The following is a 56999-nucleotide window of genomic DNA, read 5'->3' on the forward strand; positions in this document are numbered from 1 at the left end:
GCGGGCGGTAGGCTCCTGGGCAAAATAAAGGAGGAGGCCGCCAGGCCGGGGGACATTTGCGCCAGGRGCCTACCGGCCGCGACGGGGCCCTCACGCTCGCGGCAGTCCCGAACGGGGACAGGATGCGTTGCTTTTGCTTTTGCCCTCGCCCCAAACGCAGCCCGGAAAAATTTCGACCCTCCCCCTTGAAAGGCGCGCGCCCAGCACCATCTCTGCTCCGTACCCGCACCGTCGGGTTTTTTCGTGAGCGTGGTTGGCAGTCGCCCTGGGTGACTGCTAACATCGCCAGACTTTCCTAGACCAATCAACAACTTAAAAGGGTCTCACATGAGCATCAAGCCGCTTCATGACCGCGTCGTAGTCAAGCCGATCGAAGCCGACGAAATCTCGTCCGGCGGCATCGTGATTCCGGATTCCGCCAAGGAAAAGTCGACCAAGGGTGAAGTCGTGGCCGTCGGCCCGGGCAAGCCCCTGGACAACGGCAGCGTCCGCGCGCCGTCGCTGAAGGTCGGTGACAAGGTCATCTACGGCCAGTACGCCGGCAGCAGCTACAAGTCCGAAGGCGTCGAGTACAAGGTCCTGCGCGAAGACGACATCCTCGCCATCCTCGGCTGAGTGATGCCGCCGGCCCGTGCCGGCGCTTCCGCAATCTCCCCCATTCAAGCAGCCGGGCTTGGCCCGGCTCCACATAAAAGGTAATCGCAATGGCTGCCAAAGATATTCGTTTCGGTGAAGATGCCCGTTCGCGCATGGTGCGCGGCGTCAACGTGCTCGCCAATGCCGTCAAGGCTACCCTGGGCCCGAAGGGCCGCAACGTCGTGCTCGAAAAGAGCTTCGGCGCCCCGACCATCACCAAGGACGGCGTGTCTGTCGCCAAGGAAATCGAACTGGCTGACAAGTTCGAGAACATGGGCGCGCAGATGGTGAAGGAAGTTGCTTCCCGCACCAACGACGACGCCGGCGACGGCACCACCACCGCCACCGTGCTGGCCCAGGCCCTGATCCGCGAAGGCGCCAAGGCCGTCGCGGCCGGCATGAACCCGATGGACCTCAAGCGCGGTATCGACAAGGCCGTCATCGCCGCCGTCGCCGAGCTGAAGAACATCTCCAAGCCCACCACCGACGACAAGGCGATCGCCCAGGTCGGTACGATCTCGGCCAACTCCGACGAATCGATCGGCAACATCATCGCCGAAGCGATGCGCCGCGTGACCAAGGAAGGCGTGATCACCGTTGAAGAAGGCTCGGGCCTGGAAAACGAGCTGGACGTCGTCGAAGGCATGCAGTTCGACCGTGGCTACCTGTCCCCGTACTTCATCAACAACCAGCAGTCGCAGACCGCTGACCTGGACGATCCGTACGTGCTGCTGCACGACAAGAAGATCTCCAACGTGCGCGACCTGCTGCCCGTGCTGGAAGGCGTGGCCAAGTCCGGCAAGCCGCTGCTGATCATCGCCGAAGACATCGAAGGCGAAGCGCTGGCGACCCTGGTGGTCAACACCATCCGTGGCATCGTCAAGGTCGTGGCCGTCAAGGCACCGGGCTTCGGCGACCGTCGCAAGGCGATGCTGGAAGACATGGCCGTGCTGACCGGCGGCACCGTGATCTCCGAGGAAATTGGTCTGTCGCTGGAAAAGGCGACGATCAAGGACCTGGGCCGCGCCAAGAAGGTGCAGGTCTCCAAGGAAAACACCACGATCATCGATGGCGCCGGCGAGAAGGCCAACATCGAATCGCGTGTCACCCAGATCAAGACCCAGATCGAAGACACCTCGTCCGATTACGACCGCGAAAAGCTGCAGGAACGCGTGGCCAAGCTGGCCGGCGGCGTTGCCGTGATCAAGGTCGGTGCCTCGACCGAAATCGAAATGAAGGAAAAGAAGGATCGCGTCGACGACGCCCTGCACGCTACCCGTGCAGCCGTTGAAGAAGGCGTGGTCCCGGGCGGCGGCGTCGCGCTGGTCCGTGCGGTCACCGCGCTGAGCGGCCTGAAGGGTGCCAACGAAGACCAGAACCACGGCATCCAGATCGCCCTGCGCGCGATGGAAGCCCCGCTGCGCGAAATCGTGGCCAATGCCGGTGAAGAGCCGTCGGTCATCGTCAACCGCGTCAAGGAAGGCACCGGCAGCTTCGGCTACAACGCCGCCACCGGTGAGTTCGGCGACATGCTGGAGTTCGGCATCCTGGATCCGACCAAGGTGACCCGTTCGGCCCTGCAGAACGCGGCCTCGATCGCCGGCCTGATGATCACCACCGAAGCCATGGTGGCCGATGCCCCGAAGAAGGATGACGGCGCTGGCGCCGGCGGTGGCGGCATGGGCGGTATGGGTGGCATGGGCGGCATGGACTTCTGATGCCGGCGCCGGCCCCCGGCCGGCACGCATCGGTCCGGTAGGTACCGACCGTTGGTCGGTACCCGCCATGCGCCAACGCAGTACGAAAAACCCCGCCGAAAGGCGGGGTTTTTCGTTGCGCGATGGGAATTACGATTGTCCCAGCGCAAATCAGCGGGGCGTCCGTCAATGAACATTGCAGTCCGCGAAGTTGACGATATGATTAGGTGACTAATCATGTTGTCGACGCATCGTGCTCGAACCTAAACACCACGCTTTCCTGACCGAACTCAAACGCCGCGGACAGTCCGAACTCGACGGCTTGTCACAGTGCTTCCAGCTGCTGTCGCTGGCCAGCGCGATCGACCAGGATTGTGCCCACCGGCTCGCACCGCTGGGCCTGAGCGAGGGCCGCTTCGTGATGCTGTTCCTACTGCAGGGCGCGGACGAAGCGCTGTCGCCGCATCAGTTGGCCGAGCGCGCCGGTGTCACCCGCGCCACTGTCACCGGCCTGCTGGATGGTCTCGAGCGCGATGCACTGCTGGAGCGTCACGTTGATCCGGCCGACAAGCGTCGGGTCAACGTGAGCCTCACCGCCGCAGGGCAAGCCCTCGCGGTTGAGCTGTTTGACCAGCACACGCAGTGGATCCGTACCCTGTTCGCCGATCTCAGCGACGAAGAACGCACGCTGCTCAGCGGCATGCTGTGCCGGATATGGGCGCGAACCGATGCCGGGAGCGCCGCATGAAACCACAGGCGTTGTCGCGCGAACGCCGCGCACAACTCGATGGTGGCAATGCCGAGGCTACCCACCTGGCCGAGGTCCTCGCCGTGGACTTCGCCCGTCTCCTGAGCAACGTCGCCCCATCACTGCCGGCGGCTGCCGTGGCCAACATGCGCAAGGCCGCCAGCAGCGGCATCACCCTGCGCATGCAGGGCGCGGCCACGTTGCTGCGCGCACACGCGCTTGGCGATGCCACGCACTGGTCCACGCACACCAGCGACACCGTGCGTGGCTGGGCCTGCTACCTGATCGGCAGCGACCCGCGCCTGTCGCTGGAACACAAACTCGATGCGCTGCGCGCGCTCGCCGATGACAGCCACTTCGGCGTACGCGAATGGGCGTGGCTGGCCGTACGCCCGCACATCGCCGCCGAGCCGCTGCGGGTGCTCATGCATCTGCAGCCGTGGACCGCCGATCCTTCGCCCAACGTGCGCCGCTTCGCGTGCGAAGCGTTGCGCCCGCGCGGGGTGTGGGCGGCGCATATCACGCTGCTCAAGCAGGAACCACAGCACGCGGCCGCGCTGCTCGATGCGCTGTGCTGCGATGCATCGCGCTACGTGCAGGACTCGGTGGGCAACTGGCTCAACGATGCCGGCAAGAGCCAGCCCGACTGGGTGCGTGCGCTGTGCGATGGCTGGCAGCTGCGGCATGCCGACCATCTCGCCAATACCTACATTCGCAAGCGCGCGTTGCGCTCACTCTGACCCTGGGAATGCCATGTCGTACATGTTGATCGAGCTCTACACCGCCACCCCCGCCTGGACCGCGCTCGACGCCTTGTCGCGTGCGGCCTTCTTCGCCCGCATCGGCGCAGGCATGCAGCACGTGGACCCGGCCAGGATCACGCCACTGGCGATGGGTCCCATCGACCAGGACGTGCCGCATACCCGTGCCGAGCAGTTCTATGCGGTATGGCAGTGCAGCGAACGCCAGGACGCGGATGCATTGCTGGCCGCGATCGATGCCACCGGCTGGCACAGCTATTTCACCACTACGCATGTCGTCGGCGGCGCGGGTGGGTTGCAGCAGCACCTGGCCGAGCTGGCTGCGTTGCCCAAGGCATAGCGACGTCGCGGCCACGGCTGAATGCCGCTGGCCAGTTGCGTTTGAAACATTTTGCGCCGCGCAGAAGCTGTGTTATCAATACTCCCCAATGAACGCACGCCACGCCAATTCCTACTTTTGGTATTACTTTCCGAAGCCACCGGCGGAGGAAGGCATGCGCTCACCCTGAAGAAAGCTTCAGACGCATTCCCGAAAGCCGCCAGCGCACCTGGCGGCTTTTTTGTTGCCGCCGCGCTGGGGACCCCCACTTCCAAGGAGTTTTCCCCATGCCCCCGCACACCGATGACCTGCGCATCCGCAAGATCGAACCGTTGACCCCGCCGGCCCAGTTGCTGGCCATGCTGCCCTGCGACGATGAAGCCTCCGCCACGGTCAGCGCCTCGCGCGCGGCCCTGCACGAGATCCTGCACGGCCGCGACGACCGCCTGGCGGTGGTGATCGGGCCGTGCTCGATCCATGATCCGGTCGCCGCCATCGAGTACGCCCAGCGCCTCAAGCCGCTGCGCGATGCCTTTGCTGACGAGCTGGAAATCGTCATGCGCGTGTACTTCGAAAAGCCGCGTACCACCGTGGGCTGGAAGGGGTTGATCAACGATCCGGACCTGGACGGCAGCTTCAACATCAACAAGGGCCTGCGTGTGGCGCGCGGCCTGCTGCGTGATATCAACAAGCTCGGCCTGCCGGCCGGCGTGGAGTTCCTCGACGTGATCTCCCCGCAGTACATCGCCGACCTCGTCGCCTGGGGCGCCATCGGCGCGCGCACCACCGAAAGCCAGGTGCACCGCGAACTGGCCTCGGGCCTCTCGTGCCCGGTCGGCTTCAAAAACGGCACCGATGGCAACATCAAGATCGCCGCCGACGCGATCGGTGCGGCCTCCAACCCGCACCACTTCCTGTCGGTCACCAAGGAAGGCGGCACCGCCATCGTGGCCACGGCGGGCAACCCGGATTGCCACGTCATCCTGCGCGGCGGCAAGACGCCCAACTACGACGCCACGCATGTGGAAGCGACCAGTCAGACCCTGGCCAAGTCGCACCTGGCCGCGCGCATCATGATCGATGCCAGCCACGCCAACAGCAGCAAGAACCCGGAAAACCAGCCCAAGGTCATCGCCGACATCAACGCACAGCTGGCCAACGGCGAAGAGCGCATCGTCGGGGTGATGGTGGAAAGCCACTTGGTGGCCGGTCGCCAGGATCTGGTCGACGGGCAGCCGCTGACCTACGGCCAGAGCATCACCGATGGCTGCATTGGTTGGGAGAGCTCGCTGGCGGTGTTGGAAAGCCTGGCCGACGCGGTACGCGCGCGCCGCGCGGCCCGGATCAGCGAGGCCGCGTAACGCGGCAGCCGCGCGCACGGCAGCGCGGCCAACCACGCGCGTCGCGCGCGCAGGAACACGTTGATCACGCGTGTCCGCCCATCCCGCCAGGACGTTACCGCGTGTAGAGCCACCCCATGGGTGGCTGCACGCGGACCGCGGCGGACGAGCAGCCACCCATGGGGTGGCTCTACCGGAGGGGTGTCGCGGGTCCGATGATCACGGGGTGCGCGGCAGCCGCGCAAATGCCGCGTGTCCGCCCATCCGGCCAAGACGTTACCAGGTGTAGAGCCACCCCATGGGTGGCTGCACGCGGACCGCGGCGGACGAGCAGCCACCCATGGGGTGGCTCTACCGGAGGTGTGTCGCGGGCCCGGTGATCACGGGGTGCGCCGCAACCGCGCCAACGCCAGATAGATCGCCGGCGTCGTGTACAACGTCAACCACTGGCTCACCAGCAACCCGCCTACGATCGCGATGCCCAGCGGCTGGCGCATCTCCCAGCCCTCGCCAGTGGCCAGCATCAACGGCAACGTGCCCAGCAGCGCCGCCACGCTGGTCATCAGGATCGGCCGGAAACGCAGCCGCGCCGCTTCGCAGATGGCGTCGTACGACGGCAACCCGCGCTCGCGTTCGGCCGACAGCGCGAAGTCGATCATCAGGATGGTGTTCTTCATCACCACGCCCACCAGCAGGAAAAGCCCCAGCAGCGAGATCAGGTTCAACGCATTGCCGAACGCCATCAGTGCCAGCAGCGCCCCCACGCCGGCCGAGGGCAGGGTGGACAGGATCGCCAGCGGTTGCAGGAAGCTCTCGTACAGCACACCCAGCACCAGGTACACCGCCAGCATGGCACCCACGATCAGCCACAGCTGCCGCTCGCGCAGTTTTTCGAAGCCACCGGCCTCGCCACTCAGCCTGGCCTGCACATGGGTAGGCAACATGATCCCGGCCATCGCCCGGTCCACCGCCTTCACCGCCTGGTCCAGGGTGACGCCCGGCGCCAGCGCGAACTCGATCCACACCGAGGCGAACTGCTGGCTGTGGTAGATGCGGTCCGGCGCCATGCCATAGGACCAGCTGGCAATCGAGGACAACGGCAGGCGCTGGCCGTCCTTGCCGATCACGTGGATCTGGTCGAGCGTGGACGGGTCCTGGGTATAACGCGGGTCCAGTTCCATCACCACGCGGTACTGGTTGAGGGTGTCGTACAGCGTGGCCACCTGGCGCTGGCTGAAGGCGTTGTTGAGCACCGAGGCGATCATGCGCATGTCCACGCCGAGCCGCGCGGCGGCGTCGCGGTCGATGTCCAGCACCACCTGGCGCATGCCTTCGTCGCCCTTGGATTCCACATCCACCAGCTCGGGCAGGGCGCGCAGTGCGTTGGCGACCTTGGGCGCCCACTGCCGCAGTGGCGCCAGTTCGCCGGACAGCAGCTGGAACTCGTACTGGCCACTGTCGCCGCTGCCTTCCAGCTTGATGTCCTGGTCCACCCACAGGAACAGGCCGCCGCCAGGAATTTTCGGCATGTTCGTCCGCAGGCGGTCGATCACCTGCTGACTGGACACCTTGCGCTCGGCCAGCGGCTTCATCTTGATCATGATGAACGCATTGTTGACCCCGCTGCGCCCGCCGATATAGCCGATGATGTCGCTGATCGCCGGGTCGGCCAGCAGCAGTTTGCGGTAGGCGTCGATCTTGGGCTGCATCACCTGGAACGATAGCCCGTCATCGCCGCGCGCGAAGCCACGCAGCTGCGCGGTGTCCTGCTTGGGCACAATGCCCTTGGGCACCTGCTGGAACAGCCACACGTTCAGGCCGATCACCGCCGCGAACAGCAGCAACGGCACGGCCAGCCAGCGCAGCATTGTCTGCAGGCTGGTCACATAGCCGCCACGCAGACGCTCGAACAGCGCGGTACCGCCACGCTGCAGCGCGTTACCGGCGCCGGGCCGTTCACGCCCGAGCAGCCGCGCGCACAGCATCGGGGTCAGGCTGAGCGAGACCAACAGCGACACCCCCATCGCCGCCACCAGGGTCAGCGAGAATTCGCGGAACAGCTTCTCCACGAAATCGTCCAGGAACAGGATCGAGACGAACACCACGGCCAGCGCGATGTTCATCGACAACAGCGTGGCGCCCACCTCACCGGCACCGCGCAGCGCCGCGTCCATCGGCGATGCCCCGTTTTCGCGATGGCGGGCGATGTTCTCCAGCACCACGATGGCATCGTCCACCACCAGCACCGCCGCCACGATCAACGCCATCAGCGAGAGCGTGTTGAGCGAGAAGCCCAGCAGGGCGATCACCGCCAGCGCGCCCAGCAACGACACCGGAATGGCCAGGGTCGGCACCAGCGCCGCACGCCAATGGCCGAGGAAGGCCAGCACCACCAGCACCACCAGGGCGATGGCCAGCAGCAGGGTCAGTTCGGCCTCGCGCAGGGTGGCGCGGATCACCGGCGAGCGGTCCATCACCACCTGCATGTCGATGCTGGCCGGCAGCAGTGCCTGCAGGGTGTCCATCTGCGCGTTGATCGCATCGACGGTCTCGATGATGTTGGCGTCCGGCTGCCGGCTCACGATCAGCAGCACGGCTGGGCGTTCGTTGTGGAAGCCGCTGGCGTAGCGGTCCTCCACCCCTTCGCTCACCGTCGCCACGTCCTGCAGGTGCACGGGCCGGCCGTCGCGCATGGCGATGATCAACGCACGGTACTCGGCGGCGCTACGCAGCTGCAGGCTTGCGTCCAGCTGCCATTGCCGGCCCTGGCTGGCCACGGTGCCCAGAGGCTTGAGCGCGTTGGCGTTGCGGATCGCCGCAGCCACGTCGTCCAACGCCACGCGGCGCTGGTTGAGCGCGTTGGGATCGAGCGACACGCGCACCGCCGGCAGCGAGCTTCCGCCGACCTGCACCTCACCGACGCCGGGAATCTGCGCCAGCTTCTGCGCGATTACCGTGGAGGCCACATCGAAAATCTGCCCGGGCGAGAGGCTGTCCGAACTCAGCGCCAGCGCCAGGATCGGTGCCTGCGAGGGGTTGACCTTGCTGTACTGGGGCATGCCCGGCATGCCACTGGGCAGCTGCGCGCGGGCGGCATTGATCGCGGCCTGCACGTCGCGCGCGGCGCTGTCCACGTCGCGGCCAAGTTCGAACTGCAACTCGATCTGGGTCGAGCCCTGGGTACTCGCCGAGTCGATCCGGCTCAGCCCCGGGAGGGTGCCCAGCGCGCGTTCCAGCGGCGTGGCCACGTTGGCGGCCATCGACTCCGGGCTGGCCCCGGGAAGGCTGGCGCTGACGTTGATGGCCGGGTAGTCCACCTGCGGCAGCGGCGCCACCGGCAGCAGCCGCAGACCCAGCAGGCCAGCCAGCACCACCGCCACCGACAACAGCAGGGTCGCCACCGGGTGGTGCACAAACCAGCCGATCGCCCGCGACAGCGGACTCACGCGTGGGCCTCGGCCGCATCGTCGGCCACGGCCATCGGCCGTTGCCGGAAGCGGTCGAAGAACAGGTAGATCACCGGCGTGGTGAACAGGGTGAGCACCTGGCTGACGATCAGCCCGCCCACCATCACCACGCCCAGCGGCTGGCGCAGCTCCGCGCCGGAGCCGCTGGCGAACATCAGCGGGATCGCACCGAACAGCGCGGCCAGCGTGGTCATCAGGATCGGGCGGAAGCGCAGCAGCGCGGCCTGGTGGATCGCCTGGCGCGGCGCCATGCCGGACTCGCGCTCGGCCTCCAGCGCGAAGTCGATCATCATGATCGCGTTCTTCTTCACCAGCCCGATCAGCAGCACGATGCCGATCACCGCGATCAGGTCCAGGCTGCGCCCGCTCAGCAGCAACGCCAGCAGCGCGCCGACCGTGGCCGAGGGCAGGGTGGACAGGATGGTGATGGGGTGGATGAAGCTCTCATACAGCACGCCCAACACCAGGTACATCACCACCACCGCGGCCAGCACCAGCCACAGCGTGCTCGACAGCGACGCGCGGAACGCATCGGCCGCCCCCTGCAGGCGCAACTCCACGCCCGCCGGCAGGCCGATCGCCGCGCGTGCGTCTTCGATCGCCTCCACCGCCTCACCCAGCGAGGCACCGCGCGCCAGGTTGAACGAGAACGTTACCGCCGGGAACTGGCCCACGTGGTTGACCAGCAGGTGCGCCGGACGCTGTTCGATCCGTGCGATGCCGCTCAACGGTACCTGCTTGCCATCGGCGCCGGCCACATGCAGGCGCGCGATCGCATCCGGCCCGAACGCCACAGCCGGGCGCGCTTCCAGCACCACCCGGTACTGGTTGGCCTGGGTGAAAATGGTGGAAATCTGGCGCTGGCCGAACGCGTCGTACAGTGCATCGGCTACCGCATCCACGCTGATGCCCAGCCGCGCGGCCGCTGCCCGGTCGATCAGCACATGCGCCTGCAGGCCCTGATCCTGAAGGTCGCTGGCCACATCGGCCAAGGCGGCCGATTGTTGAAGGTGCGCCAGCAGCGTCGATGTCCACTGCGCGAGCTGGTCGCTGTCCGGGCTGGTCAGGGTGAACTGGTACTGGGTGCGGCTGATCCGGTCCTCGATGCCCAGTTCCTGCACCGGCTGCAGGTACAGCCGGATGCCCGGCACGCGCGCCACGCGCTGCTGCAGCCGCGCGATGATCGCCTGCGCGTCGCTGCTGCGCTGTGCGTGCGGCTTCAGTTCGATCAGCAGCCGCCCGCTGTTGAGCGTGGCGTTGTTGCCATCCACGCCGATGAAGGACGACAGGCTGGCCACGTCTTCATCGCCCAGCAATGCATCGGCCAGCGCCTGCTGGCGCTGCGCCATGGCCTGGAACGAGATCGACTGCGGCGCTTCGCTGATGCCCTGGATCAGCCCGGCATCCTGCACCGGGAAGAAGCCCTTGGGCACCCACACATACAGCGCGGCGGTAAGCAGCAGCGTGGCCACCGTGGCGCCCAGCATCAGCGGCTGGTGCTGCAGCACCCACTGCAGCTGGCGGTCGTAAAGAGCCACCACGCGGTCGAACGGGTCGCCCTGCTGCGACGACTCCCGGCCGTCCGCATCGCGACGCGTGGCATGCCCGGCCTTGAGCAGGCGCGCGCACATCATCGGGGTCAGGGTCAGCGACACCAGCAGCGAAATGCCGATCGCCACCGCCAGGGTGATCGCAAACTCGTGGAACAGCTTGCCGACCACATCGGCCATGAACAGCAGCGGGATCAGGACCGCGATCAGCGATACGGTCAGCGAGATGAGGGTGAAGCCGATCTGTTTCGCGCCCTTCAACGCGGCCTGCATCGGGCTGGCGCCGCGCTCGATATGGCGGGCGATGTTCTCCAGCATCACGATCGCATCGTCGACCACGAAACCGGTGGCGATGGTCAGCGCCATCAGCGTCAGGTTGTTGAGCGAGAACCCGGCCAGCAGCATCACCCCAAAGGTGCCCACCAGCGACAGCGGCACCGCGATGCTGGGAATGATCGTGGCCGGCAGGTTGCGCAGGAACACGAAGGTGACCATCACCACCAGCGCGATGGCGATCAGCAGCTCGTGCTGCACGCCACGGATGGAGGCGCGGATCGACTCGGTGCGGTCGCTCAGCACCGCCACGTCCACGCCCTTGGGCAGCGAGGCCTGCAGCTGCGGCAACAGCGCACGCACCTGGTCCACCACCGCGATCACGTTGGCCCCGGGCTGGCGCTGGATGTTGATCAGCACTGCCGGCGTGGTGCCCGACCACGCGGCCAGCTGCCGGTTCTCGGCGCCATCTTCGATGCTGGCCACATCGCCCAGCCGCAGCGGCGCACCGTCCTTGTAGGCGAGAATCAACGCCTGGTACTCGCTTACCGAGCGCATCTGGTCGTTGGCATCGAGCATGATCGCGCGCGTGGGGCCGTCGAAGCTGCCCTTGGGCAGGTTGACGTTGGCCGCGCCCACCGCCGTGCGGATGCTGGCCATGCTCAGCCCGTTGGCGGCCAGCGCCGAGGGATTCACCTGGATCCGCACCGCCGGGCGCTGGCCGCCGGCCAGGCTGACCAGGCCCACGCCCGGCAACTGCGACAGCCGCTGGGCCATGCGCGTATCCACCAGGTCATGCACCTGCGGCAGCGACAGCCCCTGCGAGGTCACCGCCAGCGTCAGGATCGGGGTATCGGCCGGGTTGACCTTGCGGTACACCGGCGGCACCGGCAGGTCGTCGGGCAGGAAGCTGTCGGCGGCATTGATGGCCGCCTGCACTTCCTGCTCGGCCACGCCGAGGGCGACCTGCAGCGAGAACTGCAGGGTGATCACCGATGCGCCACCGGAGCTGGTCGAAGACATCTGCTTCAGCCCGGGAATCTGCCCGAGCTGGCGCTCCAGCGGTGCGGTCACCGCGCTGGTGGTCACCCCCGGGCTGGCGCCGGGATACAGCGTGGTGACCTGGATGATCGGATAGTCCACCTGCGGCAGCGCCGCCACCGGCAACAGCCGGTACGCCATCACCCCGGACAGCAGCAGCGCCACCATCAGCAGCGTGGTGGCTACCGGGCGCTCGATGAAGACACGCGACAGGTTCATGCCTCGGTCCGCGGCGGATCCTGGCTGACCACCTCTACCTTGGCGCCTTCGCGCAGGCCATCGATGCCCTCCACCACCACCCGCTCGCCGGCCTTGAGCCCTTCGCGCACCGACACGCGCTCACCCTCGGCCGGGCCCAGCACCACGTTGCGCAGGTGCGAGGTGTTGTCCGCGGCGATCACGTACACGTAGTTGCCCTTGCTGCCGAACTGCACCGCCGCATTGGGGATCACCAGCGCATCGGCACTGCTCACCTGCAGGCGGATGTTGACGAACTGGTTGGGAAACAGTGCCTCGTCGGCGTTGGCGAACTGCGCGCGCAGCTTCAGCGTGCCGGTGGCGGTATCGATGCGGTTGTCCAGACTGGACAGCACGCCCCCGCCCAACGACTGGCGCTCTTCGCGATCCCACGCTTCCACGCGCAGTTCCGGCGCGGCGCGCACGGCGGCCACCACGGCCGGCAGGTCCGGCTCGGGCACGGTGAACAGCACGCTGATCGGCGTGGTCTGGGTGATGGTGGCCAGCGGTTCGGTATCGCTGCTGCGCACCAGGTTGCCGACGTCCACGTTGCGCAGGCCCATGCGGCCCGCAACCGGTGCGGTGATGCGGGTGTACTGCAACTGCAGGCGCGCTTCATCGACCGCGGCCTGGTCGGTCTGGCGACGACCCTGCAGCTGGCGCACCTTGCTCTGCTGGTCGCTCAGGTCCTGCGCGGAGACGAAGTGCCTGCGCTGCAGTTCTTCATAGCGTTTGAGCTGGGCCTGGGCGTTGTCCAGCTCGGCCAGGTTCTGCTGCTGGGTGCCCAGCGCACGCGACAGCGCCACCTGGTAGGCGCGCGGATCGATCTCGGCGATCAGGGCGCCGGCCTTGACGTGCTCGCCCTCGCGGAACGACAGCCGCAGCAGTTCGCCATCCACGCGGCTGCGCAGGCTCACCGTGTGCAACGGGGTGACGGTGCCCAGCGCCTTCAGGCGTACCACCAGGTCCTCGCGTACGACGGTGGCCACGCGGACGGGCGTGGCGGCAGCGGCAGGCGCCGCGTCGGCGGCCGGTGCCGGCGCGAGCACGCGCCAGGCGATGGCGGCGGCGGCCAGCACGGCCACGACCAACAGCGGTTTGAACAGACGACGGGAACGCGAGGGCAGCGGGGCAGACATGGGGCATCCTGCGCGTGCGCCATACGGCGAACGCGTCCATGGTTTACCGGCCCGTGGGGGCAGGCGGGGCGAAGTGGGGTTGTCTGGCGGGGCCGCTGGTCGAATGCCGCAGCGTGGCTGGATGCCGACCCGGGAGGGTCGGGGGCGTCATGTTACCGCGTGCGGCAGTCTGCGCTCACATGCCCTTGGTCATGGGATGCAATGAACGCTGCGGTACCGACCGTTGGCCGGTACAAGGTCGCCCGGCCAACGGCCGGGCGCTACAGGTGCATTGAACGTTCCGTTCAATGCACCTCGTCGCGGTAGACGAACTTGGGCATTTCCCAGTTGAAGTGGATCGCCAGCAGGCGCAGCAGGAAGCCACCGCCCAGGCACCACAGCGTGGCCGCATTGAGCGACACGCCCAGTTCCAGCAGGCCCAAGTAGGCCGCGCCGGTGAACAGCGTGATCACCGCATACAGTTCCTTCTGGAAGATCAGCGGCACCTCGTTGCACAGTACATCGCGCAGCACGCCGCCGAAGGCGCCGGTCAGCATCCCGGAGATCAGCACGATCGGTGCGGCGTGGCCGGCCTCGCGCGCCACCGCGCAGCCGATCAGGGTGAAACAGATCAGCCCGAGTCCGTCCAGCACCAGGAAGGTGCGGCGGAAGTGGTGCATCCAGCGCGCCACCCAGGTGGCGATCAAGGCCGCGCAGATGGTGAAGCCCAGGTACTCCGGGTGTTTCACCCAGCCCAGCGGGTAGTGGCCCAGCACGATGTCGCGCAGCGAGCCGCCGCCGAGCGCGGTGACGCAGGCGATGATCACCACGCCGAACAGGTCCATGCGCCGCCGCCCGGCCGACAGTGCGCCGGTCATGGCTTCGGCGGAAATGGCGATGAGGTAAATCAGGGAGAGCAGCATGGCGGGAACTCCGGGCAACGGCAGGCGAGGACGGAACCACGCACACCACACGCCAGCGCAGGGCACTGTCGTGGGATGGGATTCCGTTGCCGCTCCCGCTGTCCTTTTGCCTGAGAGTTCAGTGGCCAAGGCCACGTGCCCCTTCGGCGGGTCATTGAAGACCTCTCTCCAGATCGGCGTGTCGGATGCATGGTTGGTGGCTGTGCAGCCACCGGCCTGAGCGATTATGGGAGCCTGCGCCTTCGGCGGGCGCCAGCGCGGCGCCTCTCTCCTGCATCCGGGCCGGATTCTAGCAGCCAGCGACCCCGCGCCGGTGGATAATCCCGGTATGCCCGCTGAACCCGCCCCCTGGTACGTCTACCTGCTGGAATGCCGCAACGGCAGCTACTACGCCGGCATCAGCAACGACGTGGCGGCCCGCTTCCAGGCCCATGTGGACGGCAAGGGGGCCAAATACACCCGCGCCAATCCGCCGGTGAAGCTGCTGGCGATGCGCGCCTACCCGGACCGCGCCACCGCCTCCAAGGCCGAATGGCAGCTCAAGCGCCAGCCGCGGGCGCGCAAGCTGGCGTGGCTGCAGGCGGTGGAATCGGCGTAGCGCCGGACGCTGCGGGCCGCGCGTCGCTTGTTCGCGTGTTCGCCGCCGACATACCATCGTGCATCTGCCGGTGATCGGCCTGCTGAACCCCTGGAGTGCCATGTCCCGCGACCTGATCCTGTACCCGGAAGACGAAAACGGCGATGTGCTGTGGAACATGCTGCAGGACGGTGATGACCTGTCGATTCCCCGCGAGGTGGATTTCGCGCTGATCTTCCCCACCGAAGACGTGGCCATTGCCTTTGCCGTGCACCTGCTCAAGAACGAACAGAAGGTGTCCTTCGCCCGCTACGAAGGCAACGACGAGTTCCCCTGGCAGATCCTGGTGCACCCGCTGATGGTGCCGACCCACCACAACATCGCCGGCTTCGAAGGCCTGCTGGGTACCGAAGCCATTCCCTACAGCGGACGGCTGGATGGGTGGGGGTGCGTTTCGCAGGGCTGACGCCCTTCAGCACGCCACGTACTGCACGCGACCCCGCCCTTCATTCGCGCACCTGCCGGAGAGCACCGATGTCCGCCCTGTTCCTGATCCTTGCCGCCGCCGCAACCGCCCCGCCCGCCGCAATCGTTCCGGATCCGGCCACGCTGGCGGCCATCGAGGCGACCTGTTTCGATTACGTGGACGGCCAGCTCGAAGCCGATCCACAGCGCGTCGCACGTTCGCTGCACCCGGACCTAGCCAAGCGCGCCATCCTGGGGGATACCCCGGACGAGCGGCTCGGGCTGCGGCGGATGTCCAAGGAAGAGCTGGTCGGGCTGACCCGGCAGGGCGCTCTGAAAACGCCGAAGGAGCAGTGGAACCGCAGCTGCCGGGTGCTGGACGTGACCGGCAACGCCGCCTCGGTGCGGCTGGAAACGCCATGGTTCGTGGACTATTTCCACATGGGCCGTTTCGGCGCGCGTTGGGTCATCGTCAATGCGCTGTGGTACAGCAAGCCGAAGCAATGAGCCCGTCCAGTGTCACCGAACAACCTCGCACATTCCGGGCAAGCGTTACATCCTGATCATCGCGATGACGTCTCATCCGGATCGGGCGCAGACGGGATGGCCTTCCTCCGCCGATCCTCACGGTCATCCCCGAAAATGATCCGCGCGCTGCGCTGGTAGCTCCAGTATGCCACCGCCCAGTTAAGCAGCACCACGATGCGGTTGCGGAAGCCGATCAGGAAGAACACGTGCGCGGCCAGCCAGAACCACCAGGCCAGCACGCCGGACAACTGCAGCCTGCCCAGGTGCACGATCGCGGCCATGCGCCCGATCGTGGCCAGGTTGCCGAAGTCCTGGTACTTGAACGGCCCGGGCGCGGGCTTGTTCTCCAACCGTGCGCGGATGATCGCCGCCACATGCTTGCCCATCTGCTTGGCCGCAGGCGCCACGCCGGGCACCGGCCGGCCGTCGGCCTGGCTGAGCGCGGCCAGGTCGCCGGCGACGAAGATTTCCGGATGGCCGTCCAGGGTGAGGTCTGGCTGCACCGGCACGCGGCCGGCGCGGTCCAGCTGGACGTCCAACGTGCGCGCCAGCGGCGAGGCGGCCACGCCGGCAGCCCACACCACGGTGCGCGCGGGGACGAAGTGATCGCCGAGCTGGAAGCCATCGCTGTTGATGTCGCTGACCGGCGTACCGGTGAGTACTTCCACGCCCAGTTTTTCCAGCTGGCGGCGGGCCTTGAGCGAGAGCACCTCGGGGAAGGTCGACAGCACGCGCGGACCGGCTTCCACCAGCCGCACCTTGGCGCTGGCCGGGTCGATGTGGCGGAATTCATTGCGCAGCGTGTGCCGGGCGATCTCGGCCAGGGTGCCGGCCAGCTCGACGCCGGTCGGGCCACCGCCCACTACCGCGAAGCTGAGCCAAGCCGCCTTGCGCGCCGGATCGGGCTCGGCCTCGGCGCGCTCGAAGGCGAGCAGCAGCTTGCGGCGCAGTGCAAGCGCATCGTCCAGGGTCTTCAGGCCGGGCGCATCGGCGGCCCATTCGTCGTGGCCGAAGTAGGCGTGCGTGGCACCAGTGCACAGCATGAGAGTGTCGTAGCCGAGGTGGCTGCCGTCGGCCAGGATGATCTGGCGGGAGTCCTTGTCGATCGCGGTGACTTCGCCCAGGCGCACTTCCACATTGCGCTGGTCGCCGAGGATGTGGCGCAGCGGCGCGGCGATGTCCGGCGCGGACAGCCCGGCGGTGGCAACCTGGTACAGCAGCGGCTGGAACAGATGGTGGTTGCGGCGGTCCACCAGGGTGATGCGGATGCGCGCGCCGGCCAAGGCGCGCGTGGCCCAGAGGCCGGCGAAACCACCACCGATGATGACAAGGTGGGGCAGGGGATCGCGGGTCATGCAGGGACTCCTTGGGGGCCGGCCGTCCGGCCCATGGGGGACATGGTCGACGCGTTCTATCGTCGCACGTGAAGCGGAACATTCACGTGGATGACAGATACTGGGTTCAGGGGCCGTCGCGCTTGCCGGCGGCCATGTCCTGAGTGCCGTGGAGGCTGAGATGACCGAGCCGGAAAAGCGCATCGCGTTGCTGATCGATGCCGACAACGCGCCCTCGTCGAAGATCGACGTGGTGCTGGCCGAAGTGGCGCGCTACGGCGTGGCCAACGTGCGCCGCGCCTACGGCAACTGGAAGAGTCCGTCGCTGAAAGGCTGGGAATCGGTGCTGCATGCCTACGCGATCCGGCCGATCCAGCAGTTCGCCTACAGCCGCGGCAAGAACGCCTCGGACATGGCCATGGTGATCGATGCGATGGACATGCTGTACGCCCGCAACCTGGATGGGTTTGCGATCGTATCCAGCGATGCGGACTTCACCCCGTTGGTGATGCGCCTGCTCACCGACGGGGTCAAGGTGTACGGCTTCGGGGAAAAGAAAACCCCCGAACCGTTCGTCAATGCCTGCTCCAAGTTCACTTACCTGGAAGCGCTCGGGCAGGACCTGGCTGCCGACGTGGAGGTGGAGCATGGCAACGAGGAAGCGCGCCCGCGCAAGAGTGGCCCGGAGCTGCGCAGCGACACGCGCCTGGTGCAGATGCTGCGCAGTGCGGTGGCCTCGGCCGAGGCCGACGATGGCTGGTCGCACCTGGGACCGGTCGGCAGCCAGATCGGCAACCAGGCCTCGTTCGATTCGCGCAATTACGGCTATGGCAAGCTGAGCGAGCTGCTGGCCGCCACCGGGCTGTTCGAGATGAAGAAGGACGGCAAATCCACCTACGTGCGCGCGCTGCCGAAGAAGAGTGCGGCCAAGCCGGCCAAGTAACGCCTGCATCGGGTCGCGTGCACGGCAGGCATCCGGTTGGACGGGTGAGGCAACACCGGGGGCAGAATCGAACTACAGCGTCTTCGCATCGGATCTCTGGTAGCCGTCGATGACCCCACGGCTGAAGTCCTGCAGCGTCCCGAAGGACATCAGCACCAGGGCCGCGGCCAGCATCAGGTTGCGATGGTTGCGGCGGTAGCCCACCACCAACATCACCACACCGACGCACAACAAGCCGATTTCGAGGAACTGGGTGAACATTCCATTTCATCCTTGAGGTGACGGCCACGCCGCCGATCGGCGTATCGTAGCGGCACCGCGCGGCCCGGTGCCACGCCTCTTGCGACTGGGACATCCAACATGCTGAAGATCTGGGGCCGCCACAATTCAAGCAACGTGCGCAAGGTGCTGTGGTGCGCGGAGGAAATCGGGGCGCCGTACGAGTCGATCCAGGTCGGCGGCGCGTTCGGCGGCACCCAGTCGCCCGAATACCGCGCGATGAATCCCAACGGGCTGGTGCCGGTGATCGAAGACCATGGCCTGCCGCTGTGGGAATCCAACACCATCGTGCGCTACCTGTCGGCGCGGTACGCGCTGGGCACGCTGTACCCCGAAGACGTAGTCGCCCGCGCGCAGTCGGAAAAGTGGATGGACTGGACCACGTCCACCTTCGCCGGGGTGTTCCGCGATCTGTTCTGGGGCACGCTGCGCACCGCCCCGGCCGACCGCGATGAAGCACGCATCGCCGCGGCGCTGGTGCGCTCGGGCGAACTGCTGGCGATGGCCGATGACGCGTTGTCGCGGCAGCCGTGGCTCTCCGGCGACGACTTCGCGATGGGGGATATCCCGCTCGGCGCCTTCATCTACGCCTGGTTCGAAATGCCGATCCAGCGCCCGCACCTGCCGCACCTGGCCGCCTGGTACGAACGCCTCAAACAGCGGCCGGCGTATCAGCGCGGCGTAATGACTGCGTTGACCTGAAGCACAGGATGGCGCGCGCAATGGGTCTGTACCGAGGCGACCGCCTCAATACAGATCCGTCGGATCCACATCCAGCGACCAGCGCACCTTCCGCGCCTGCGGCAACCCATGGATCTGCGGCGTGATCAGATCCAGCACCCCATGCAACGGGCGCCGGGCCGGCGCCGACAGCAGCAGCTGCGTACGCTGGTATCCGGCCCGGCGCGGCATTGGCGCGGGCATCGGACCGTAGCGCTCCACTGCCGCCTCTTCGGGAATCAATCCGCGCACCGCACTCAACATCGCGTTGGCATGCTCCACCTGCTGGGCCTCGGCACGCAGCAGCGCCAGGTGCGCAAATGGCGGGAAACCGGCCGCTTCGCGCTGCTGCAGCTCGGCCTCGGCGAAGGCGTGGTAGCCGCCATTGACCAGTGTTTCCAGCAGGGGGTGCCCGGGGTGGTGGGTCTGCAGCCAGACCTCGCCGGGGTCGGTGGCGCGACCGGCGCGGCCGGCCACCTGGATCAACTGCTGGGCGAGTTTTTCGCTGGCGCGGAAATCGGCCGAGAACAGCCCCTCATCGATCCCCACCACCACCACCAGGGTCAGCTTGGGCAGGTCGTGGCCCTTGGCCAGGATCTGCGTGCCCACCAGGATGCCGGCGCGGTCGCCGAGCGTGGCCAGCTGGGTTTCCAGCGCATCGCGACGCGAGGTCGTGCCGCGGTCGATACGGATCACCGGGTAGTCGGCGAAGGCCTGCACCAGGTGTTCTTCCAGCCGCTCGGTGCCGATGCCCTGCGGCTGCAGCGCCAGGCTGCCGCAGTCCGGGCAGGCCAGCGGCGCGGACTGGCGCGCACCGCAATGGTGGCACTGCAGGCGGCGCCCGCCGGCGTGCACCGTCATCGGTGCATCGCAGCGCTGGCACGGCGCGGTCCAGCCACAGTCGTGGCACAGCAGCACCGGCGCATAGCCGCGCCGGTTCTTGAACACCAGCACCTGGTGGCCGGCCTGCAGGTGGTCGGCGATGCCCTGCAGCACCTCCGGCGACAGGCCATCGCGCAACGGTCGCTTGCGTACATCCAGCACGCGCACGCGCGGCGGTCGCGCCTCGCCGGCGCGCTGTTTCAGGCGCAGGTGCGTGTAGCGTCCGGCCTGCGCGTTGTGCAGCGATTCCAGCGAGGGCGTCGCGCTGCCCAGCACCACCGGCACGTCCAGCGCCTTGGCCCGTACCAGCGCGAAATCACGCGCGTGGTAGCGGATGCCATCCTGCTGTTTGTAGCTGCCATCGTGTTCTTCGTCGACCACGATCAGGCCGGCGTTGGGCAACGGGGTGAACACCGCCGAGCGCGTGCCGACGATCACCTGCGCCTCGCCGCGCGCCGCCGCCGCCCACACCCGCGCGCGCTCGTTGTCGTTCAGGCCCGAATGCAGCACGTGCACCGGGATGCCCAGACGTTTGCGGAAGCGCGACAGGGTCTGCGGGGTCAGGCCGATTTCCGGCACCAGCACCAGCGCCTGGCGACCCCGTGCCAGGCAGTCCACGATCGCCTGCAGGTACACCTCGGTCTTGCCGCTGCCGGTCACCCCGTCCAGCAGGTAGGCCCCGAAGCCGGTGCCGGCGGTGATCGCGGCGATCGCCTCGGCCTGCTCGGGATTCGGCGGCGGTCCGGCACTGGCCTGCGTCACCGCGCGTTGATGGTCCAGCGCGATCCGCTCCACCAGGTTGCGCTTGGCCAGGGCGCGGGCAGCGCTGCGCCAGTCGTCCATGCGCGCGTCCAGCACGTCCTCGTCCACCACCCCGTCAGCCAGCAAGGCGCCCAACCGCTGCGGCCGGGTGCCGGCGCGCAGGCGGTCCCGCTGCGCGTGGCCCGCTTCGGTCAGCTGCCAGCCCCAACGATGGGTGTCGGGCAGCGCATCGCCGCGCCGCAACGGCGCCGGCAACGCGGTGCTGACCACTTCGCCCAACGGCGCATGGGTGTAGCGGGCCAGCCACTGCAGCGAGCTCCACAGCTCCTCGCGCAACAGCGGTGCGTCATCGATCCATTCCAGCGCGGCGCGCAGGCTGCCGCCATCGGCGACCGTGCCGATCGCCGCGACCACCCCGACCAGTTCGCGAGACCCGAACGGCACCCGTATCCGGCGGCCGATCATCCCCGCATGCGGCGGCTCGCCCGGCGGTGGGGCGTAGTCGAACCACTGCGGCAGGGGCAGCGGCACCGCAACCTGGAGGGTCGGCGCATTCAGCAGGGGGGTAGGGCCGCCAGTAAGCGACAGGGGCAGGGCCGGATCGGAGCTGGGCATCGCAGCAGTGTAGCTGTCCATCTCATGCCCGGCAGCGACCTGTGACACGCTCCCCACGCTGACTCGCCCAACCTAAATAGTGGCTAAATATCTGTCCTGTCGAGAGATTCAGGCTTATCCACATCTTCTGTGGATAAGTCTGTGCACCACTGGCGAACTGCGGGCCCGGGGTCAGGGAGTTCCGACGTCTTCCTCAACTTGGTCAAAAAATAGCCACACAACAATAGTCAATTAAAACAATAAGATATCTGTGAAACAAAGCTGAAACATGACCACACCCCCCTTCACGCCCTCTCGGGCGGCGGATTTCATTGATGCTGTGCACAACCTGCGCCCGTACCTGCGTCTATCCGGCCTCTGCGTCTTCACACGTGGCCTACATTGGCACGCCCGATCAGCGACGCAATCGCTATCATTTCCGCACTTGATGGAGTTGCTATGACGGCTGCGACGGCCCCCGTTTCCTCTACCGCAGCCGGCGCGCTGTCGGCGTTCCTGCGTGGCGTTGAACGCCGCGCGCTGGTGGTGGCCGAGCTGCAATGCGGCGACCCGACCGTGGCCGAACAGGCCCTGGTGGCGGTGATGCGGGCCTTCGCCGGTATCGCCAGCGACGTGCCGATGGCGCAGTGGCCGGACCGTTTCTGGATCCTGCTGGCCCATCGCACCCCGATCCGGGTGCCCGCCGCCGGCGGCCAGTGGCCGCCGGAACTGGCCCACCTGCCTGCGCTGGCACCGGCGGCGCGGCTGGCGCTGCTGCTGCGCATCGGCGGCAGCCTGGACGAGGCCGCCGCTGCGCAGATCCTCGATCTGCCCGTGGCCGACTATCAGCAGGCCCTGGCCGAGGCGTGCCCGCGCGATGCCCAGGGCCATCCCGATGCGTCTGCCTGGCGCGCGCTGGCCGAGCAGGTGCAGCTGCGCCTGCGCGACCTGCCGCTGTCGCGCCTGCAGCGGCTGCAGCAACCCGTCGCCGCGCCTGCGCCGAGCCAGGACACCGCCTCCTGGCGCACCCCGAACAAGGCCGACGCCCGGCCGACGCGTGCGCCGAAGCGCCGGGGGGCACGCCGACTGCCATGGAAGGGGTTGCTGATCGTGGCGGTCACCACCGGGGTCCTGCTTGGCGGCGCAGCCTGGTGGAAGCACGCGCGCCACGGCACCGATCCGGTCGCCAGCACGCCGGAAGGCGCCGTGGGCGACACCGGCCCGGTGACGGTGGAGGAACTGCCCGCCGAGGATCTGCCGGTGACCGCCCCGGTCGACCCGGCACACACCGCCAGCGACGCGGCGATGCTGGCTGATCCGGCGCTGGCGGTAGCGCGGGACGCCGACCTGTATGCCTGGTTTGCCGCAGGCGGGCCGGTACCGGTCGACGAATCGCAACCGCAACCCAGCCGCCCGGAACCGGCGACGGCCGGCCTGGAGACCAGCACCGATGAGTAAGACGCTCCTGAGCCTGGTCGTGGGCCTGTCGCTGGCAGGCAGCGCAGCGGCGGCGCCGGAATCGGTGGCTTTGCCGCTGCCGGTGCCCTCCAGCGCCACCCCGGTACCGACGACCCGCCCGGCCATTCCGGCCACGCCGGCCGCGCTGGATCCGGCGCAGCTGCGCGACCTGCGCAGCCGCTACGCGGCATGGCAGGCCTTGCCCGAACCCGAGCGCGCGCGCGTGCGCGAGGCCGCGCGCCGCATCGCCGCGTTGCCACCGGCCCAGCAACAGGCCCTGCGCGAGCGTTTCGCCCAGCAGGACCAGCGCTTCCGCGGTGGCTGGCTGCTCGGCCCGCAGCTGGGCCAGCTGTTCCCCAAGCTGCAGGGTCTGTTTGGCTACCTGCCGGCCGAGCAGCGTGAGCCGGCGCTGGCGGTCCTGCGCCAGCTCAGTACCGACCAGCTTGCCCAGCTCACCCTGGTGGCCCAGCGCACCCCACCGCAGGAACGCGAACAGGTGCGGGCCCAGTTCCTGGCGCTGGCCCCGGGCGCGCGCGATGCGTGGTTGAAGCAGAACGTTGGGCATTGATCGGGCACGGGGCGTCACGCAGTGCGTGGCGCCCTCTGTCGCAAACCGCACGTTTACCGGCCATCGTGGGTTTTGATCGCCTGCGGGCGTAAGATGCCCGGCTGCAACCCGGTGCCTGTGCCCTCCGCGCGCGACCGTAGTTGTCGTCTGTGATTCCCATGTCCATCGCAACTCCCACGCCGCGCCTCTCCCACGAAGTGCGCGCCACCGGCCTGCTCGCGCTGCCGCTGGTCCTGGGCCACGTTTCCACCGGCCTGATTTCCTTCGTCGACAACGTCATCGCCGGCCACCACGGCACACAGACGCTGGCTGCGGTCACCATCGGCACCGCGCTGCTGTGGCTGCCGATGCTGATCCCGATCGGTACGCTGATCTCGCTCACCGCCTCGGTGTCGCAGTTGCACGGCGCCGGGCGCGAGCGCGAGATCGGCCCGTTGTTCCGCCAGGCGCTGTGGTTGGCGCTGGGCCTGGGCCTGATCATGTTCACCTTCCTCACGGTGGTGCCACCGCTGCTGCCGGCGTTCGGCATCGCGCCGGACATCGTGCCCGGGGCGACGGCGTTCCTGCATGCGGTGCGCTGGGGCGGACCGGCGCTCACCCTGTACTTCTGCATGCGCTACCTCAGCGAAGGCATGCACTGGACGCTGCCGACCATGATCCTGGGCTTCGGCGGCCTGCTGGTGCTGGCGCCGCTGGGCTATGTGCTGTGTTACGGCAAGCTGGGCTTCCCGGAGATGGGCGCTGAAGGCCTGGGCGTCGCCTCGGCCACGATGATGTGGATCCAGGCGCTGTGTTTTGCCGGTTACCTGTTCAAGACCAAGCGCTTTGCGCACCTGCAGCTGTTCTCGCATTTCGAGGCGCCGCGCTGGGCCGCGATCTGGGACCTGCTGCGCACCGGCCTGCCGATCGGCATCACCGTGCTGATGGAAGGCGGGCTGTTCATCGTCACCGCGCTGCTGATCGGTCGCCTGGGCGCCACCGAAGCGGCCTCGCACCAGATCGCGATCAACGTCGCCCAGCTGTGCTTCATGATCCCGATGGGCGTGGCCGAGGCCACCACCGTGCGCGTCGGCCACGCGGTCGGCAGCGGCAACGGGCTGGGCGTGCGCCGCGCGGCCATCGCCGGGCTGGTGATCATCCTGGGCACGCAGACGCTTTCGGCGCTGGTGCTGTTGTTCGGGCACGACGCCATCGTCGGGGTCTACACCGCCGACATGGGCGTGGCCGCGCTGGCCTCCACACTGCTGCTGTATGCGGCTGCGTTCCAGTTCCCCGATGGCATCCAGGTGCTCTCGGCCGGCGCGCTGCGCGGTCTCAAGGACACCCGCGTGCCGATGTTCATCGCCATGTTCTCGTACTGGGGCCTGGGCATGCCGCTGGGCGCCGGGCTCGGCCTCGGGCTGGGCATGGGGCCGCAGGGCATGTGGCTGGGCCTGATCCTGGGCCTGACCGCCGCGGCCATCCTGATGGCATGGCGGCTGCACGTCAGCAGCCGGCGTGTCGGCAGCCCCATCACCACGGCGGCGTGACATGCGCCGCCTGACGACCCCCTTACTTGTGTCCGATGCCGGGCTGCCCGGCAACGGCTATGCTGGCACTACGGCAAGAAGCCAACTGGAGTTTTCCCCATGAACCAACCCGCGCGTCGCAATCCCGTCGCCAGCTTCTTCATCGGGCTGTGGGATGTGATGAACTTTACCCGCAGGCTGATCCTCAACCTGGTCTTCTTCGGCCTGCTGTTGCTGGTGCTGATCCTGTTCGTCGTCGCGATGGGCAAGAGCGCCACCGCGGGCAAGTCGCTGCAGGACCGCACCACCCTGGTGATCGCGCCGGAAGGCAAGCTGGTCGAGCAGTACAGTGCCGATCCGGTCAGCCGCGCGCTGGCCAAGGCCGTGGGCGACAACGGCGCCGACGAGGTGCAGCTGCGCGACCTCATCCGCGCGATCGAAGCCGCCCGCGACGACAAGAAGATCGAACGCGTCGTGTTGCAGCTGGACAAGCTGCAGCCCAGCGGTTTCGCCTCGATGCGCGAAGTGGTCGCCGCGCTGCAGGACCTGCGTGCCTCGGGCAAGCAGGTGGTGGCCTTCAGCGAGAACATGAGCCAGTCGCAGTACCTGCTGGCCGCGCAGGCCAACGAGGTCTATCTGGACCCGATGGGCGGCGTGGTGCTGGAAGGCCTCGGCCGTTACCGCCAGTACTTCCGCACCGGCCTGCAGGACAAGCTGGGCGTGGACGTGCATCTGTTCAAGGTGGGCGAGTACAAGTCCGCCGCCGAGCCGTACGTGCTCGATGCGGCCTCGGCGCAGGCCAAGGAAGCGGATCTGTTCTGGATGACCGATGTGTGGCAGCGCTACCTGGGCGACATCGCCAAGGCACGCAAGCTCGATGCCGCACAGCTGGCCGCCGGCATCGACACCATGCCCGAGGGCATCGCCGCCGCCGGTGGCGACCTGGCCAAGTTCGCCCTGCAGCAGAAGCTGGTCGATGGCCTGAAGACCCGTGAGGAAGTCGAAGACCTGCTGGCCGATCGTGGCGTGGCCGATGAAGACGCCGATGGCGGCTTCCGCAGCGTCAACCTGGACAGCTACCTGTCGGTGCTCGATACCCGTCGTTCGCCGGTGGACTCGCGTCCGCAGGTGGCGGTGATCGTGGCGGCCGGTGAAATCGCCGGTGGCGACCTGCCGGCCGGTCGCGTCGGTGGCGTGTCGACCTCGGCGCTGCTGCGCGAAGCGCGCGACGACAAGGACGTGAAGGCCGTGGTGCTGCGCGTGGATTCGCCGGGCGGTGAAGTGTTCGCCTCCGAGCAGATCCGTCGCGAAGTGGTCGCGCTGAAGGCCGCCGGCAAGCCGGTGGTGGTGTCGATGGGGGATCTGGCAGCGTCCGGTGGTTACTGGATCAGCATGAACGCCGACCGCATCTACGCCGATCCGTCGACCATCACCGGGTCGATCGGCATCTTCGGCATGATCCCGAACGTGGCCCGTTCGCTGGACAAGATCGGCGTGCACACCGATGGCGTGGGCACCACCCGCTTCGCCGGTGCGTTCGACATGACCCGTCCGATGGATCCGGCCGTGGGCCAGGTGATCCAGTCGGTGATCAACAAGGGCTACGCCGATTTCACCGGCAAGGTCGCCGACGCCCGCAACAAGCCGGTCGAGGCGGTCGATGAAGTCGCCCGCGGTCGCGTGTGGAGCGGTGCGCAGGCCAAGGAACGTGGCCTGGTCGACGAATTCGGCGGGCTCAAGGCGGCGGTTGCCGACGCCGCCAAGCGCGCCAAGCTGGGCGGCGTGGACAAGGTCCGCGTGCGCTACATCGAGAAGGGCGCCACCCCGTTCGCGCAGTTCATGAGCGGCTTCGCCGGCAGCCACGCCGGTGCGTGGATGCTGGGCGAGTCGGGCATGGCGCGGCTGATGCTGGCCCGTTCGATGCCGGAGCTGGATACCCAGCTGCGCTTCGTCGAAGACGCCGCCCGCGATCCGCGCGGCAGCGCCCCGGTGAAGGCGTTGGCGTATTGCTTCTGCGGGTTCTGACCGGTTGCAACGCGAGATGAAAAAGCCCGGCGAATGCCGGGCTTTTTCTTGGCTCTACCGCGTGCCGCCACCCCATGGGGTGGCGTTGCCGCATTGGTCAGGGTGTTTTGGCTGCGTCGTTTCCTGCGTCATCGGCGGCACGGGGGTCCGGCGCCTTTTCCAGCATGTCGCGCGCGGCCTTGGCCTTGTCGAGTGGCTGCTGCATCGCATCGCGCAGCGCGGTGGCCTGCGGCGCCGGCGGCGTGTCCGGTGCCGGCGCTGGCACTGGTCGGTTGCAGCCGGTTGCGGCCAGCAGCGCAATCAACGGCAGGAGAGTACGGATGTTCATGGCACGCGCCTCGCGATGGGCCGGGGAGGGCAGTGTCGCACCGTCGCGCAGGCCAAGTGTGATGGCGGGTGCGCCGACGGTGCGCGAGTGCTGCGCTATCCTTGCGCCGGACGCGTTGCACGGTGCAACGCGCCGGCAGCAGGGGGCAGTGCCCCGACGCAGGAGACACATGTGAGCGCGCAACGTTGGCGACTGGACGGACAGACCGCATTGATCACCGGCGCCAGTGCCGGCATCGGCCTGGCCATTGCGCGGGAACTGCTGGGCTTCGGTGCCGACGTGCTGATCGTCGGCCGCGATGCCGACGCGCTCGAAATGGCACGCGATGAACTGGTCGACACCTTTCCCGATCGCGAGATCCATGGCCTGGCCGCCGACGTCTCAGATGACGAAGACCGCCGCGAGATTCTGGACTGGGTCGAAGACCACAGCGATGGCCTGCACCTGCTGATCAACAACGCCGGCGGCAACATCACCAAGCCGGCCACCGAATACACCGAAGACGAATGGCGCGGGATCTTCGAGACCAACCTGTTCTCGGCGTTCGAACTGTCGCGGTACGCACACCCGTTGCTGGCCCGGCATGCGGCCTCGGCGATCGTCAATGTCGGCAGCGTGTCCGGGCTCACCCACGTGCGCAGCGGCGCGGTGTATGGCATGACCAAGGCGGCGATGCACCAGATGACGCGCAACCTGGCGGTGGAATGGGCCGAAGACGGCATCCGGGTCAACGCGGTGGCGCCGTGGTACATCCGCACCCGGCGCACCTCCGGTCCGCTGTCCGACCCGGATTACTACGAAGAAGTGATCGACCGCACCCCGATGCGCCGCATCGGCGAGCCCGAGGAAGTGGCTGCGGCGGTCGGGTTCCTGTGCCTGCCGGCGTCGAGCTATGTCACCGGTGAGTGCATCGCGGTGGACGGCGGTTTCCTGCGTTACGGGTTCTGAGGCCGGGCAACGGCTGGGGCTACGGCACGGCGCAATCGCTGTCGGCGAGGATCGCCTGCAACCGCTCGCGCTCGGCGATGGCCCTGGCCTTGTTCTCCGGGGCGGCGAAACGCTCGCTGCCACGTGCATCGCGGAAGCGCTGCTGCCAGCTGCTGCACCGCTGCGCGTCGGCGACGGCTTCGCACTGATCGCGGATCACTTCGCACCCGGCCGCATTGACGGGCGTGTTGCCGCCCAGGCCGGTGACGGTCATCAGCACGCAGTGCGGCGGTGCCGGCTCGCGCTCGTGCAGGTAACGGTTGCCGTCGCTGCCCTGGCACTGGTAGATCTCCGGCAGCGGCGCCTTGGCCACCGCTGCGGCGTCCTTCGCGGCCGCCGCCTCCTGTTGCGCCTGGCGGCGGACCACGTCACTGTCCAGGATGGCGTTGCCTTCGGCTTCCACCGACGTCTGCACGTCGCCCTGCAGGATCGGCAGTGGGGCGTGCTGGAGCATGTCGGCCATGGCGGTTGCATCGACCACAGGCGCGATGGCCGCTGGCGCGGCAGTGCCGGCAGTTTCGGCGGTCCCCGGCGGTTGGCGCGACGCGGGCGCCACGAAGCGCTCGATGCGCTGCGAGCTGCCCGCCGGGCAGGGCTTGTTCTGCACGGTCAGCGCGCCGTCGGCGTCGGTGCAGCGGAACAGCACCACGTCATCGGCCCGCGCGGCGGCAGACGCACACAGCAGGGCGGCCAGCAGCAGCGCGCGGGTGGGCAGCGCGGGGCGAGTCGAGCGCGACGCGCACAGGGTGGGAGCGGAAGCTACATGCATCGGCGTGGGTTCGTGCGTGTCGTCGACAGCGCCAAATGCGCCTGCACATTGAAACACGCGTTAGCGGCAGTCGCGGTCCAACCGCGCATCAACGCTGCGTTGCTCGCGACTGAGCGCATCGCGCTCACCCTGCAACGCGCTGTTGTACTGGCGCACCAGCTCCCAGCGGCGGTCCTTGAGGCGCGAACAGACGTCCTGCTGCGGCAATGGCGTGCACTGATCGCGCACCAGCACGTTGCCGGTCGGGATCACCGTGTCGGTGTAGGTGCCCGGGTAGCCCTGGCGTTCCCCTTCCCACTGCGTACTGCCGCCGCCAATGCGGATGCTGCCCCCGCCGTGGCGGCCGCCGCCGGAGACGGTCAGCGCACCGCCGCTGGACTGCACCGACCCCGCGCCCATCGGCGCGATCGGCGGCAATGGCTGCGGCCGCGGCGGTGGCCGGCCGCCGCCGGGAGGGCGGTAACCGGGCCCATAAGGGGCGTACACGCTGGTCCACACCGGCACCCAGCGCGGATTGCCCTCGTCGCTGTCGCTGGTGTAACGGCCGCCGTCATCGCGCACGCATTCGTACAGGGGCTGCGGCGGTTGCACGTGCACATAGCGCACTTCGCGCTGGGGGGCAGCGGGCGTGGGCGCCTGATCCGGATCGCGGTCGCTGCGCACCACGCGCGGGGCGGGATCACGCGGGCGCTGCATGTCGCGCACTTCCTGGCGGCCATCGCGGCAGGGCGCATCCTGCAGCGCCACCGCGCCGTTGCTACCCACGCAGCGGTACACGCGAACGTTGGCGGCATCCTGCGCGGCCAGTGGCAGGCTGCCGGCGCATAGCAGCAGGGACAGGCTCAGGGCGGTCAGTCGGTGCATGGCCACAGTGTGCGGCTTTGCCGGCACGCACGCAAAACCCGGGCTCAGCTGCGCAGGATGTCGCCGCTGAGCGCGTCGCGGATCGGGGTCGGCTGGGCCAGCCCGCCGGTGTCGCCGTCGATCAGTCCATCCAGCAGGGGCAGCAACGCCGGGTCCAGCTCGGCGCGGGTGCGTGCCGGTGGGCGACCGGCCAGGTTGGCGCTGGTGGACACCAGCGGGCCGCCCCAGGCGCGGCACAGCGCGGCCACCCGCGGATGGGCGCTGATCCGCACCGCAATCCCGCTGTGCTCCCCGGTGATCCAGCGCGGCGCGCGCGGGCCCGCCGGCAGGATCCAGGTGTGCGCGCCGGGCCAACTGGCCAGCACGGCGGCCTGGCGCGATGCGGGCAGCGCCTGCAGACGCACCCAGCCCTCAAGCTGGGCCAGCTCGGCCGCCACCAGGATCATGCCTTTCTCGACGGGACGCTGTTTGATCCGCAGCAGCTTCATCACCGCCGGCTCGTTGCCGGGGTCGCAGCCCAGGCCCCAGACTGCTTCGGTGGGATAGGCGATCACCCCACCGGCGCGCAGCGCAGGCAGGGCGGTATCCAGGGTGAGTACGTTCATGCCGGGATTATCCCCCCGCTACGGCACAGGGGGATAGACGCAGCGCGGCGAAAGCCGGCTCAGGAAGCGGCTTTCTTGACTGCTTTTTTCACCGCTTTCTTGGCGACCTTCTTCGCCGGGGTCTTCTTGGCTGCCTTCTTTACCGCGGTTTTCTTGGTGGCCGTCTTCTTGACCGCCGCCTTCTTCACCGTCTCGCCCGCCGCCTTCTTGGCCGGGGCCTTCTTGGCGGCGACCTTCTTGGTGGCCTTCTTGCCGAAGCCCTTGCGCACCGGCTTGCCGGTTTCTTCCATCAGCTGCTGCACGTCGGCCAGGGTCAGCGACGCCGGCTCGCGATCCTTGGGGATCTTGCCGTTCATCTTGCCGTCGCTGATGTACGGACCGAACCGACCGTTCAGCACCTGGATCTCGCTGCCCTCGAATTCCTTGATGATCCGGTTGCGCGCGATCTCTTCCTTTTCTTCGATCAGGAAGACCGCCCGGGCCAGGTCAATGGTGTAGGGGTCATCTTCCTTCTTCAGCGAGGCGTAGGTGCTGCCACGCTTGGCGAACGGGCCGAAGCGGCCGATGCCGACGCTGACATCCTCATCCTTGTCCTGGCCCAGCGCGCGCGGCATCAGGAACAGCTCCAGCGCGTCTTCCAGGGCAATGGTGTGCATCGACTGGCCCGGACGCAACGAGGCGAACTTGGGCTTGTCCTCGGCGTCCTCGGCGGTGCTGCCGATGGCCGCGTACGGCCCGAAGCGGCCCAGCCGGACGCTGACCGGCTTGCCGGTCTTGGGGTCGGTGCCGAGCTCGCGCGCGCCACTGGCCTCGGCACGGTCGACCGATTCGTTCTTTTCCACCACCAGCTTGTTGAACGGGTCCCAGAAGCGGGCCATCAACGGAATCCAGTCTTCCTCGCCACGCGAGACGGCATCGAGTTCGTCTTCGAGCTTGGCGGTGAAGTCGTAGTCCACGTACTGGGTGAAGTGGCTGGACAGGAACTTGGACACCGCTCGGCCGACGTCGGACGGGCGGAAGCTGCGGCCTTCCATTTCCACGTACTTGCGGAACAGCAGCGTCTGGATGATCGAGGCATACGTCGACGGACGGCCAATCCCATATTCTTCCAGCGCCTTGACCAGCGCCGCTTCGGTGAAGCGCGGCGGCGGCTGGGTGAAGTGCTGGTCGGCCACGATGCGATCGAGCGGCACGCGGTCGCCGGGCTTCATCGCCGGCAGCTTGCGGCCTTCGTCGTCGTCCTCGGCGCTCTTGGTGTCCTTGCCTTCTTCGTACACGGCCAGGAAGCCGGGCACCACCACGGTGGTGCCGCTGGCGCGGAACACGTGCTCGCTGCCGGCCGACAGATCCACGCTGACGGTGTTGAGCGTGGCCGGGATCATCTGGCAGGCCACCGCACGCTTCCAGATCAGCTCGTACAGCTTGCGCTCGTCGTCGGTGAGGAAGCGGGCGACCTGTGCCGGGGTGCGCAACGCCGAGGTCGGACGCACGGCTTCATGCGCTTCCTGGGCGTTCTTGGATTTGGTCTGGTAGGTGTTGGGCTGGTCGGGCAGCGAGGCGATGCCGTAATCGCGGGCGATCACGTCGCGGATCTCGGCCAGCGCGTCCTGGGACAGGTTGACCGAGTCGGTACGCATGTACGAGATCAGGCCGACCGTGCCTTCTTCTTCGCCGATGGCCACGCCTTCGTACAGCTTCTGCGCCACCTGCATGGTCTTGCGGGTGGTGAAGCCGAGCTTGCGCGAGGCTTCCTGCTGCAGCGTGGAAGTGGTGAACGGCGGGGCCGGGCGACGCTTGCGCTCCTTGCTGGCCACGTCGGTGACGTGCAGGGCGCCCTGCGCCGCCTGCTGGATGCGCAGGCGTGCCGCTTCGGCGGTGTCGCCGTCGGTCACGGTGAACTGTTCGAACTTCTGCCCGTCCAGCTTGATCAGGCGCGCATTGAAGGGCTGCGACGGATGCGCGCAGGCGGCATCGATGCTCCAGTACTCGCGGGCGATGAAGGCTTCGATCTCTTCCTCGCGCTCGACGATCATGCGCAGCGCCGGGCTCTGCACGCGGCCGGCGGACAGGCCGCGCTGCACCTTGCGCCACAGCACCGGGGAGAGATTGAAGCCGACCAGGTAGTCCAGCGCGCGACGCGCCTGCTGGGCATCGACCAGGTCGCCGGCGATCTCGCGCGGATGGCCCATCGCTTCCTTGATGGCACGCGGGGTGATCTCGGTGAAGACCACCCGCTGCATCGGCTTGTCCTTGACCAGCCCGCGTTCCTTCAGGATCTCGGCGATGTGCCAGCTGATCGCTTCACCCTCGCGATCCGGATCGGTTGCCAGGAAGATGTCGTCGGCGGTCTTGGCAGCCTTGACGATGGCATCCACGTGCTTTTCGTTCTTCTCGATGAGGTCGTAGCGCATCGCGAAGTTGTTGTTGGGGTCGACCGCGCCTTCCTTCGGCACGAGGTCGCGCACATGCCCATACGAGGCCAGGACGGTGAAGTCCTTGCCGAGGTATTTGTTGATCGTCTTGGCCTTGGCGGGCGATTCGACGATGAGCAGGTGCTTGGGCATGTCAGTTATTTCTTTGGGCRGCGGCCCGGGGGAGGGCGCTAGGGTGGAGCAAATGGCCGCATTAGTGAAGGGCAGCGGGCGATATCCATAAACTGAACGCCCGGGTATGCGCCGGGCGTTCAGCTTCTTTCTCTTATTAGAGGAATCACGACGGGCCGCTCGTGTCAAGCGGCCCGGTGTGAGGATCCACTCAGGACATCGAGCTGGCGATGACCCCGATCATGGCGATGCCCAGCCCGATAGCGGCCACCGTGGCCAGGCCGGAAATGACCAGGATCACGATCGTGACGGTACCCAGGCCCGGTTCCTGCAGGTGTTCGTTCTCGGTGTAGGCCCATTTGTCGACCACCACCGTGTCGCAGATCATGTCGTGCAGGGCCTGCTTGCGTTCGGTGAAGGCGGCCATGATGAAACCGATCATCAGGGTCAGGCTGCTCAGCAGGAAACCGAAGTAGCGGCCGATACCGCGGCCCAGCGTGAGGCGTTCGCCGTTGCCCCGCACCACCTTGATGCCAACGGCCATTTTGCCCAGCGTCGCGCCGCCCGCCGAAGAATGGAAACCGGCGTAGTAGGCAACGCCCACCACCAGGCTGGCCGCCATCGCCAGCAGGCTCATCACCACGCCCACCGATTCGTTGCCCGACACCGCGCCGATCCCGTTGAAGATCAGGCTGATCGGGACGTTGATCACACCGACCACCAGCGAATCGATGAAGTAGCTGGCAAAGCGCTTCCAGAAGCCGGCATAGACCACGTCACCGCCACTGACCACCGCCGTGCCGGCATAGCTGCTGGCCGCCGGAGCCGTGTACGGCGAATGGGTACCGCCCCCGGTGCCGGGCAACGGCGCGGTGCCGTTGTCGATGGCGGTGTAATCGCCACGCAGGTCGAAGCCGCTGCCGAGGTTCTCGGCCGCGCTGGACAGGTTCTGCAGCTGCAGCTCGTCCACCGCTTCAGACAACGGTTTCCACTGCGGATAGCCTTCGCGCCACACCAGCGTGGCCAGGTTGATCTGCGCGCGCTGGAAACGCAGGCGCAGCTCATCGGCCGTCAACGGGCCCTGGCGTTCCTGGCCATCGGCGAAATACCACTCAGTCATTGCGTCAATCCCCTTTGATTCGTCCATGGACATCGGTCCGGTGTCAGCCGCGGCAATCGAGCGGCAGGTACTTGTCGTCGGCTTCGGAGGTGCAGGTCCAGTGCTGCTGGTCCGGGTCGTAATCCAGCCACAACAGCTTGCCGTCCAGCTTGGTCTGGTCGGGCACCGACAATGCCGCTTCGATGCCGCAATGGCTGTTGTCGAAGCGACCGATATGCACCGCCGCCAGCGCGCCGCTCGCGTAGTCTTCGGCCGCCTGGAAGCCTTCATCGGCATTCACCGGGCAGCGTCCGTTGGTGCTGACGAACTCGACCATCTGCAGCTTGATCGGCGCCAGTTCCGCGACAGCCTGCGTGGTTTTCGCGCGCAGCGTGTATTCCTGATAGGCCGGCAAGGCGATCGCGGCGAGGATGCCGGCAATGCCCACCAGCACCAGCACGCACACGCCGGCCACCAGGCCTGCGATCGCGCAGCCGGACAGGCCCTTGCGCGGCGGCACCGTGCCAGCGGCGAGGGGGGCGGTCGTCGGCGGCGGCGTCGCCACCGGTGGAACCGGCGCGGGGATCTGCGGTGGCACCGGTGCCACCGGCTCCACAGGGACGCTCACGGTGTCGATATCGGCCGGGATGACGGGATCGGATGCGCTGGTCGGGGGCGGCACCAGGACCAGACCGATCTCGTCGGCGACCTCGCGCAGCGGTTGCCACTGCGCCATGCCGTCGCGCCATACCAGCGTATCGGCCGCGATGCGGCTGGACTGGTAAAGCGCGATCAGCTCGTCAGACGCCAGCGGCCCACGCTGCTGGCGATTTCCTTCTGCATAGAACCACTGGCCCACGGCACGCTCCTGAATGCGCAAGGCGCCCAGTGTACGGTCAGTGGAGCGGTTCCGGTTCGTCAATGAACATCTGGGTTTCCATCCAGGCGTACGCCGCCTCGGAACCGGGCTGGTTGAACAGCACCATCAGCACCACCCACTTGAGGTCGTCCAGGTCCAGTTCGTCCTGGTCCAGCGCCATCGCCCGGTCCAGCACCAGCTCGCGCTGGTTGGCGTCGAGGATGCCGTGCTGCTCCAGGAACATCAGGAAACCACGCCCTTCGACGTCAAGCTTGTCCAGCTCCGGCCCGTGATAGATGCGCACGGGGCCATCGACCCGGGCCAGGGTCACGGCAGGCCGCTGGTCGGCCAGGGCATCGAGCCAGTCGAACGCTTTCTTGATTTCGGTGGGGCTGAAGCCGGCCTGTATCAGGCTGTTCTGGAGGGTGTCGCGGTCACGGACAAGGTCCGGATCCTCGCTGAAATAATGTTCGAACAGGTACAGCAGGACATCCAGAATGCTCTCTTTCATTGCCCCTCGGCCTGCGTCAACGACGCTGTGGAGGTGAAGAAACTAGGGTTTTCGACAGTAGCGCCCGTAATGGGCCACCACCTTTCCATCCAGTTCCATGATCAGCAGCATGGCCGACAGCTGGGCCGTCGTCAATCCGCTGCGCTGGATCAATGAATCCATACCCGTTGGGTTGTCATCCAGTGCCTGCCACAAGCGCTGGTAGTTCGGGTCGGAGAAGGGAGGGGCGCCTCGCGGCGTGGGTCGTGCCTGTTCAGTGGGGGCGTCCAGCCGGCTTCGCAAGGCCTGGCCGAGGCTGCCGGCCAGCGCGGTCAGCCCGGCGATCACCTCGTCAGGATGCTCCACCAGCTGGGCACCCTCACGGATCAGCCGATGGCAGCCACGGGCGCGCGGATTGCGCACCGAGCCGGGCACGGCGAAGACCTCGCGGCCGGCCTCGGCGGCCAGCCGCGCGGTGATCAGCGCACCGGAGCGATGGGCGGCCTCGATCACCAGCGTGCCCAGCGCCAGCCCGGCAATGAGCCGGTTGCGTGCGGGGAACTGATGCGCCTTCGGCGCGATCCCGGGCGGGTACTCGCTGACCACGGCGGCGCGCGCGGCGATCCGCGCCTGCAACCCGGCGTGGGCCGGCGGGTAGGTCTGGTCCAGCCCGGTGGCGACCACCGCCACGGTCAGTCCGCCCGGTACCTGCAGCGCGGCGTCATGGGCCCGCCCATCGACCCCGGCAGCCAGCCCGCTGACCACCGACAGACCGCTGCGCGCCAACGCCCCGGCAAATTCCGCGGCCAGCTCGGCGCCGCTGGGGGATGGGGTGCGGCTGCCGACCACGGCCACCCCGGGATGCCACAACGCGGCCGGGTCCCCCTGCACGAACAGGCCCGGTGGCGCCTCCGGCTGGTGGCGCAGCAACACCGGGTAGTCCTCGCCGGTGATGGACAGCAGGTGGTGGTCCGGTTCGGCCAACCATGCCTGTGCGCGGGCCAACAGGGCGGGATCGGGTGTCGCCAGGCGGCTGCACTGGCCGGGGCTGCAACCGGCCGCGCGCCAGGCAGCCGGGCCGGCGCGCAGGGCGTGGCCGGCATCGCCGTGCTGCTCCAGCAGGCGGCGGCGCGAAAGCACGCTGCCGCCGGCCAGGGCCAGACGCAGCACGGTGTCGGAATCATCGGTGAGAAGGGGGCTCATCCCCTCAGGCTAGGCCGCATACGCCGACGGCGCCCTGGGGCGCCGTCGGAGTGTTGCGTCAGGAATTGCCGCGTTACTGCGCGTCGGGGTGCTTGGCCGCGTAGCCGACCTGGACCGGCTTGACCCCCTGCATCACCAGCGCGTAGCTGACCTTGTCGAAGGTGCGGAACACCATCGCATGGGCGGCGTACTCGTCGGGCAGGGTGATCCGGCCGGCGCCGTCGGTCAGCGAATCGTCCATCCGCGACGAACCGGGGTACTTCATCGTGTTGGCCACGTGGCGGCCCTGGCGCCACAGCGACACTACGGTGCCGTTGTCGATGCCATTGGCGCTGCCGGCGGAGATGGCGATGACATCACGCGGCCCCCCGGACAGGAACATGTCCGTCACCGCCAGCACGCGGATGTCCAGGCCTTCGCTCTGGGCCGCCGGGACATGAGGGAAGAACTGCAGGTCGTAAGGATTGGCTTCGACCGGCACCAGACGATCGCCGTTGCGTACTTCACGCGCGCCGATCTGGGTCTGCAGGGCGATGGTGGTCACATCGACATTGCCGGAGGCAACCTTGGTGACCGTGCCTATGTTGACCTGGGCCAGCTCGTAGCCCAGCGTCTGGTTGCGCTTGCTGGGCACGAAATAGTTCTTCCAGACGTTGCCGCTGCCCGGCGTGACCTCACCGCGGGCGGTCAGCTCTTCGGTCGGCTTGGGCAGGGCGTAGCGGACGGTCGGACGGACCACCGCGTAGCGCTGGCCCACTTCCGCCCCGTCCAGGCCGCGCACGTAGGCAACCTGGCCGTTGGTGGCGCGCAGGCGGTTGTCTTCCAGGCCGGCCACGAACGGCAGCGACTTGATCTCATCGACCACGCTGAGCTGCTTCAGGAACGGTTCGACCTGATCCAGCGGGATCGCATTGATCGGCGCTTCCTGGCGCGGGCCGGGCTGGGCCACGACGCGGTCCAGGTAGGCCAGGCTGAGTACGTCGCCCGGGTAGATGAGATGCGGGTTCTTGACCTGCGGATTGGCCTGCCAGATCTCCGGCCACAACCACGGCTTTTTCAGGAAGCGCGCGGAAATGTCCCACAAGGTATCGCCCTTGCGGACGACGTAGGTATCCGGGTGCCCGCCATTCACTTCAACGGCGGTAGCATAGGTGGCGACGGTCAACATCGCCACGGCGACGACCGTACGAGTACGTTCAAACATAGGTGTGGTGCCTGATTCCCCAACAGGTGCCCGCACTATAGTCCAGAAACCGGGGCGCAGGGCAAGCGTTGGCGATAGAATTGCGACGTACGCCGCTTTGACCGGCGCCCCCTACCGGTATTTGCCATGGCTATCCTGCCTATCCTCGAGTTCCCCGACCCGCGCCTGCGCACCAAGGCTGCGCTGCTCGAACCCGCCGAAGTGACCGCCCCGGCGTTCCAGGAACTGATCGACAACATGTTCCACACCATGTACGACGCCCCGGGCATCGGCCTGGCCGCCAGCCAGGTGGATGTGCACAAGCGCTTCATGGTCATCGACGTCAGCGAAGAGAAGGACACCCCGCAGGTGTTCATCAACCCGGAAATCGTGGCCAGCGAAGGCGGCCAGGTTTACCAGGAAGGCTGCCTGTCGGTGCCGGGCATCTTTGCCGATGTGACCCGCGCCAACGACATCACCGTGCGCTACCTCGACCGCCAGGGCCAGCCCCAGGAGCTGACCACCGATGGCGTGCTGGCCGTGTGCATCCAGCACGAGATGGACCACCTGGACGGCAAGCTGTTCATCGACTACCTCTCGCCGCTCAAGCGCGAGATGGTGCGCAAGAAGCTGGCCAAGCAGCGCAAGCACGTTGCCTGAGATGGCCACGGGCACGGCCGCGCGGGCTGACCGCGCGCCGCACCCGGTTGTTCGGCGCCGGTCACCGGCGCCGTTTTACTTTCTGCAAGTGGGGTTGCCATGAAGATTGTCTTTGCCGGTACGCCGGAGTTCGCCGTGTCCTCGCTGCGCGTGGCGGCGCGCCACCATGAAGTGGTGGCCGTGTACACCCAGCCGGACCGCCCGGCCGGACGCGGGCGCGGGCTGATGCCCTCGCCGGTGAAGCTGGAGGCGATCGCGCGTGGCATCCCGGTGTTCCAGCCGGAAACCCTCAAGACCCCCGAAGCCCAGCAGCAGCTGCGCGACCTGCAGCCGGACCTGATGGTGGTGGTGGCCTACGGGTTGATCCTGCCCAAGGCCGTGCTGTCCATCCCCACCCACGGCTGCTGGAACGTGCATGCCTCGCTGCTGCCGCGCTGGCGCGGCGCCGCGCCGATCCAGCGCGCGATCCAGGCCGGCGACACCGAAAGCGGCGTGTGCCTGATGCAGATGGAAGCGGGCCTGGATACCGGCCCGGTCCTGCTCAAGCAGCACGTCGCGATTGGCGCCAGCGATACCGGCGGCCACCTGCACGACCGCCTGGCCGAGCTGGGCGCGCAGGTGCTGTCCGATGGCCTGGGCCTGCTGCGCGCGGGGATCAAGCCGATTGCCCAGCCGCAGCCGGAGGCCGGGGTGACCTACGCGCACAAGCTGGACAAGGCCGAAGCGCGGCTGGACTGGGCACAGGATGCCCAGGCGCTGGAGCGCACCGTGCGCGCCTTCAATCCGTGGCCGATCGCCGAGGCCACGCTGGCCGGCGAACGCGTGCGCATTCACGGCGCGGTGGCCCTGCCGGACAACCAGGGCCAGGCCCCGGGCACCCTGCTGGCAGCCTCGCGCGACGGCATCGACATCGCCTGCGGGCAAGGCGCGCTGCGCCTGCGCGTGCTGCAGCGCGAGGGGGGCAAGGCGATCACCGCCGCCGACTACCTCAATGCGCGCCGTGACCTGGTCGTGGGCGCCTGAGATGACCCAGACCCGTGACAACAAGGCGGCCCCGCGCGCGGCCATGGCACCGGGCGTGCCTACCCGGGTGCTCGCCGCCAAGGTCCTGGCCCAGGTGATCGGCCGTGGCCGCTCGCTCAAGGCCGAGCTGACCCAGGCCTTGCCGCAGCTGGATGACAGCCGCGACCGTGCGCTGCTGGAGGCGCTGTGCTTTGCCGTGCTGCGCCGTCGTGGTGCATACGATGCAGCTCTGGCGCAGTGGATGCAGCGGCCGTTGAGCGTGCGCGAGGACGAGCTGCGTGCCCTGTTGCTGGTCGGTTTCGCCCAGCTCGATGCCCTGGATCTTCCGGCCCACGCGGCGTTGTCGGCGACGGTGGAAGCGGCGCGGGCGATGGGCCGCGACCGCCAGGCCGGCATGGTCAACGCCCTGCTGCGCCGCGCCCAGCGCGATGGCATCCCGCGTGCGCCGGCGCGCGATGCGTTCCCGGACTGGCTGGCGGCAAAGGTCGAGCAGGACTGGCCGGAACAGGCCGACGCCGTGTTCAGTGCCAGCCTGGTGGCCGCGCCCCTGTGGCTGCGGGTCAACCGCCAGCACGGCACCCGCGAAAGCATGCTCGAGCAACTGGCGGCCGCCGGCATTGCCGCCGAGACCTCGGCGCTGGGCAGCGATGCGATCTGCCTGCCGGTGCCGGTGGCGGTATCGGCGCTGCCCGGGTTCGCCGAGGGCGCGTTGTCGGTGCAGGACCTGTCGGCCCAGCAGGTCGCCGACGCCCTGGCGCCGCGTACCGGCGCGCGGGTGCTCGATGCCTGCGCCGCCCCCGGTGGCAAGTCCGCGCACCTGCTCGAGCGCGATCCGACCCTGCAGCTGCTGGCACTGGACATCGATCCGCGCCGGCTCAAGCGCATCAGCGAGACCTTCGTGCGCACCGGCGTCGGTGCGCAGGCACAGGTGCTGGCCGCCGACGCCACCGATCCGGACAGCTGGTGGGACGGCCAACCCTTCGACTGCATCCTGCTGGACGCACCGTGCTCGGCCACCGGCATCATCCGCCGCCAGCCCGACGTGCTGCTGCACCGCCGCGCGACCGATATCGAGGCGCTGGTCGCGCTGCAGGCGCGCCTGTTGGATGCGTGCTTCCGGATGCTCGCCCCCGGCGGCACCCTGCTGTATGCGACATGCTCGATCCTGCGCGAAGAAAACCAATTCCAGGTCGAAGACTTCCTCCAGCGCACCCCCCGCGCAGGCTTCCTGCCATTGGATGAACGCTTCGGCCACGACTCGTGGGCCGGGCGCCAGCGCCTGCCCGGTGAAGAAGGTGCAGACGGCTTCTTCTACGCGCGTCTGCTAAAAAAGGGCTGATCCAATACCGCCAGACATGCGCCCCATGCTCAATACCCGTGCGTCCCGAGAGTTCTGGTTGCTTGCGTTGATGGCCTTGCTGGTTCTCGGAACCGGCCTGGGCATGCGTGATCCCTGGCCCTCGGACGAGCCGCGCTTTGCGCTGGTCGCCAAGCAGATGGTGCTCAGCGGCGACTGGCTGTTCCCCCATCGCGGCACCGAGCTGTATTCAGACAAGCCTCCCATGCTGATGTGGGCCCAGGCGCTGTTCTACAGCGTTTTCGGCAACTGGCGGGTGGCCTTCCTGCTGCCGTCGCTGCTGGCCGCGCTGGGCACCCTGGCCTGCGTGTACGACCTCGGCCGCCGGCTGTGGACCCGTCGGGTCGGGCTGTATGCGGCCTGGGCGCTGTTGTTCGCGGTGCAGTTCACCTTCCAGGCCAAGAAGGCGCAGATCGATCCGCTGGTGGTGTTCTTCATCACCCTGGCCAACTATGGCCTGCTGCGCCACCTGCTCTGCGGGCCGGCGTGGCGGTGGTGGTGGCTGGGCTGGTTCGCCGCCGGGCTGGGGGTGATCACCAAGGGCGTGGGGGTGATCGCGCTGCTGATGATCCTGCCGGCCGCGCTGGCCTCGGTGCTGGGTTGGCCGCGGGTGCGGCTGCACGTGCGCGACTGGCGCTTCTGGCTGGGGCCGCTGGCGTTCGCGCTGGCGGTGCTGCTGTGGCTGCTGCCGATGGTGCTGGCTGCCACCGGCAGTGGTTCGGCCGAGTACCGCAGCTACATGGACGACATCCTGTTCCGGCAGACCGCCAAGCGCTATGCGCAGTCCTGGGACCACCACCAGCCGTGGTGGTACTTCCTGGGCACGATGCCGTCGATGTGGGTGCCGGCGTTCCTGGTCCTGCCGTGGGCGGTGCCGGCCTGGTGGCGGCGCCTGCGTCGGCGCGACCCGCGTTATCTGGTGCTGCTCGGCTGGTGGCTGTTGATCGTGCTGTTCTTCTCGATTCCACACGGCAAGCGCGATGTCTACATCCTGCCGTCACTGCCGATGTTCTGCCTGGCGCTGGCGCCGCTGTTGCCGGGGCTGCTGCGCCGTCGCGGCGTGCAGTGGTTGCTGGGCGGCTTCGTCGCTCTGCTGGCGCTGGGCCTGCTCGGCGCCGGTAGTGCGATGCTGACCGGCCAGCCCGGTTTTGAGAGCAAGCTGATCGTGGAGCGCGGCATCGATACCGCGCTGACGTCCGCGCTGGGCTGGGTGGGCGTGGCGCTGGGCTGCTGGGCGGTAATGAGCCTGTGCGTGGCCGGGGCGCGCCGTTTCCATCTGGCCGTGGTGGCCACGTTGGCCATGGCCTGGGTCGCCTTCGGCCTGGTCGGCTATCCGCTGTTCAACGATTCCAGTTCCGCACGCGGGTTGATGCAGCACATCGGCCAGCGCATCGGCAGCGACGGTGAACTGGGGCTGGTGGCATGGAAAGAGCAGAACCTGCTGATGGCCGATCGGCCCGCCACCACGTTCGGCTTCAACCGACGTTGGGACCGGCAGCTGCGCGATGGCGTGGCCTGGCAGGCGGCCGAGCCGGCGCGGCGATGGCTGGTGGTGCAGGAGGATGCGCTGCTGGGCTGCGTGGATCGCGATACGGCCGAGCTGGCCGGGGTCGCCAACCGTCGCCGTTGGTGGCTGGTGAAGGCCAGCGACATCCACGGCCCGTGCGAGGCGACTTCCGCCGAGGCCGAGCGCGAACGCGCGCTGCACAGGATCGATGGCGATGAGGATTGAGACGCATAATGGGGCGCGCGCTGCCCAGCGCGTGCGCCATGCCCGTGGACGCCGGTCGCGTCCGAGGATGCCAGGGGCACGCATGCCTGTGTGTGGTCGAGAGTGGCAATGAAACACAACACCGTGTCCCCGCTGTCCGATGTTTCCCTGCCGCCGCTGCAGGGGCGGGGTCGGATTGCCCATCAGATGGCCAACGTCGGGCTGTTCTGCCTGCCGGCGCTGATCCTGACCGTGCCGCAGAACCTGCTGCCCTACGGCATCGTGCTGCTGCTCAGCACCCTGTTGGCGCCGGAGCTGCTGTGGCGTGCGCGGCACCTGGCCGGACGGCCGGTGATGGCCTTGACCTGGATGATGCTGGCCGCGATCGGTCTTGCGCTGCTGTCGATGTATCTGTTCAACCAGGGCCTGCGCGACATCGACAACCGCTCGCGGTTTGCGGTGATTCCGTGGTTGGCGCTGTGGGTCTGCGCGTTCCGGCCGGAACTGCGCTGGCTATGGGCGGGATCGCTGGTCGGCCTGCTCGGCACCATGGTGCTGGCGATCATGCAGGTTGCCGGCGGCGCGCCACGGGCCGACCTGAGCACCAATGCCATCGTGCTGGCCGACATCGTGCTGGTGCTGATGGTGCTGCTGGTGTTCTGCCGTCCACACCGGCGCTGGAGCTGGGTGATCGTGGGCATGGTCGCCGGCTGCGTAACCATCGTGCTCAGTGGCAGCCGCGGGGTGTGGCTGGCATTGCTGGCGCTGTTGGCGGTGATGGCGATGAGCCTGCGCTGGCGCACCGGGCCGGCGCGCCTTGGGGTGTTGACGGGCCTGATGGCAATCGCCGCCGCGCTGGCCCTGACCATCCCGAGCCTGCGCGAGCAGGTGCGCCTGACCGAACTCCAGCGCGACGTGGTGCGGATGGAGCGGGGCGACAGTGACTCCTCCGCCGGCGCCCGCGTGGAACGGCTGCAGGTGGCCTACGAGACCTTCATCGACCATCCCCTGACCGGGGTGGGCATCGGCCACTTCGACAGCGCGATGCAGCGCCTGCCGGTGTGCCGCGACGATCCCAGCGAACTGCGCTGCCATCTGGGCCATGCGCATAACGATTTGGCCGAGTGGTCGGCCACGCAGGGAATCCCGGGGCTGCTGCTGTTGCTGGCGGTCTATGGGGTGCCGCTGTGGRTGTTCGCGGGTCTGCACCGCCGCAGCGGCCAGAGCACCTTCCGTGGGCCGGCGGCGGCCGGGATCATGATCGTGGTGGCCTACGTGCTGTGCGGGATAACCCAGTCGATGTTCGCCCACCAGATCACCGCCAGCTTCTACGTGACCATCGTGGCGCTGCTGGCCGGCCTGTCGGTGATGCAGGGCCATGTACACCGGCAGGCGCTGGCCCAGGCGGGCGCCCGGGCTCAGTCGCCGGGCTGATCACGCGGCGGGTCGCTGACCGGCTGCCCGTGCTGGAGCATCCACAGCATGATGGTCTTCTGGCGCACGTAGTTGGCGCGCACGTAGGCATACACCAGACCGTGCCAGCCATCGCGGAAGCCGCCGCGCAGCAGCAACCCGCGCCAGAACCGCCAGGCCGGCGCCAGCACCAGCTTGGCCAGGGTGGCGCGCTTGCCGCGCGCGAATTCGTGCTCGGCCATCATCCGCGCGTAGCGCTGGGTCTTGCTCAACTGCTGCTCCAGCGAGCGGTACGGATAGTGGATGAGGTCGCCGCGCAGCACGCCGACGCTGCCATCGACGCTGGCCGCTTCGTGGATCTCGCGCTTGCCGCGCCAGCCGCCGTGGCGACGGTCGAACAGGCGTAGCACGCGATCGGGGTAGGCGTTGCCGTGGCGCAGGAATTTGCCGAAGTAGTCGGACAACCGCGCGAAGCGGTAGCCATGGTGGCCGGCGAAGCCGCCGGCCTGGGCGGCGAGGATTGCCGCGCGCAGGTCGTCGCTGATGCGCTCGTCCGCGTCCAGGCACAGCACCCAGTCATGGCTGGCCTGGGCCACGCAGAAGGCCTTCTGGCTGCGGAAGCCGTCGAAGGGCCGCTGCAGCACCTTGGCCCCGGCCGCGGTCGCAATCGCCACGGTGGCATCGGTGGAGTACGAGTCCACCACGATGATCTCGTCGCAGAAGGCCAGCGAGGCCAGGCAGTCGCCGATGCGGTCGGCTTCATTGAACGCGATAATGCAGGCCGAGATGCGAGGCCGTTCAGTGGGAGCGGTCGTGGAGGACATGATGGCCGAGTACCTGCTGTTTGCGACGGAGCGTTATGCGCTGCCCATTCTCGCCCCACTGGCCCAGGCGTTGCACGCGTCCGGTCAATCGGTGTCGGCCTGGTTCGCCGACGGGGCTGCCGGATCGCAGCTGCCGGGCGTGCCCAACGTGGATCTCCGGCAGGCGCTGGCGCTGCGCCCGCGGGCGGTGTTCAGCGCCGCCAACTGGGTGCCGCCGTTCATCGCCGGGGCCAAGGTGCAGGTCTTCCATGGCTTCAACGTGCAGAAGCGCGACAGCGCGCGCGGCCATTTCCGCGTGCGCGGCTTGTTCGACCTGTACTGCACGCAGGGGCCGGCCACCACCGATCCGTTCCGCGAGCTGGCGTCGCGCGAGGGTCACTTCGCCGTGGCGCAGACCGGCTGGCCGAAGCTGGACCCGCTGTTCCGCGACGATGGCGGGGCCAGTGCCGCATTGCGGGCAACGGCTGCCGGCCGCCCGGTGATCCTGTTCGGCTCGACCTTCACCGAGCGCCTGAGCGCGGCGCCGCACCTGTACGCGCCTATTGCCGCCGACATCGCGCGCGGCGAGCGCTACTGGCTGCTGACCCTGCATCCCAAGTGCAGCGCGGACCTGTTCGCGCGTTATCGCGCGCTGGCCGGCGACAACGCCGCCTTCATCGAACCGGAGCAGGTGATGGCCGCGCAGCGCGCCGCCGACGTGCTGGTATCGGACACCTCCTCGATCGTGTCCGAGTTCGTGGTGCAGCACAAACCGGTGGTGACCTTCCGCAACCGCGTGCCGCAGCCGCACATGATCGACTTCGACGATGCGAGTGCCTTGCCGGCGATGCTGGACCGCGCCCTGGCGCCGGAACCGGCGTTGATGGCCGAGATCCGGCGTTATGCCGACACCATCCATCCGTACCGCGACGGGTATTCGAGCGAGCGGGTGATCGCGGCCACCGAGGATTTCCTGTCCGGCGAACTGGGCACGCTCAAGCACAAGCCGTTCGGCGCGTGGACGCGGGGGCTGCAGATCCGCCGGGAGCTGGGGTATTGGGGGCCGGCAAAGCGTTGAGGGGGGGGCACGCGCGGCGTGGCGGTTCCGGGGCAGTGGGGTGGAGGGCTGCCACGCATGGCGTGGCACTACCCGGACGGGCTGCCACGCAGGGCGTTGCCAAGCCCCTCGATGGTGGGTTTCCGCGCGCGGCGTGGCATTACCCGCGCGCCGGAGTCGTTTGGGTAGAGCCACGCCATGCGTGGCTGCGCTCCTACCAGTGCAGGCGACGCCGGGCCAATGCCTTGCCCAGCTGCGCGTGCACCGCGCGCGCGTCGGCTTCGGGCAGGTAGCGCAGGCACAGCGCGATGCTGCCGCTGGCGCCGGCGGTGTCCAGCCACACGCTGGCGGTGCCCAGTAAACGGTCCAGGGGGGAACGCGACAGGCGCAGGCTCTGCAGCTTGTCCAACTCGGCGAACCGCCACCAGCGCTGCCACCAGCCGCCGCGCACCGCCACGTACTGGTCGTCCAGGTGATAGCCGATGCGCGCCATCTGGCGGTGCGCGCGGAACGCCGACCACGGCAGCCACAAGAGGATCAACGCACCGCCCGGGTAACCGTTCCAGACCGCAGCGGCGGCGACCACCGGCAGCCACACAAACGCGCCCAGGCTCAGCCGCCACCAGCCGCGCTGCTGCACCGGCTGCCAGCGCGCAGGCGGCCACTCCAGCTGCGGCAGCAGGTGCTGCACCAGTGCGTCGCAGGCCTGCGGGGTGGCCAGCGGGGCCAGCTCGCGCAGGTCGCGGCGCTCGTTGTCCACGGCGGCGCCGGCGGCGATATCGATGCGCAGGTGGCGTCGCCCTGCCCAACGCTGCAGCGTGCTTTCGCGCAGCGTCCAGGCCTGGATGCGTCGCCGCGCGACGCTGCTGCGCAGGCGCGTGAGCAGGCCGCTGACCACGGTCAGGCGGCGCTCGTGTTCGCTGAGCTGGAAGCCGTAATAGCGCAGCAGCGCCAGCACCACCGACAGTACCCGCAGCATCAGCCAGAAGCCGATCACCATCACGACCGCGACGACCGCCCACACCCAGGTGGCCGGATGCAGGTGGCTGGCATAACCGAAGGCCTGGCGGCCACCCTGCTCGATCGCGTCGGACACCGTGCCGCGCGGGAAGAACTGGTAGCTGGCACCGAAGGCGGCCAGTACCACCACCCAGCCACGGTTGGAGAGCAGGCCGAGACGCACCACGTCCCAAAGGCTCAGCCGCAGCAGTACGTCGTCGATGGGCGCTGCCGGTGCGTTCTCGTTGCCGGTTGGCGTTGCTACGGCGTCCGCTTCCTGCCCGCGATGGCGCACCAGCTGTTCCAGCGCCAGCGCCTGGGACAGCTTCAACACCCGCATTTCTGCTTCCGGCCGATGACCGCCGGCCGATTCCAGGCGCAGTTCGGCCACGCCGAACAGGCGGTGCAGCGGGTTCTGGTGGACCACGACATTGTGGATGCGCGCGAACGGGATCTCGCGCCGGTTGCGCGAGATCACCCCGCTGCGCACGCTGATGCCGTCGCGGCCGATCCGGTAGCGGTAGGTCAGGTATTGCAGGATCGAAATGCCCACCAGCACCGCGATGACGATCAGCGCCGCCAGGTAGGACCACATCTCGTCGCGGTCGCCCCGGTTGCCGAACACCACCAGCGCCACCAGCGGCAGCAGGAACTGGCGCAGCTGCATCAGCAGCACGAACAACCACGACCACGGATGCAGACGCTGCTCCTGCGGGGCAGCGACCGACGCCTCAGCGAGCGGTGGCGGCGTACTCACAGCGCGTCGTCGTCGCGGTCGAGTTGATGGGCGAGGGTGTCGCGCAGGTGTTCGGCATCGTCGGCGTCGAGCCCGCTCAGGGTCACCGCGCTGAAGCGGCTGCCGGCGGTGTGCACCACCAGCGTGGCCAGTCGCGCGCTGCGTTCGATCGGCCCGCGGCGCAGGTCAAGGTGCTGCACGCGTGAGATCGGCACGCGGGTTTCCAGCTGCCACATCAGGTCGCGGCGCACGCCCAGGCCCTGGTCGTCCAGCCGCCAGTATGTGCGCCGCTGGCGGCGGAAGCCGAAGCCCGCGCCGATCAGCGCACCGAGCACCAGCATGCCGGCAGCGCCGAGCCAGCGCATCGGCAGGTCCAGCACCACCCAACCTGCGGCCAATACGCCGCCGATGAGCAGCGCACCGGAGATCGCACCGGCGGCGGCGGCGATGCTGGCCGCGCGCAGTGGCAGCGGCTGCCAGTCGGCGCTGGCGGGCAACGGTGGCAACGCCGGAAGCGGTGGCGGGGTGGCGAACGCAGGGGTAACGATGGTGTCGGGCAAGGCAGGGTGCTCGGCAGGGGGAACATGCCGGGCGTCGTCCCTTTGGTGGTGCGCCCGTCGCGCTGACGGTAGCAGGTTGCCGCGCGCTATTGCGCGGCCTGGATCAGCGCGTCCACGTCGAGCAGATGCCCGGCACGCTCGGCTTTGGTACGCAGGTACTGCTCGTTCTCGACCGTGATGTCGCCGGTCACCGGCACGCAGTCGACCACGTCGATGCCGGCGTTGCGCAGGCGCTGGGCCTTGGTCGGGTTGTTGCTGAGCAGCTGCACGCGGTGCACGCCCAGCCCCTGCAGCATCGCCACCGCGCTGCCGTAGCGACGCTCGTCGGCGCCGAAGCCCAGCTGCGCATCGGCGTCGATGGTGTCCAGTCCGTCGTGCTGGTAACCGTAAGCGCGCATCTTGGCGGCGATGCCGGTGCCGCGCCCTTCCTGGTCCAGGTACAGCAGCACGCCACCGCCCAGTTCCTTGAGCTTGCGCAGGCCGCGCCGCAGCTGGTCGCCGCAGTCGCACTTGAGCGAGCCGAACAGGTCGCCGGTCAGGCACGAGGAATGCACCCGGACCGGCACCACGCCGGACAGGTCCGGGGTGCCGACAATCACCGCCACCTGGTCGCGCTGGGCGACGCCGCCGCGGAACACCGCGAACTCGGTCATGCCCACCTCGCGCAGCGGCACCGGCGAGCGTGCCACCAGCTCATAGGCATGCGCGGCTTGCTCGGCGCCCTGGCTGAGGTCGCACAGCGACACCTGCGCGCAGCCGTCGAAGCGGCTGTCATCGGCGTCCAGCAACACCCCGACCATGGCCGGCAGCAACAGGCCCAGCCGCGCCACTTCCACCGCGCCGTCGTCGAGTGCCTGGCCGGCACTCCAGCCTGGCGGCATTGCCTCGGGTTCGCGCAGGTAGCTCAGCGAGGGCAGGGCATCGAAATCGATCCCGGCCAGCGGCACGCGCGCGCCGTGTTCGGCAGTGACCCCCAGCACCCGCGCGCGGGTGGCGGTGAGGAACAGGTAGTGGCGGTCAGCGGCGGCCTGGGCGAAAGCGCCGAAGCTGCTGCGGGTGCTGCTGTCCAGGGCGATGAAAGCCAGCCGCTGGCCGTGGCCGTCGTCGATCACCACCGGGCGGCCGGCACGCAGCTCGGCAACCGCGCGTTCGCAGCGGATCGCGGCCGGGTCGCCGAACAGGGAAGAGGCAGCATCGGACATGGCAGGGGCCGTGGGGGACATCATGGCTTTCACAGTGGGGACGGGTGGCACCGATTCCAATCGCGACAGGGACGCGACAGAGCGTCGCGCTCAGTGCGGGTGTTCTTCGGTGGCATACGGATCGACCTCGCCGCTTTCCGGCGGGCGCAGGGTGTAGCGCTTGTAGGTCCACAGGTACTGGGTCGGATCGCGGCGGGCGATCCGCTCGATGCCGGCGTTGAGGGCGGTCGCGGCGGTGCGCGGGTCCGGGTCGGCGACCTCGGGCGGGGCTGGCTCGATATGCAGGGCGAACTGCATGTCCGGGCCGATCCGTTCGCACCAACCGTACAGTACGGTGGCCCCGGTGCGTTCGGCCAGCCGGTTGACCAGGGTCATGGTCAGCGCCTCGACGCCGAAGAACGGCGCGAACACCCCGTCACCGGCCTTGGGTTGCTGGTCGGGCAGGATCCCGGTGGCGCCGCCCTCCTTGAGTACCTTGAACAGCTGGCGCACCGCCGGCCCTTCGGCACGCACCTGGCGCACGTTGTCGCCGCCGCGGACCAGTTGCAGGAACGCATCGCCCACCGCCTCGTCAGGCGCCTTGTAGACGATGGCGATCGGACCGCGCGAGGCCAGCCACTGGTTCAACAACTCCCAGTTGCCGTGGTGCGGGGCGGCCACGATCACGCCCTTGCCGGCCGCCAGCGCGGCGTCGTACAGCGCCTCGCCATGGCGTTCGACCAGGCAGGCCAGGTTCGCTTCACGCGGACGGGTCCACAGACGCAGGGTCTCCACCGCCTGCATCGCCGTGGAGCGCAGCACCTGCCGGTGCATCACCGCGCGCTGGGCATCGGTCAGTTCGGGGAAGGCCAGTTCCAGATTGCGCCGGGTGACCCGACTCTCACGGGCGTTGAGACGGATCCACAGGCCCGCCAGTGCGGCGCCGAAGCCTCGCAGCCAGGACCAGGGCAGGCGGGTGAACAGGGCGGCGGCGCGATAGGCCAGGCGGGCAGTGGTGTGCGGTTTCATCACTGCAAAGTCTAGCCGCTGGCGGCGAGCGTGTCGGCGCGCGGTCGCGTTAAGGTGGGCCGCCTTCAGTTGCGGAGCCGTGTCCATGCTTGTCCTGATCCAGCGCGTGAGCCACGCCAGTGTCCGCGTCGAGGACGCCATCGTCGGCCAGATCGGCCCCGGCCTGCTGGCGCTGGTGGGCATGGAGCCGGGCGATACCGAGGCCCAGATCACCCGGATGGCCGATCGCCTGCTCGGTTACCGTGTCTTTGGCGATGCGGCCGGAAAAATGAACCGATCACTCCGCGATACCGGCGGCGGGCTGCTGCTGGTCAGCCAGTTCACCCTGGCCGCCGACACCTCCAGCGGGATGCGGCCGGGCTTCAGTACCGCCGCGCCGCCACCGGAGGCTGAACGCGGATTCAATCGGCTGGTCGATATCTGCAGACAAAAACACGCCCCGGGGGTGGAAACCGGCCAGTTTGGTGCCCATATGGTTGTCAGCCTGGTCAACGATGGTCCAGTGACCTTCCTGCTCAGACCCTAGCCCCGGGACCACCGCCCGGGAACGCGGGGCGCCGGGCTGGTATAATGCTAGGTTCTATTCCCTCTCCCAGCCGGTGGCGCGAGCACTACATGGCCAACGAACGTCCTGCCCAGCAAAACGACATCAAGCTTCTGATCAGCAAGGGCCTGGAACAGGGCTACCTGACCTACGCCGAAGTCAATGACCACCTGCCCGACGACATCGTCGACCCGGAGCAGATCGAAGATATCATCGGCATGATCAACGGCATGGGCATTGATGTCCATGAAGTTGCGCCCGATGCAGAAACCCTGTTGCTCAACGATGGCAACACCGGCAACCGCGAAGTCGATGACACCGCGGCTGAAGAAGCTGCCGCCGCGCTGAGCGCGCTCGACACCGAAGGTGGCCGCACCACCGACCCGGTGCGCATGTACATGCGCGAAATGGGTACCGTCGAGCTGCTGACCCGCGAAGGCGAAATCGCCATCGCCAAGCGCATCGAAGAAGGTCTGGGCCAGGTCCAGGCCGCACTCGGTACCTTCCCGGTATCGGTGGAATCGCTGCTGGCCGACTACGACGCGCACAAGGAAGGCAAGAAGCGCCTGGCCGAAGTGATCGTCGGCTTCAACGACCTGGTCGAGGAAGTCCCGGCCCCGGCCGTGGCCGAAGACACCAGCGACGATGCCGAGGACGACGCCGACGACGAAGAAGACGGCGACGACGTTGAAGAAGAAGCCGGCCCGACCGGTCCGGACCCGGAAGAAGTCGCACGCCGCATGCAGGCCCTGAGCGATGCGTATGCCGCGTTCAAGAAGGCTGCCGCCAAGGGCGACCGCAAGCCGCTGGCCAAGCTGCGCGACGACATGGCCGCCGTGTTCGTGACCCTGAAGCTGCCGTTGCCGCTGACCGACGTACTGGTCAAGCAGCTGCGCGACGTCATGGCCGACATCAAGTCCCACGAGCGCCGCGTGCTGAATCTGGCCACCGTGACCGCGCGCATGCCGCGCAAGGACTTCATCCGCTCTTGGGAAGGCAACCAGACCAACCTGGAGTGGGTGGAAGACGCACTGAAGCGCAAGCAGAAGTGGTCCTCGGCCCTGCGTGACGTCAAGGACCAGATCATCGCCGAACAGCAGGCGACGATCGACATCGAAAAGACCACCTGGCTGGAACTGGACGAGCTGAAGGAAATCAGCCGCGCCATGGCCTACGGTGAGGCGCGTGCGCGCAAGGCCAAGAAGGAAATGGTCGAGGCCAACCTGCGCCTGGTGATCTCCATCGCCAAGAAGTACACCAACCGCGGCCTGCAGTTCCTCGACCTCATCCAGGAAGGCAACATCGGCCTGATGAAGGCCGTGGACAAGTTCGAATACCGTCGTGGTTACAAGTTCTCCACGTATGCGACCTGGTGGATCCGCCAGGCCATCACCCGTTCGATCGCCGATCAGGCGCGCACCATCCGTATCCCGGTGCACATGATCGAAACGATCAACAAGTTGAACCGCATTTCCCGCCAGATGCTCCAGCAGTACGGCCGCGAGGCCACGCCGGAGGAGCTGGCCAAGGAAATGGACATGCCGGAAGACAAGATCCGCAAGGTGATGAAGATCGCCAAGGAGCCGATCTCGATGGAAACCCCGATCGGCGACGACGAGGATTCCCATCTGGGCGACTTCATCGAGGACACCAACGTGGAGTCCCCGATCGAGAACACCACCAACATCAACTTGTCTGAAACCGTGCGCGACGTGCTGGCCGGCCTCACCCCGAGGGAAGCCAAGGTGCTGCGCATGCGCTTCGGCATCGACATGAACACCGACCACACCCTCGAGGAAGTCGGCAAGCAGTTCGACGTCACCCGCGAGCGCATCCGCCAGATCGAAGCCAAGGCGCTGCGCAAGCTGCGTCACCCGAGCCGGTCCGAGCAGCTGCGCAGCTTCCTGGATATCGATTGATTCCAGGACGGGTGCGTTGATGGAAAGACCCCGCTTCGGCGGGGTTTTTTTTGGGTGATGACCAAGGACTGGCCGATTATTTCGTTACAGTTTACGTAACTTAATTATTGCGCCTTTCAGAGGGTAGTGAAGATAAGTCGATTAAAATCAATGCCATATCGGAAATCAAATTTGCCATTTCTGCTGAAGTGGCGTATGGATTCGTAACTTAATTCGTCCCGAAACCACGGCAATGCCTCGTCCCCGTACCGTGCAGCTCCAGGATCTGATCGACAGCCTGCCCGCCGGCGAAGCGGTCTCCGCAGCCGCTCTCGTCGATCGCCTGGGCATCACCCGGACCACCCTCAGCCGCCTGGTGGCTGAAGCCGGAGAGCGGATCGTGCGCCTGGGACGCACCCGCGCCACGGCGTATGCCGTGCGCCAGCAGACCCCGGCGGGCAGCGAATGGCCCCTGTTCCGGCTACGGGCCGATGCCACCCTCGAAGAACTCGGCACGGTCGTGGCACTCACGGGCGAGAGCGTCCATGTCCAGACCAACGCGGCACGACCCAATCTCACCCGGTCGCCGGATGACACCGTGGACGGCCACTTCCCCGGTCTGCCCTGGTATCTGGATGACCTGCGGCCACAAGGCTTCCTGGGTCGCACCTTCGCGCACCGTCGGGGCCGGGACCTTGGCGTGCCCGAAGACCTTAGCCGTTGGCAGCTGGGTGACACCCTGCAGGCACTGGTCCGCGCAGGCGGCACCCAGATCGGCGACCTGCTGCTCGGTGGCGATGCGGTGCAGAGCGCGTTGCGTGCGCTGGATGCCCCGCCCGATCACGTCCTCGCTGCCCACCGCGCGCATCGCTACCCGGAGCGTGCGGCGGCGGCGCTGGAAGGCGAGGATGTCGGCTCGTCGCCCGGCGGCGAGCAACCCAAGTTCACCGCCACGGTCGAGGGCGAACGTGGCCGCTACGCCGCCCTGGTGAAGTTCGCCCAGCCCGCTGCCGGCGCGGCGGCCGAGCGCTGGGCGGATCTTCTGGTCTGCGAGCACTTGGCCCTGCAGTGCCCGCGGCCGTCTCCGAACTCTTACAGACCGAAACGCATACCTTCTTGGAGGTGCAGCGCTTCGACCGCAGCGTGGACGTGCTCGGGCGGCGCGGCGTCGTTTCGCTGCTCGCGCTGTCATCGGCCTTCACCGGCGAGGCAACTGCGGACTGGGGCACTGCAGCGGGGTTGCTGTATGCGCAGGGCTGGGTGGATCGCGACACGCTCGTCCGGGTGGGGCGGCTGCATGCGTTCGGGCGGCTGATCGGCAACAGCGACATGCACCAGGGCAACATCGGTTTCCACCTGACCGACCGCGGCCCGCTGCCGCTTGCGCCGGCCTACGACATGCTGCCGATGTCATTGGCTCCGTCGCGGACTGGCGTGCTGCGCGCAGCGAGCCCGTTGGCTACCGTCGTACCCGATCGAAGCGGGCAGCTTACGCACCTGCAATGGGCCGCACCGCTGGCAGTGGACTACTGGCAGCGTGTGGCGGGCTCATCGCTACTGCGTTCGGGGGCACTGCGGGAACTGGCTGCGGAAAACGTACGGCGGGTACAGACGATGGGGCAGCGTTTCGGCTGATGCCGGCTTTTTCCAGTGGAAAGCGGCTGGGGGGCTCCACTACACTGTGCAGCCGCAGGGGCCTATAGCTCAACGGTTAGAGCAGAGGACTCATAATCCTTTGGTTCCAGGTTCGAGTCCTGGTGGGCCCACCACATTGATGTCCGGCGACGTCCACGGTCATCCGGACGAAGCGCGGAAACGCACCGAATTTAGCGATATACCGTCCGTCGGCGTCCATTGACGTCCACTTGCATCCGGCAAAAAAGTGAGTCAGGCTGTGAGCCAAGGGTCGGGGATTTCCTACCCCGACTCACTGGCGGATGACTCACATGCTCACCGACACCAAATTACGTGCACTGAAGGCCAAGGACCGCCCCTACCGGGTTGCGGATTCCAATGGCCTCTGCATAGAGGTGCGGCCGTCCGGATCCAAGGCATGGCGCTACCGCTACAGGTACGCCTCCAAGGCGAGCATCGTCACCATCGATGAGTACCCGTCGATGTCGCTCCAGCAGGCTCGAGCCGAGCGTGACAAGCTGCGGGCGTTGCTGCGAGGCGGGGCTAACCCGGCTCACGTGGCCAGGGCCGAGCGAGCGGCTCACACTGACCGTGTTAACAGCACCTTCGGGGCCATCGGCCTAGAGCTGCTAGCCAAGCGGGCCAAAGAGGGGCTGTCTCCAGGCTCGGTAAAGCGCGAGCGGCGCTTGATTGAAAAGGATCTGGCAGCCATTGCTGCCACGCCTATCACCGACGTAACCGCCCCTATCCTTTTGGCGGCCCTGCGTAAGCTTGAGCAGCGGGGTGTGGTCGAAACTGCCCATCGAGCACGGTCCCACGCGGGCCGGGTCTTCCGCTATGCCCTGGCAACCGGCCGCGCCGAACGGAATCCTGCAGAGGACTTGGCTGGGGCGCTTGAACAGCCAAGGACTAAGCACTTCGCAAGCCTCACGGACCCCGAACAGATTGGCGAACTGCTGCGGGCCCTCCATTCCTACCAAGGCTCTCCAGTCACCCAAGCGGCCCTTAGGCTTGCCCCTTTGCTCTTTGTGCGTCCCGGCGAGCTTCGCGCCGCCAAGTGGGCTGACATCGACCTAGATGCCGGGGAGTGGCGGTACGTCACCAGCAAGACGAAGACCCCCCATATCGTCCCCCTGTCCGACCAGGCCGTGCAGGTGCTTGCGGAGCTGCAGCCGCTKACCCGGCGCAGTGAGTACGTGTTTCCGGGAGTCCGGAGTGCATCTCGGCCCATGAGCGAGAACACGATCAACGCCGCCCTGCGGAACCTCGGCTTTGACGGAAAAACCATCGTCGGCCACGGCTTCAGGGCAATGGCGCGGACGGTTCTGGACGAGGTGCTGGGGTTCCGCCCCGATTACATCGAACACCAGCTAGCACACGCTGTGCGCGATCCGTTGGGGCGGGCCTACAACCGTGCCACCCATCTGCCGGAGCGGCGCAAGATGATGCAGGCATGGTCTGACTACCTGGATACCCTCCGTGAGAACGGCCGCAAGGTCGTGCCGATGCGGAAAAACCGAGCCTAATGGCTCACCCACAAGGGAGGAGTGAGGAAGCAGAGGCATAGAAACAAAGCGGCCGAGAAAGGGGCTGGAACCCCTAGCTCGGCCTACCAAAACCGACTATTAGGAGTCGATCATGGATCACAGCATTATAGAACTTGCGCGTGAACGGGCGCGCATGGCCCAAATAGCACCTATCCAGGGTACTCAACCCTCCCGGGCTCCGGCCTCGCTTCAGGCCGTCGAACGCAACCGAACGCAACCGAACGCAGCCGTTAGCCTCACAATCCCCGGCTGCTTGAGCCGCTGGCTGTCCTCTAATGGGGATGCGAACCTGTACTGGCTTTGCAGCCTCCTATTCGCTATTGGGGTGCTGCTGGCACTATCGCGTGCCACTCTTCTGGCCCCCATCGCAACTTGCGGGGGTGTGTGATGAAGAGGACTATCGAGACGGGCTTTTGCGCTGTACCGATCCAGGACAACGCGCCCCTACTTAAGGTCTCCGCCGGTATCGATGAATTGCATGCCTTAGGCGATGCGAGCCTCTGCGTGAAATTTGTCAGAACCTTCCTGATCCGATGCATGGAGTTGGAAGAGCCGCCGACCGTGGATGAAATATTTGTGCTAGACAGACTGCTTGAACAGGCTCAGGCATTGCGTCGCGCAGCGAGGGCGGAATAGTGATCTCAATCGAACAAGCGCCGCGAAAGGGCGCGGCGTAGTTGGGGGTGCCACTTTAGCGGTGGCACCACGGGATGGTGTTAGTGGCCCTGCCAATCATCTTCGGGCGCAGGGCGCACGTTCACGGAGCGAGACACATGAAGACCAGCGAGAAATTTGTTGATCCAAAAACTACCGAGGTTCGGGATGCTCTCGCTGACTCCGTCGAATACGCATTCTGCCTCCGCACGCTTGAGGGTAGGCAACGGCGGCCCTCGTTTCGGCCCGAGAGTTTGGAAGACTGGATCCACAGCGCCGTTCACAAAGGGCTCGCTGAGCTAGAGCCCTTCGAAAAAATGACCCGCAAGCAACGGGAGGCGTCTGCAAAGAAGATTGCATCGCACTGTGAGGCGCTGCGCGAGCTGCTGATTCCTTTCTGGAACGAGAGGTCTGGGCTGGACTGGCCGTTCCAGCCCTATTTGGACCGTGCCGCCCTGGAAAGCGCTTTGAACTACCAATCTCGCTTGGACGCGAGATTTGTGGATGAA

50 protein-coding genes, 1 tRNA gene and 2 riboswitches (1 of these 53 running past the window's edge) are annotated in these 56999 nt (G+C 67.6%); of the genes, 28 read left to right on the forward strand and 23 right to left on the reverse strand.

The features are described 5' to 3' along the window. Positions 1-327: 327 nt before the first annotated feature. The 6 genes from AC1DR7_RS05780 to aroG all read left to right on the forward strand — a co-directional run bounded on the left by AC1DR7_RS05780 (position 328) and on the right by aroG (position 5522). Positions 328-615, forward strand: a complete 288-nt coding sequence (locus AC1DR7_RS05780) for a co-chaperone GroES (RefSeq protein ID WP_256775965.1) — start codon at positions 328-330, stop codon at positions 613-615. An 89-nt stretch (positions 616-704) separates the two neighbouring features. Next, complete coding sequence (groL, locus tag AC1DR7_RS05785; RefSeq protein WP_256775964.1) at positions 705-2354, forward strand: chaperonin GroEL; 1650 nt, start codon at positions 705-707, stop codon at positions 2352-2354. A gap of 232 nt (positions 2355-2586) precedes the next feature. Next, on the forward strand, positions 2587-3081 hold the full coding sequence (locus AC1DR7_RS05790; protein WP_457318163.1) for a MarR family winged helix-turn-helix transcriptional regulator: 495 nt from the start codon (positions 2587-2589) through the stop codon (positions 3079-3081). After that, on the forward strand, positions 3078-3821 hold the full coding sequence (locus AC1DR7_RS05795) for a DNA alkylation repair protein (protein WP_457318162.1): 744 nt from the start codon (positions 3078-3080) through the stop codon (positions 3819-3821). Before AC1DR7_RS05790 ends, AC1DR7_RS05795 begins: the two co-directional genes overlap by 4 nt. A gap of 13 nt (positions 3822-3834) precedes the next feature. Continuing rightward, complete coding sequence (locus AC1DR7_RS05800; RefSeq protein WP_457318161.1) at positions 3835-4182, forward strand: DUF6616 family protein; 348 nt, start codon at positions 3835-3837, stop codon at positions 4180-4182. 266 nt (positions 4183-4448) lie between these two features. Continuing rightward, the gene (gene aroG / locus AC1DR7_RS05805; protein WP_457318160.1) at positions 4449-5522 is read left to right on the forward strand and encodes a 3-deoxy-7-phosphoheptulonate synthase AroG; all 1074 of its coding nucleotides are present in this window, start codon (positions 4449-4451) and stop codon (positions 5520-5522) included. Between the two features lie 359 nt (positions 5523-5881). Here the strand turns inward: aroG and AC1DR7_RS05810 are convergent, their stop codons facing one another. The 4 genes from AC1DR7_RS05810 to AC1DR7_RS05825 all read right to left on the reverse strand — a co-directional run bounded on the left by AC1DR7_RS05810 (position 5882) and on the right by AC1DR7_RS05825 (position 14110). Continuing rightward, positions 5882-8947, reverse strand: coding sequence for an efflux RND transporter permease subunit (locus AC1DR7_RS05810; protein WP_478052653.1), 3066 nt, complete (start codon positions 8945-8947; stop codon positions 5882-5884). Then, complete coding sequence (locus AC1DR7_RS05815) at positions 8944-12051, reverse strand: MdtB/MuxB family multidrug efflux RND transporter permease subunit (RefSeq protein ID WP_457318158.1); 3108 nt, start codon at positions 12049-12051, stop codon at positions 8944-8946. The genes AC1DR7_RS05810 and AC1DR7_RS05815 overlap by 4 nt, the downstream gene beginning before the upstream one ends. Next, the gene (locus AC1DR7_RS05820) at positions 12048-13208 is read right to left on the reverse strand and encodes an MdtA/MuxA family multidrug efflux RND transporter periplasmic adaptor subunit (protein ID WP_256775957.1); all 1161 of its coding nucleotides are present in this window, start codon (positions 13206-13208) and stop codon (positions 12048-12050) included. Before AC1DR7_RS05820 ends, AC1DR7_RS05815 begins: the two co-directional genes overlap by 4 nt. Before the next feature lie 284 nt (positions 13209-13492). Further along, a complete protein-coding gene (locus AC1DR7_RS05825; RefSeq protein ID WP_457318157.1) occupies positions 13493-14110 on the reverse strand; it encodes a trimeric intracellular cation channel family protein in 618 nt (205 codons plus the stop codon). 90 nt (positions 14111-14200) lie between these two features. Continuing rightward, positions 14201-14292: riboswitch (glycine riboswitch) on the reverse strand. 8 nt (positions 14293-14300) lie between these two features. After that, positions 14301-14394: riboswitch (glycine riboswitch) on the reverse strand. A 44-nt stretch (positions 14395-14438) separates the two neighbouring features. Between AC1DR7_RS05825 and AC1DR7_RS05830 the strand changes: the two genes are divergently transcribed. The 3 genes from AC1DR7_RS05830 to AC1DR7_RS05840 all read left to right on the forward strand — a co-directional run bounded on the left by AC1DR7_RS05830 (position 14439) and on the right by AC1DR7_RS05840 (position 15659). Next, positions 14439-14708 (forward strand): GIY-YIG nuclease family protein, encoded by a 270-nt coding sequence (locus tag AC1DR7_RS05830; protein WP_457318156.1) that lies wholly within the window; start codon positions 14439-14441, stop codon positions 14706-14708. Positions 14709-14808: 100 nt separating this feature from the next. Then, positions 14809-15153 (forward strand): ribonuclease E inhibitor RraB, encoded by a 345-nt coding sequence (locus AC1DR7_RS05835; protein ID WP_256775954.1) that lies wholly within the window; start codon positions 14809-14811, stop codon positions 15151-15153. 68 nt (positions 15154-15221) lie between these two features. Next, positions 15222-15659: a nuclear transport factor 2 family protein gene (locus AC1DR7_RS05840; protein WP_256775953.1), complete on the forward strand. Its 438-nt coding sequence runs from the start codon at positions 15222-15224 to the stop codon at positions 15657-15659. A 56-nt stretch (positions 15660-15715) separates the two neighbouring features. On the opposite strand, the gene AC1DR7_RS05845 is transcribed toward AC1DR7_RS05840, so the two are convergent. Further along, positions 15716-17035: an NAD(P)/FAD-dependent oxidoreductase gene (locus AC1DR7_RS05845; RefSeq protein WP_457318155.1), complete on the reverse strand. Its 1320-nt coding sequence runs from the start codon at positions 17033-17035 to the stop codon at positions 15716-15718. 160 nt (positions 17036-17195) lie between these two features. Here AC1DR7_RS05845 and AC1DR7_RS05850 point away from each other — a divergent pair, with 160 nt between their 5' ends. Beyond that, positions 17196-17957, forward strand: coding sequence for an NYN domain-containing protein (locus AC1DR7_RS05850; protein WP_478051288.1), 762 nt, complete (start codon positions 17196-17198; stop codon positions 17955-17957). Positions 17958-18029: 72 nt separating this feature from the next. On the opposite strand, the gene AC1DR7_RS05855 is transcribed toward AC1DR7_RS05850, so the two are convergent. Next, positions 18030-18218 carry a hypothetical protein gene (locus AC1DR7_RS05855; RefSeq protein ID WP_457318153.1) on the reverse strand — a complete coding sequence of 63 codons (189 nt, stop codon included), beginning with the start codon at positions 18216-18218 and terminating at the stop codon, positions 18030-18032. Positions 18219-18317: 99 nt separating this feature from the next. Here AC1DR7_RS05855 and AC1DR7_RS05860 point away from each other — a divergent pair, with 99 nt between their 5' ends. Beyond that, complete coding sequence (locus AC1DR7_RS05860; protein WP_256775950.1) at positions 18318-18938, forward strand: glutathione S-transferase family protein; 621 nt, start codon at positions 18318-18320, stop codon at positions 18936-18938. A gap of 45 nt (positions 18939-18983) precedes the next feature. Here AC1DR7_RS05860 and AC1DR7_RS05865 read toward each other — a convergent pair whose 3' ends face one another. Continuing rightward, the gene (locus AC1DR7_RS05865) at positions 18984-21158 is read right to left on the reverse strand and encodes a primosomal protein N' (protein WP_478052665.1); all 2175 of its coding nucleotides are present in this window, start codon (positions 21156-21158) and stop codon (positions 18984-18986) included. Positions 21159-21653: 495 nt separating this feature from the next. Between AC1DR7_RS05865 and AC1DR7_RS05870 the strand changes: the two genes are divergently transcribed. From AC1DR7_RS05870 to sppA, 4 genes are all read left to right on the forward strand, one after another. After that, positions 21654-22652: a hypothetical protein gene (locus tag AC1DR7_RS05870; RefSeq protein ID WP_457318152.1), complete on the forward strand. Its 999-nt coding sequence runs from the start codon at positions 21654-21656 to the stop codon at positions 22650-22652. Then, positions 22645-23220, forward strand: coding sequence for a DUF3106 domain-containing protein (locus tag AC1DR7_RS05875; protein ID WP_478052654.1), 576 nt, complete (start codon positions 22645-22647; stop codon positions 23218-23220). The genes AC1DR7_RS05870 and AC1DR7_RS05875 overlap by 8 nt, the downstream gene beginning before the upstream one ends. 158 nt (positions 23221-23378) lie before the next feature. Then, on the forward strand, positions 23379-24749 hold the full coding sequence (locus AC1DR7_RS05880) for an MATE family efflux transporter (RefSeq protein ID WP_256775947.1): 1371 nt from the start codon (positions 23379-23381) through the stop codon (positions 24747-24749). Positions 24750-24848: 99 nt separating this feature from the next. Then, positions 24849-26753 carry a signal peptide peptidase SppA gene (gene sppA / locus AC1DR7_RS05885; protein WP_256775946.1) on the forward strand — a complete coding sequence of 635 codons (1905 nt, stop codon included), beginning with the start codon at positions 24849-24851 and terminating at the stop codon, positions 26751-26753. Positions 26754-26850: 97 nt separating this feature from the next. Here sppA and AC1DR7_RS05890 read toward each other — a convergent pair whose 3' ends face one another. Beyond that, the gene (locus AC1DR7_RS05890; protein ID WP_457318955.1) at positions 26851-27081 is read right to left on the reverse strand and encodes a hypothetical protein; all 231 of its coding nucleotides are present in this window, start codon (positions 27079-27081) and stop codon (positions 26851-26853) included. A gap of 171 nt (positions 27082-27252) precedes the next feature. Here AC1DR7_RS05890 and AC1DR7_RS05895 point away from each other — a divergent pair, with 171 nt between their 5' ends. Beyond that, complete coding sequence (locus tag AC1DR7_RS05895; protein ID WP_256775944.1) at positions 27253-28029, forward strand: SDR family oxidoreductase; 777 nt, start codon at positions 27253-27255, stop codon at positions 28027-28029. Between the two features lie 19 nt (positions 28030-28048). On the opposite strand, the gene AC1DR7_RS05900 is transcribed toward AC1DR7_RS05895, so the two are convergent. From AC1DR7_RS05900 to AC1DR7_RS05940, 9 genes are all read right to left on the reverse strand, one after another. Further along, entirely contained in the window at positions 28049-28837 is a 789-nt protein-coding gene (locus AC1DR7_RS05900; protein WP_457318956.1) for a hypothetical protein, read from the reverse strand. A 60-nt stretch (positions 28838-28897) separates the two neighbouring features. Further along, positions 28898-29701 (reverse strand): DUF4124 domain-containing protein, encoded by an 804-nt coding sequence (locus tag AC1DR7_RS05905; protein WP_457318957.1) that lies wholly within the window; start codon positions 29699-29701, stop codon positions 28898-28900. 44 nt (positions 29702-29745) lie between these two features. Further along, positions 29746-30306 (reverse strand): L-threonylcarbamoyladenylate synthase type 1 TsaC, encoded by a 561-nt coding sequence (gene tsaC / locus AC1DR7_RS05910; RefSeq protein ID WP_256775941.1) that lies wholly within the window; start codon positions 30304-30306, stop codon positions 29746-29748. Between the two features lie 59 nt (positions 30307-30365). Next, complete coding sequence (locus AC1DR7_RS05915) at positions 30366-32870, reverse strand: DNA topoisomerase I (RefSeq protein WP_478051319.1); 2505 nt, start codon at positions 32868-32870, stop codon at positions 30366-30368. Positions 32871-33060: 190 nt separating this feature from the next. After that, complete coding sequence (locus AC1DR7_RS05920; RefSeq protein WP_256775939.1) at positions 33061-33969, reverse strand: RDD family protein; 909 nt, start codon at positions 33967-33969, stop codon at positions 33061-33063. Between the two features lie 43 nt (positions 33970-34012). Then, a complete protein-coding gene (locus AC1DR7_RS05925) occupies positions 34013-34807 on the reverse strand; it encodes a GYF domain-containing protein (RefSeq protein WP_256775938.1) in 795 nt (264 codons plus the stop codon). 37 nt (positions 34808-34844) lie between these two features. Then, complete coding sequence (locus tag AC1DR7_RS05930) at positions 34845-35318, reverse strand: DUF494 family protein (protein ID WP_256775937.1); 474 nt, start codon at positions 35316-35318, stop codon at positions 34845-34847. 42 nt (positions 35319-35360) lie between these two features. Further along, the gene (dprA, locus tag AC1DR7_RS05935) at positions 35361-36500 is read right to left on the reverse strand and encodes a DNA-processing protein DprA (RefSeq protein ID WP_457318959.1); all 1140 of its coding nucleotides are present in this window, start codon (positions 36498-36500) and stop codon (positions 35361-35363) included. Between the two features lie 73 nt (positions 36501-36573). Continuing rightward, on the reverse strand, positions 36574-37704 hold the full coding sequence (locus tag AC1DR7_RS05940) for a LysM peptidoglycan-binding domain-containing protein (RefSeq protein ID WP_457318960.1): 1131 nt from the start codon (positions 37702-37704) through the stop codon (positions 36574-36576). A 126-nt stretch (positions 37705-37830) separates the two neighbouring features. On the opposite strand from AC1DR7_RS05940, the gene def reads away from it, so the two are divergent. The 5 genes from def to AC1DR7_RS05965 all read left to right on the forward strand — a co-directional run bounded on the left by def (position 37831) and on the right by AC1DR7_RS05965 (position 43868). Then, entirely contained in the window at positions 37831-38343 is a 513-nt protein-coding gene (def, locus tag AC1DR7_RS05945; protein ID WP_256775934.1) for a peptide deformylase, read from the forward strand. Positions 38344-38442: 99 nt separating this feature from the next. Then, on the forward strand, positions 38443-39366 hold the full coding sequence (fmt, locus tag AC1DR7_RS05950; protein ID WP_478052655.1) for a methionyl-tRNA formyltransferase: 924 nt from the start codon (positions 38443-38445) through the stop codon (positions 39364-39366). Position 39367: 1 nt separating this feature from the next. Continuing rightward, the gene (rsmB, locus tag AC1DR7_RS05955) at positions 39368-40705 is read left to right on the forward strand and encodes a 16S rRNA (cytosine(967)-C(5))-methyltransferase RsmB (RefSeq protein WP_256775932.1); all 1338 of its coding nucleotides are present in this window, start codon (positions 39368-39370) and stop codon (positions 40703-40705) included. Positions 40706-40730: 25 nt separating this feature from the next. Continuing rightward, positions 40731-42455, forward strand: a complete 1725-nt coding sequence (locus AC1DR7_RS05960) for an ArnT family glycosyltransferase (protein WP_457319289.1) — start codon at positions 40731-40733, stop codon at positions 42453-42455. A gap of 108 nt (positions 42456-42563) precedes the next feature. Next, the gene (locus AC1DR7_RS05965) at positions 42564-43868 is read left to right on the forward strand and encodes an O-antigen ligase family protein (protein ID WP_478076417.1); all 1305 of its coding nucleotides are present in this window, start codon (positions 42564-42566) and stop codon (positions 43866-43868) included. Here AC1DR7_RS05965 and AC1DR7_RS05970 read toward each other — a convergent pair. Further along, on the reverse strand, positions 43853-44671 hold the full coding sequence (locus AC1DR7_RS05970) for a glycosyltransferase family 2 protein (protein WP_256775930.1): 819 nt from the start codon (positions 44669-44671) through the stop codon (positions 43853-43855). The two genes, AC1DR7_RS05965 and AC1DR7_RS05970, sit on opposite strands and share 16 nt — an antisense overlap. Here AC1DR7_RS05970 and AC1DR7_RS05975 point away from each other — a divergent pair. Next, positions 44670-45728, forward strand: a complete 1059-nt coding sequence (locus AC1DR7_RS05975) for a CDP-glycerol glycerophosphotransferase family protein (RefSeq protein WP_457319291.1) — start codon at positions 44670-44672, stop codon at positions 45726-45728. The two genes, AC1DR7_RS05970 and AC1DR7_RS05975, sit on opposite strands and share 2 nt — an antisense overlap. 193 nt (positions 45729-45921) lie before the next feature. Here AC1DR7_RS05975 and AC1DR7_RS05980 read toward each other — a convergent pair whose 3' ends face one another. The 4 genes from AC1DR7_RS05980 to AC1DR7_RS05995 all read right to left on the reverse strand — a co-directional run bounded on the left by AC1DR7_RS05980 (position 45922) and on the right by AC1DR7_RS05995 (position 50212). Then, entirely contained in the window at positions 45922-47463 is a 1542-nt protein-coding gene (locus AC1DR7_RS05980; RefSeq protein ID WP_457319287.1) for a PH domain-containing protein, read from the reverse strand. Continuing rightward, the gene (locus AC1DR7_RS05985; protein WP_478051461.1) at positions 47460-48002 is read right to left on the reverse strand and encodes a PH domain-containing protein; all 543 of its coding nucleotides are present in this window, start codon (positions 48000-48002) and stop codon (positions 47460-47462) included. Before AC1DR7_RS05985 ends, AC1DR7_RS05980 begins: the two co-directional genes overlap by 4 nt. A gap of 86 nt (positions 48003-48088) precedes the next feature. Beyond that, complete coding sequence (ribA, locus tag AC1DR7_RS05990; protein ID WP_256775928.1) at positions 48089-49225, reverse strand: GTP cyclohydrolase II RibA; 1137 nt, start codon at positions 49223-49225, stop codon at positions 48089-48091. Positions 49226-49294: 69 nt separating this feature from the next. Further along, positions 49295-50212, reverse strand: coding sequence for a lauroyl acyltransferase (locus AC1DR7_RS05995; RefSeq protein ID WP_457320264.1), 918 nt, complete (start codon positions 50210-50212; stop codon positions 49295-49297). Between the two features lie 85 nt (positions 50213-50297). Between AC1DR7_RS05995 and dtd the strand changes: the two genes are divergently transcribed. Both dtd and rpoD read left to right on the forward strand, forming a co-directional pair. Next, a complete protein-coding gene (gene dtd, locus AC1DR7_RS06000; RefSeq protein WP_457320262.1) occupies positions 50298-50738 on the forward strand; it encodes a D-aminoacyl-tRNA deacylase in 441 nt (146 codons plus the stop codon). A gap of 89 nt (positions 50739-50827) precedes the next feature. Beyond that, on the forward strand, positions 50828-52675 hold the full coding sequence (rpoD, locus tag AC1DR7_RS06005; protein WP_256775925.1) for an RNA polymerase sigma factor RpoD: 1848 nt from the start codon (positions 50828-50830) through the stop codon (positions 52673-52675). A gap of 460 nt (positions 52676-53135) precedes the next feature. Here the strand turns inward: rpoD and AC1DR7_RS06010 are convergent, their stop codons facing one another. Beyond that, entirely contained in the window at positions 53136-53711 is a 576-nt protein-coding gene (locus AC1DR7_RS06010; protein WP_457320863.1) for a hypothetical protein, read from the reverse strand. Positions 53712-53776: 65 nt separating this feature from the next. Here AC1DR7_RS06010 and AC1DR7_RS06015 point away from each other — a divergent pair, with 65 nt between their 5' ends. From AC1DR7_RS06015 to AC1DR7_RS06030, 4 genes are all read left to right on the forward strand, one after another. Then, positions 53777-54289, forward strand: coding sequence for a HipA domain-containing protein (locus AC1DR7_RS06015; RefSeq protein WP_457320865.1), 513 nt, complete (start codon positions 53777-53779; stop codon positions 54287-54289). A gap of 58 nt (positions 54290-54347) precedes the next feature. Continuing rightward, positions 54348-54423: transfer RNA gene (locus tag AC1DR7_RS06020), tRNA-Ile, on the forward strand. A gap of 177 nt (positions 54424-54600) precedes the next feature. Beyond that, positions 54601-55815: a tyrosine-type recombinase/integrase gene (locus AC1DR7_RS06025; protein ID WP_457320861.1), complete on the forward strand. Its 1215-nt coding sequence runs from the start codon at positions 54601-54603 to the stop codon at positions 55813-55815. Between the two features lie 794 nt (positions 55816-56609). Further along, on the forward strand, positions 56610-56999 hold the 5' portion of the coding sequence (locus tag AC1DR7_RS06030; protein ID WP_478052318.1) for a hypothetical protein. It continues 306 nt past the right edge of the window; only the first 390 of its 696 coding nucleotides appear in the window; the start codon lies at positions 56610-56612; its stop codon lies beyond the right edge, outside the window.

This window comes from Stenotrophomonas sp. P5_A9, assembly GCF_056400525.1.

Excerpts from the sequence above, each read along its gene's own strand:
- AC1DR7_RS05780 (WP_256775965.1), top strand. The coding sequence starts at position 328 with ATGAGCATCAAGCCGCTTCATGACCGCGTCGTAGTCAAGCCGATCGAA.
- groL (WP_256775964.1), top strand. The coding sequence starts at position 705 with ATGGCTGCCAAAGATATTCGTTTCGGTGAAGATGCCCGTTCGCGCATG.
- AC1DR7_RS05795 (WP_457318162.1), top strand. The coding sequence starts at position 3,078 with ATGAAACCACAGGCGTTGTCGCGCGAACGCCGCGCACAACTCGATGGT.
- AC1DR7_RS05800 (WP_457318161.1), top strand. The coding sequence starts at position 3,835 with ATGTCGTACATGTTGATCGAGCTCTACACCGCCACCCCCGCCTGGACC.
- aroG (WP_457318160.1), top strand. The coding sequence starts at position 4,449 with ATGCCCCCGCACACCGATGACCTGCGCATCCGCAAGATCGAACCGTTG.
- AC1DR7_RS05815 (WP_457318158.1), bottom strand. The coding sequence starts at position 12,051 with ATGAACCTGTCGCGTGTCTTCATCGAGCGCCCGGTAGCCACCACGCTG.
- AC1DR7_RS05820 (WP_256775957.1), bottom strand. The coding sequence starts at position 13,208 with ATGTCTGCCCCGCTGCCCTCGCGTTCCCGTCGTCTGTTCAAACCGCTG.
- AC1DR7_RS05825 (WP_457318157.1), bottom strand. The coding sequence starts at position 14,110 with ATGCTGCTCTCCCTGATTTACCTCATCGCCATTTCCGCCGAAGCCATG.
- AC1DR7_RS05830 (WP_457318156.1), top strand. The coding sequence starts at position 14,439 with ATGCCCGCTGAACCCGCCCCCTGGTACGTCTACCTGCTGGAATGCCGC.
- AC1DR7_RS05835 (WP_256775954.1), top strand. The coding sequence starts at position 14,809 with ATGTCCCGCGACCTGATCCTGTACCCGGAAGACGAAAACGGCGATGTG.
- AC1DR7_RS05840 (WP_256775953.1), top strand. The coding sequence starts at position 15,222 with ATGTCCGCCCTGTTCCTGATCCTTGCCGCCGCCGCAACCGCCCCGCCC.
- AC1DR7_RS05845 (WP_457318155.1), bottom strand. The coding sequence starts at position 17,035 with ATGACCCGCGATCCCCTGCCCCACCTTGTCATCATCGGTGGTGGTTTC.
- AC1DR7_RS05850 (WP_478051288.1), top strand. The coding sequence starts at position 17,196 with ATGACCGAGCCGGAAAAGCGCATCGCGTTGCTGATCGATGCCGACAAC.
- AC1DR7_RS05855 (WP_457318153.1), bottom strand. The coding sequence starts at position 18,218 with ATGTTCACCCAGTTCCTCGAAATCGGCTTGTTGTGCGTCGGTGTGGTG.
- AC1DR7_RS05860 (WP_256775950.1), top strand. The coding sequence starts at position 18,318 with ATGCTGAAGATCTGGGGCCGCCACAATTCAAGCAACGTGCGCAAGGTG.
- AC1DR7_RS05870 (WP_457318152.1), top strand. The coding sequence starts at position 21,654 with ATGACGGCTGCGACGGCCCCCGTTTCCTCTACCGCAGCCGGCGCGCTG.
- AC1DR7_RS05875 (WP_478052654.1), top strand. The coding sequence starts at position 22,645 with ATGAGTAAGACGCTCCTGAGCCTGGTCGTGGGCCTGTCGCTGGCAGGC.
- AC1DR7_RS05880 (WP_256775947.1), top strand. The coding sequence starts at position 23,379 with ATGTCCATCGCAACTCCCACGCCGCGCCTCTCCCACGAAGTGCGCGCC.
- sppA (WP_256775946.1), top strand. The coding sequence starts at position 24,849 with ATGAACCAACCCGCGCGTCGCAATCCCGTCGCCAGCTTCTTCATCGGG.
- AC1DR7_RS05890 (WP_457318955.1), bottom strand. The coding sequence starts at position 27,081 with ATGAACATCCGTACTCTCCTGCCGTTGATTGCGCTGCTGGCCGCAACC.
- AC1DR7_RS05900 (WP_457318956.1), bottom strand. The coding sequence starts at position 28,837 with ATGCATGTAGCTTCCGCTCCCACCCTGTGCGCGTCGCGCTCGACTCGC.
- AC1DR7_RS05905 (WP_457318957.1), bottom strand. The coding sequence starts at position 29,701 with ATGCACCGACTGACCGCCCTGAGCCTGTCCCTGCTGCTATGCGCCGGC.
- tsaC (WP_256775941.1), bottom strand. The coding sequence starts at position 30,306 with ATGAACGTACTCACCCTGGATACCGCCCTGCCTGCGCTGCGCGCCGGT.
- AC1DR7_RS05915 (WP_478051319.1), bottom strand. The coding sequence starts at position 32,870 with ATGCCCAAGCACCTGCTCATCGTCGAATCGCCCGCCAAGGCCAAGACG.
- AC1DR7_RS05920 (WP_256775939.1), bottom strand. The coding sequence starts at position 33,969 with ATGACTGAGTGGTATTTCGCCGATGGCCAGGAACGCCAGGGCCCGTTG.
- AC1DR7_RS05930 (WP_256775937.1), bottom strand. The coding sequence starts at position 35,318 with ATGAAAGAGAGCATTCTGGATGTCCTGCTGTACCTGTTCGAACATTAT.
- dprA (WP_457318959.1), bottom strand. The coding sequence starts at position 36,500 with ATGAGCCCCCTTCTCACCGATGATTCCGACACCGTGCTGCGTCTGGCC.
- AC1DR7_RS05940 (WP_457318960.1), bottom strand. The coding sequence starts at position 37,704 with ATGTTTGAACGTACTCGTACGGTCGTCGCCGTGGCGATGTTGACCGTC.
- def (WP_256775934.1), top strand. The coding sequence starts at position 37,831 with ATGGCTATCCTGCCTATCCTCGAGTTCCCCGACCCGCGCCTGCGCACC.
- fmt (WP_478052655.1), top strand. The coding sequence starts at position 38,443 with ATGAAGATTGTCTTTGCCGGTACGCCGGAGTTCGCCGTGTCCTCGCTG.
- rsmB (WP_256775932.1), top strand. The coding sequence starts at position 39,368 with ATGACCCAGACCCGTGACAACAAGGCGGCCCCGCGCGCGGCCATGGCA.
- AC1DR7_RS05960 (WP_457319289.1), top strand. The coding sequence starts at position 40,731 with ATGCTCAATACCCGTGCGTCCCGAGAGTTCTGGTTGCTTGCGTTGATG.
- AC1DR7_RS05975 (WP_457319291.1), top strand. The coding sequence starts at position 44,670 with ATGATGGCCGAGTACCTGCTGTTTGCGACGGAGCGTTATGCGCTGCCC.
- AC1DR7_RS05970 (WP_256775930.1), bottom strand. The coding sequence starts at position 44,671 with ATGTCCTCCACGACCGCTCCCACTGAACGGCCTCGCATCTCGGCCTGC.
- ribA (WP_256775928.1), bottom strand. The coding sequence starts at position 49,225 with ATGTCCCCCACGGCCCCTGCCATGTCCGATGCTGCCTCTTCCCTGTTC.
- AC1DR7_RS05995 (WP_457320264.1), bottom strand. The coding sequence starts at position 50,212 with ATGAAACCGCACACCACTGCCCGCCTGGCCTATCGCGCCGCCGCCCTG.
- dtd (WP_457320262.1), top strand. The coding sequence starts at position 50,298 with ATGCTTGTCCTGATCCAGCGCGTGAGCCACGCCAGTGTCCGCGTCGAG.
- rpoD (WP_256775925.1), top strand. The coding sequence starts at position 50,828 with ATGGCCAACGAACGTCCTGCCCAGCAAAACGACATCAAGCTTCTGATC.